This is a genomic window from Pantoea sp. JV6 (assembly GCF_025910055.1).
Lineage (GTDB): Bacteria > Pseudomonadota > Gammaproteobacteria > Enterobacterales > Enterobacteriaceae > Pantoea > Pantoea agglomerans.
Map to the genome: position 1 here is coordinate 1 of NZ_JAPCIM010000020.1, position 57,311 is coordinate 57,311.

Below are 57,311 nucleotides of genomic sequence, written 5' to 3' on the forward strand. Positions count from 1 at the left end.
TAACAGGAACAGACGGCCATCAGCCAGTTGCTGACAGCTGTGAAAGAATCGGTGGAGCGGTAGTTCAGTTGGTTAGAATACCTGCCTGTCACGCAGGGGGTCGCGGGTTCGAGCCCCGTCCGTTCCGCCACCCTATTAGGGGCGTAGTTCAATTGGTAGAGCACCGGTCTCCAAAACCGGGTGTTGGGGGTTCGAGTCCCTCCGCCCCTGCCAGAAAACGATCCTTTGCTTCGGCAAAGGATTTTTTTTTGCCTTTAAAAAAGCAAAAAAGAAAAACCAGCTAAATCTAACTGGCCTCTGATCTTCCCTGCCTACTGTCCTGCCTGCAAATTCAGCTATTTTGCCTGACCAGAATCGGGAATTTAAGCAACTGACGGATATGTGCCTGCTGATCGCTGTTCTGCAACCAGACAGCATAGAGCGGACGCACGGCGACGGGCGTATCCGGAATCACCATCAACTCACTGTACACACTCTGCCAGAAGTCCGGCAGAAATGCGCACGCTCCGGTGGTATGCAGCAGTTCACGGGTGACATGTGCCGACGTGGTGGTCAGTACCGGTACATCATCAGCCCCGGAGAGATAGCTCTGATGCTGATGAAAATCTGCTCCCCATTCCAGCTTAATATAATCATATTTTTCACGCTTCTCGCTCTGCCGGGCGCAGAAAAGCGCCAGTGAAATATGACCAATCTGCTGACTGGTTAACTCATCCATCTTAGGTGCTTCAGTGGTGATCAACAGATCCAGCTGGCGCTCATGGAGTTGCTTAACCAGCAGATGTCGTTGTGCCACGCGCGCTTCTAAGTGCAGGCTCTCCCGATTCTCGTAGAGCGTCTGTAGCCATGGCGTCAGATAAGCCTCCCATAGTGATGCACTGGCACCTATTGAAAGCTCATGGTGCTGCTGAGTGTGTGAGACCTCCTTCTTCGCCATCATCCAGGTGCTCATCAGGCTTTCAGCATAGGGGAGCAGTCGCTCTCCGGCCGCCGTCAGACGTATGTTATTGCGATGCCGTGTAAAAAGGTTAACGCCAAGCTGATTCTCTAACTGACGGATGCGAAAACTGACAGCAGATTGCGTGAGGTAAAGTGCTTCTGCAGCACGCCCGAAATGGCGAGTTCTGCTCACTTCCAGAAAAGTTTTCAGTAATTCCGTATCCACAGCGTTCTCCCAAAAAATGTTTGTCGTATAGATTTAAATGTTTTGTTTTACACTCTGTCAAGCCTATCTAATACTCCGCGCCATTAACAGCACGGCATTAGAAAATCAGGAGCGTGTAACATGGCGGAAAGCTTCTCAACAGAGAATCGTTTCTTTGATAACAAACATTACCCGCGTGGTTTCTCACGCCACGGTGACTTTACTATTAAAGAAGCTCAGCTTCTTGAACGCCACGGTTTTGCCTTTAATGAGCTGGATTTATCAAAGCGTGAGCCTGCAACCGAAGAAGAACGTTTGTTTATTGAAGTGTGTCGTGGCGTGCGTGAGCCGCAAACGGAAGCTGAACGTGTATGGTCTAAGTATATGACCCGCATTAAGCGTCCTAAACGTTTTCATACGCTGTCTGGCGGTAAACCGCAGATGGACACCGTTGAAGACTTCACCGACAGCGACGATTAACAGAGAAGGGGCGAAAGCCCCTTTTTTATTGCAGGCTGTTATGCAGATGGATCATTAATCGATCTATCGTGCGATAGCTGACAGCTTCCTGCAGATGATGCCGGGTGATGTCTGTTTCCCCAGCCAGATCGGCCAGGGTACGGGCCACTTTTAAAATCCGCTGCCATGCCCGTACAGATAAACCCAGCTTCTCCAGCACTGACTCCAGCCACTCCGCATCCTCTTTAGCAGGCTGACACCAGCGCATAATCTCTGCATTGTTTAAATGCGCATTTATTTTTCCTGCACGAGCCAGCTGAATGTCACGCGCTGCGACCACCCGATGACGAACCTGCTCAGATGCTTCCGCCCTGGCGCGCTGACCGCTGAGCATGCCGCTGGGGAGTAGCGGCACCTCCAGCGAAAGATCAAAACGATCAAGAAAAGGGCCGGATAGCTTACTGAGATAACGCAGCACCTGCTGGGGTGAGCAGCGGTTATGCTGTCCCTGATAGTGTCCGGTTGGACTTGGATTCATCGCAGCAATCAGCTGAAACCGGGCCGGGTAGGTAACTTTTGCCCGAGCGCGTGAAATAGCGATGACGCCCGACTCTAATGGTTCGCGCAGGGAGTCCAGCACCTTGCGATCAAATTCCGGTAATTCATCCAGAAACAGCACGCCGTTATGCGCCAGGGAGATCTCACCGGGCCGTGGCAGTGAGCCGCCGCCAATCAGAGCATAGAGAGAGGCGCTGTGGTGAGGTGACCTGAAAGGCCGGGTGCGCCACTGTCGATGCAGGGTCTTGCTGTTCACCAGGCTGGCGATTGCCGCACACTCCAGTGCTTCCTGATCGCTTAAGGAGGGCATGATGCCGGGCAACCGGGTAGCGAGCATGGTTTTACCGGTGCCAGGGGGCCCGATCAGCAACAGGTTGTGCCCGCCAGCCGCAGTGATCTCCAGTGCTCTGCGTCCCTGTTCCTGACCAATGATATCAGCGAGATCGTCAGCAGGTGCATCGCCCTGATGCTCAGGATATTGGGCTGTCGGTAGTGTGAGTTCATTGCGCAGAAAGGCGCACACTTCGCTGAGGTGAGAGGCAACCAGCGACGAGCCCTGACGGATTAGCCCGGCATCACACTGATTCTCAGCGGAGAGGACCAGCTGTCGTCCAGCCTGAATGGCTACCATGGCCGCTGGAATCGCGCCCTGTACACCGCACAGTGCACCGTCGAGTGCCAGCTCACCCAGAAACTCATAGTGCGTCAGCTTGTCGGCAGGAAGCTGCTCAGAGGCCACCAGAATGGCAATCGCCATAGGTAAGTCATACCGCCCGCCCTCTTTGGGTAAATCTGCGGGTGCCAGATTGATGGTGACGCGTTTTGCCGGGAAGGCAAAACCGCTGTTGATAATGGCGCTGCGTACCCGCTCACGCGCCTCTTTCACCGTGGTTTCAGGCAGCCCCACCAGCGTTAACGCAGGCAGTCCGTTACTGATGTGTGCCTCGATGGTCACCAGCGGGGCTTCCACTCCCAGCGCTGCCCGGGTCAGAACTTTTGACAATGACATACTCGCTCCTTGTTACCGTCAGTCTGGTGACAGCATCAAAGGAAAGCCAGGGCATCATCAGCACTATTCGGGTCATTGCACAACCTATCAGAAGTTTTTTCACAACCTGTTAAAACGCTGCGTGTCTGCGCGCAAATTCACCAAAAAATTATTACGTCAGTAAAGTGATGAATAATTATCATCATGTAATTATTTCTTGTATTACAAATTGATAGACCGCGATTTAGCGCCAGGCGCTAAAAAAACTCTGTAAAAAAAGTTGTGTCATGCCCCCTGACTATGATAACTCTGTAGGCATTACTTCGAACAAGCGAAAGAATTGAACAACACATGAAAGCCCTTCTACAAGTGATTAGCCTGGTCGTGATTAGCGTGGTGGTGGTTATTAACCTACCGTGCGGGGCAACGCTTGGAGAAAGAAAGGCTTAGAAATCAAGCCTCGAATCCGAAAAAACCCCCGCACCGAAAGGTCCGGGGGTTTTTTTTCGACCAGAGGAAATATCAGTAAATCCACAAGGAACAAACAATGAACAGTAGCATAAAATTCTGTTGTTCCGGTCAGGACACAGGAGAATAGCGATGACAGGTGCACAGTGGGTAGTTCAGGCTTTACGCGCGCAGGGTGTTGATACCGTATTCGGTTACCCTGGCGGCGCAATCATGCCGGTATACGACGCGCTCTACGACGGCGGCGTGGAACACCTACTGTGTCGCCACGAGCAGGGCGCTGTGATGGCGGCGATCGGTTATGCGCGCTCAACCGGCAAAACCGGCGTCTGTATCGCCACCTCTGGCCCTGGCGCGACCAACCTGATTACCGGCCTGGCAGATGCCATGATGGATTCGGTTCCGGTGGTTGCCGTAACGGGTCAGGTCTCTTCCGCTTTTATTGGTACCGACGCCTTTCAGGAAATCGACGTACTGGGCTTATCGCTGGCCTGCACCAAACACAGCTTCCTGGTTGAATCGCTGGATGAGCTGCCCGCCATCATGGCAGAAGCCTTTGCGCTGGCGCAGTCAGGCCGTCCGGGTCCGGTACTGGTGGACATTCCTAAAGATATTCAGATTGCGCAGGGAGAACCTGCCCCGCATCTGGTTCCGGTAGAAGAGGGAAATGCGCTGCCGCATCAGGCGATTCAGGAAGCACGCGCACTGATGGCGCAGGCCAGAAAACCAATGCTCTATGTTGGTGGAGGCGTTGGCCTGGCACAGGCTGTTCCGGCACTGCGCGCGCTGGCAGAAGAGACCGGCATCCCGGCAGTGGCCACCTTAAAGGGGCTGGGCAGCGTAGACCCCCACAGCGAGGTGTATCTCGGCATGCTGGGGATGCACGGTACTAAAGCCGCCAACCTGGCGGTGCAGAGTTGTGACTTACTGATCGCGGTCGGTGCCCGTTTCGATGACCGTGTGACCGGCAAGCTGGACACCTTTGCACCCCATGCCAGCGTGATTCATCTCGATATCGATCCCGCTGAGTTAAACAAATTACGTCGTGCACACGTCTCTCTGCAGGGTGATCTCAACGAACTGCTGCCCGCCCTGAGTCAGCCTCTGCATATCAACGCCTGGCGCGATGAGATGAAAGCGCTTAAGGCCAGTCACCCATGGCGCTACGACCATCCGGGCGAAGCGATCTATGCACCGCTGTTGCTGAAGCAGCTTTCCGATCGCAAACCGGCCAATACCGTAGTGACCACCGACGTCGGTCAGCACCAGATGTGGACGGCGCAACACATGGCATTCAGCGCGCCAGAGAACTTCATCACCTCCAGCGGCTTAGGCACCATGGGCTTTGGTTTACCCGCCGCCATCGGTGCGCAGGTTGCACGCCCGGAAGATACGGTTATCTGTGTCTCGGGCGATGGCTCCATCATGATGAACATCCAGGAGCTGGGCACCATCAAGCGCGGCAAGCTGCCGGTCAAAATCGTGCTGCTGGATAACCAGCGTCTGGGCATGGTGCGTCAGTGGCAGCAGCTGTTTTTCGATGGCCGCTACAGTGAAACCAATCTGTCCGACAACCCCGACTTCCTCACGCTGGCCAGCGCTTTCAATATTCCCGGCCAGCGCATTACCCGTAAAGATCAGGTCGACGCCGCCCTTGATGCTCTGCTGAACAGCGAAGGTCCTTACTTCCTGCATGTTGCAATTGATGAGCATGAAAACGTCTGGCCACTGGTACCGCCGGGTGCCAGCAATGCAAACATGATGGAGAAAACTGTATGAACCAGCATCAATTGTCTATCGAAGCCCGTTTCCGCCCTGAAATATTGGAGCGCATTTTACGCGTAGTGCGTCACCGCGGTTTTCAGGTCTGTTCTATGAACATGGCCTCAGTCGCCAACGCAGAAAACATTAATATTGAAATGACCGTTGCCAGTCAGCGCTCCGTCGATTTACTGTCTTCGCAGTTAAGCAAATTGATCGACGTTGCATGCGTTCAGATTCAACAACAGACAACACAACAAATCCGCGCTTAGCCGCGAGAGGGAATAACAATGAGCACGAAGAAAGCAGACTTTATTTGGTTCAATGGCGAGATGGTTAAGTGGGAAGAGGCGAAGGTCAGCGTCATGTCCCACGCGTTGCACTACGGTACGTCGGTATTTGAAGGCGTGCGCTGCTACGACTCTCACAAAGGACCGGTTGTGTTCCGCCATCGCGAACACATGCAACGTCTGCACGACTCCGCCAAAATCTATCGCTTCCCGATTAAAAACAGCGTTGATGAGCTGATGGAAGCGTGCCGCGAAGTCATCCGCGTGAACAAACTGAAAAGTGCTTATATCCGTCCGCTGGCCTTTGTCGGCGATGTGGGCCTGGGCGTGAACCCGCCAGACGGCTTCACCACCGATGTGATCATTGCGGCGTTCCCGTGGGGCGCATACCTGGGCGCTGAAGCCCTTGAGAACGGCATCGATGCCATGGTCTCCTCATGGAACCGCGTAGCACCGAACACCCTGCCAACCGCCGCTAAAGCGGGTGGTAACTACCTCTCCTCACTGCTGGTGGGCAGCGAAGCCCGTCGTCACGGCTATCAGGAAGGGATTGCGCTGGATACTAATGGCCTGATCTCAGAAGGTGCAGGCGAAAACCTGTTTGAAGTTAAAGATGGCGTGCTCTTTACCCCGCCATTTACCTCTTCAGCACTGCCGGGCATCACCCGCGATGCCATCATCACGCTGGCGCGCGATATGGGCATTGAAGTGCGTGAGCAGACCCTGTCGCGTGAATCTCTCTATCTGGCTGACGAAGTCTTTATGTCTGGCACCGCGGCAGAAATTACACCGGTGCGCAGTGTTGACCGCATTCAGGTTGGCGAAGGCAAACGTGGCCCGGTGACCAAACGCATCCAGGAGGCCTTCTTTGGCCTGTTCACCGGCGAAACCAAAGACAAATGGGGCTGGTTAGATCCGGTTAACCCATAATCAGATACAGCGCGGGCGTCATCTGACGTCCGCGAGCTTATTCTTACTGGAGTAAATAGAGTATGCCTAAGTACCGTTCCGCCACCACCACCCACGGCCGCAATATGGCGGGTGCCCGTGCCTTATGGCGCGCGACAGGAATGACCGACGACGATTTCGGCAAGCCGATTATCGCTGTGGTTAACTCATTCACCCAATTTGTGCCGGGCCACGTTCACCTGCGTGATCTTGGTAAACTTGTCGCCGAGCAGATCGAAGCGGCAGGCGGTGTGGCTAAAGAGTTCAACACCATTGCGGTGGATGACGGTATTGCCATGGGTCATGGCGGCATGCTGTATTCACTGCCGTCGCGTGAGCTGATTGCTGACTCGGTCGAGTACATGGTCAACGCCCACTGTGCCGACGCCATGGTCTGCATCTCTAACTGCGACAAAATCACCCCGGGTATGCTGATGGCGTCATTGCGCCTCAATATTCCGGTGATCTTCGTTTCAGGCGGACCGATGGAAGCGGGTAAAACCAAGCTTTCTGACCAGATCATCAAGCTGGATCTGGTAGATGCGATGATTCAGGGTGCCAACCCGAACGTCAGCGATGCCGACAGTGAGCAGATCGAACGCTCTGCCTGTCCGACCTGCGGCTCCTGCTCCGGTATGTTCACCGCCAACTCGATGAACTGCCTGACTGAAGCACTCGGTCTGTCGCAGCCTGGCAACGGTTCACTGCTGGCTACGCACGCCGATCGCAAAGAGCTGTTCATCAATGCCGGTAAGCGCATCGTAAGCCTGACCAAGCGCTATTACGAGCAGGATGATGTCAACATGCTGCCGCGTAACATCGCGAACAAGGCCGCTTTCGAGAACGCCATGATGCTGGATATCGCCATGGGTGGCTCCACCAACACCGTGCTCCACCTGCTGGCAGCCGCACAGGAAGGCGATATCGACTTTAATATCTCCGACATCGATCGCCTGTCACGCAAAGTGCCTCAGCTCTGTAAAGTGGCGCCAAGCACTCCGAAATACCATATGGAAGATGTGCATCGCGCGGGTGGCGTGTTCGCCATTCTCGGCGAGCTGGATCGTGCCGGCCTGTTCGACAGCAGCGCCCGTAATATCCTGCAGCAGACCATGCGTGAAACGCTGGATCAGTACGACATCATGCTGACCAAAGATCAGGCGGTAAAAGATATGTTCCGCGCGGGTCCGGCGGGTATTCGTACCACCCAGGCGTTCTCACAGAACTGCCGCTGGGACACGCTGGATGATGACCGTGCCGAAGGCTGTATCCGTACCCATGAAAATGCTTACTCGCAGGATGGCGGTCTGGCCGTGCTCTACGGCAACATCGCAGAAGATGGCTGTATCGTAAAAACCGCAGGCGTAGACAAAGAGATCCTGACCTTCACCGGTCCGGCCAAAGTCTATGAAAGCCAGGATGACGCCGTTGAAGCGATTCTGGGCGGCAAAGTCGTTGCGGGCGATGTGGTCGTCATTCGCTACGAAGGTCCAAAAGGCGGGCCAGGCATGCAGGAGATGCTCTATCCGACCACTTATCTGAAATCGATGGGGCTGGGCAAAAGCTGCGCGCTGATCACCGATGGTCGTTTCTCTGGCGGTACGTCGGGCCTCTCTATCGGTCACGCCTCGCCTGAAGCAGCCAACGGCGGCACCATTGCGCTGGTCAAAGATGGCGACACCATCGAAATCGATATCCCTAACCGCGGTATCAAACTCGCCGTACCGGATAACGAACTGCACGCCCGTCGTGAAGAGCAGCAGGCACGTGGCGATGCGGCGTATACGCCGGTCAATCGTCAGCGTGAAGTCTCCTTTGCGCTGCGTGCCTACGCATTACTCGCGACCAGTGCTGACAAAGGCGCCGTCCGCGATAAGAGCAAGCTGGGAGGCTAACGATGGCCGAGTCTCAACCGCTACCCGAGGCGCCTTGTGGCGCCGAGTATTTGCGCGCAGTGTTGCGTTCACCGGTGTATGAAGTGGCACAGGTGACGCCGCTGCAGGTTATGGAAAAAATCTCATCGCGTCTCGGCAACACCATTCTGGTGAAGCGGGAAGATCGTCAGCCGGTGCACAGTTTTAAGGTGCGCGGTGCCTACGCGATGATTGCCGGTCTGAACGAAGAGCAGAAAGCGCGCGGCGTGGTAACGGCGTCAGCCGGTAACCATGCGCAGGGCGTGGCGCTCTCCGCCACTAAGCTGGGCATCAAGTCACTGATTGTGATGCCGCTGGCGACGGCAGACATCAAGGTTGATGCGGTGCGCGCATTTGGCGGTGAGGCTTTCCTGTTCGGGGCCAACTTTGACGAGGCGAAAGCCAAAGCGATAGAACTCTCTGAACAGCGCGGTTACACCTTCGTGCCGCCGTTTGACCATCCGGCCGTCATAGCCGGACAGGGCACGCTGGCGATGGAGCTGCTGCAGCAGGATGCGCATCTCGACCGGGTCTTTGTCCCGGTTGGCGGTGGAGGTCTGGCAGCTGGCGTCGCGGTGCTGATCAAGCAGCTGATGCCGCAAATCAAAGTGATTGCGGTGGAGTCAGAAGATTCAGCCTGCCTGAAAGCAGCGCTGGAGGCGGGTCATCCGGTCGATCTGCCGCGCGTCGGGCTGTTTGCCGAAGGGGTGGCGGTGAAACGGATTGGCACCGAAACCTTCCGGCTCTGTCAGGAATACATCGATGACATCATCACCGTCGACAGCGATGCCATTTGTGCCGCAATGAAAGATCTGTTTGAAGATGTCCGTGCTGTGGCGGAGCCCTCTGGCGCGCTGGCGCTGGCGGGCATGAAAAAGTATATCCAGCAGCACGGGATCAAAGGCGAGCGGCTGGCGCATGTGTTATCCGGGGCCAACGTCAATTTCCACGGCCTGCGCTACGTTTCTGAGCGCTGCGAGCTGGGCGAACAGCGAGAAGCGCTGCTGGCCGTAACGATCCCGGAACAGCAGGGCAGTTTCCTGCGTTTCTGCCAGACGCTGGGTGGACGGTCGATTACCGAGTTCAACTACCGCTACGCCGATGCGGACAAAGCCTGCATCTTTGTTGGCGTACGACTGACGCGCGGCGTGGAAGAGCGCAGCGAGATCATCAGCGAGCTCACCAGCGGCGGTTATCAGGTGGTCGATCTCTCGGATGATGAGATGGCGAAACTGCACGTGCGTTACATGGTGGGCGGACGCCCTTCTAAACCACTGCGTGAACGCCTCTTCAGCTTTGAATTCCCGGAGGCACCTGGCGCGTTGCTGAAGTTCCTGCAAACGCTGGGCACCCACTGGAATATCTCGCTGTTTCATTACCGCAGCCACGGCACCGATTATGGCCGTGTGCTGGCGGCTTTTGAACTCGGCAGCGATGAGCCACGCTTCGAAGAGCATCTCACCGATCTGGGTTACGACTTTCATGACGAAAGCCAGAACCCGGCATTCCGCTTCTTCCTGTCAGGCAGCTGATTACAGCTGGCTCCAGAAAGCACTGATCAGCGGCTCTCCGAGCCGCTTTTTTTGCACGCAGATGCCGAGTTCGAACGGCGCAACCGAGTCAATATTCTCCAGTAGCAGCACGCGGTTACGCACCGGATCCGGGCTGTTTTCCAGCACCACATCCGGTAAAAGTGCAATACCGCAGCCCAGCGCCACCATCGAAACAATCGCCTCATGCCCCGAGACCGTGGCGTAAATCACCGGATTCGGGATGCGCTGGCGGCGAAACCAGAGATCGATACGTCGCCGTGCCGGTCCCTGCACCGGCAGGATAAACGGAATTTTTGACCAGTCGGGCTGCGGCTGTGTTGCCTGGGTACGAACGGCACAGGGCAGTGCAGGCGCGATCAGCACCAGCGGGATCAGCCCCAGTGGCATAAAATCAATGCTGGCGGGCAGCGTTTCAGGACGGCCGGCAATGGCCAGATCGGCATCGCCGGAGTGCACTTTTTCCACCGCATCCGCGGCATCGCCGGTATCCAGTTTGATTTCGACCTGCGGATGTTCAGCGCGAAAGCGGTCGAGGATGGGCGGCAGATGACTGTAGGCCGCCGTCACCGAACAGAACAGGCGCAGCTCGCCGCTGAGCGACGGGCCGTTAAGATCCATCACATGGCGCAGTTGCTGATACTGCAACAGCGTCTGCTGGGCAAACTGGCGCAGGCGTTCGCCGGCTTCTGTCAGCGTCACGGTGCGGTTATCGCGCAGAAACAGCGCATGGCCGACATCTTCTTCAAGCCGCTGGATCTGGCGTGACAGCGTGGAAGGGCTGACGTGCATAGCACGCGCAGTGCGTCCGAAGTGGCAGCTTTCTGCCAGATGAAGAAACAGTTTCAGATCCCGTAAATCCATGTGCGCGTCGCCTCTGGGTGGTGTTGCATTTATTGCAATGTGACGTTGTTAATATATCAATTTAAGCAACAGAATTCCTGTCATATGATGGGGTCATTCGCGGCGCTGCATGACACGCCGTTCCTGAACAAAAAAAGCAAACACAACCTTACCGGAGTACCCATGGCTAACTATTTCAACACATTGAACCTGCGCAACCAGCTGGCGCAATTAGGCAAGTGCCGTTTCATGGCACGCGATGAATTCGCGGATGGTGCCAGTTTCCTGAAAGGTAAAAAAGTCGTTATCGTTGGCTGTGGTGCGCAGGGCCTGAATCAGGGTCTGAACATGCGTGATTCCGGTCTGGATGTGGCCTATGCACTGCGTGCTGAAGCAATTGCGGAAAAACGCCCTTCATGGCGCAAAGCGACCGATAACGGTTTCAAAGTGGGCACCTACGAAGAACTGATCCCGCAGGCTGACCTGGTGGTTAACCTGACGCCAGACAAGCAGCACTCCGCTGTAGTTCAGGCTGTTCAGCCGCTGATGAAAGATGGCGCTGCGCTGGGCTACTCGCACGGTTTCAACATCGTTGAAGTGGGCGAAAGCATTCGTAAAGACATCACCGTGGTGATGGTGGCACCGAAGTGTCCGGGTACAGAAGTTCGTGAAGAGTACAAACGTGGCTTTGGTGTACCGACGCTGATCGCGGTTCACCCGGAAAACGATCCAAAAGGCGAAGGCATGGCGATTGCCAAAGCCTGGGCAGCAGCAACTGGCGGCGATCGTGCTGGCGTGCTGGAGTCCTCTTTCGTTGCAGAAGTGAAATCTGACCTGATGGGTGAGCAGACTATTCTGTGCGGCATGTTGCAGGCTGGTTCACTGCTCTGCTTCGACAAGCTGGTGGCTGAAGGCACTGACCCGGCTTACGCAGAAAAACTGATCCAGTTCGGCTGGGAAACCATCACTGAATCACTGAAGTTTGGCGGCATCACACTGATGATGGATCGCCTCTCTAATCCAGCCAAACTGCGCGCTTATGCGCTGTCAGAGCAGCTGAAAACCATCATGGCACCGCTGTTCCAGAAACATATGGATGACATCATCTCCGGCGAATTCTCTTCCGGCATGATGGCGGACTGGGCTAATGATGATAAAAACCTGCTGACCTGGCGTGAAGAGACCGGCCAGACCGCGTTCGAAACCGCCTCACAGTATGAAGGCAAAATCGAAGAGCAGGAGTACTACGACAAAGGTGTGGTGATGGTTGCGATGGTTAAAGCGGGCGTTGAGCTGGCGTTTGAAACCATGGTGGACGCCGGCATCATTGAAGAGTCTGCCTACTACGAATCACTGCATGAGCTGCCGCTGATCGCGAACACCATCGCCCGTAAGCGCCTGTATGAAATGAACGTGGTGATCTCCGATACCGCCGAATATGGTAACTACCTGTTCTCCTTCGCCGCGGTGCCGCTGCTGAAAGAGTTCATGACCACGCTGCAGCCAGGCGATCTGGGTAAAGCGGTTGAAGGCACGCAGGTTGATAACGCGCAACTGCGTGACGTTAACGAAGCGGTTCGCCAGCACCCGATTGAAACCGTTGGCCGCAAGCTGCGTGGCTACATGACCGACATGAAGCGTATCGCTGTCGCGGGCTAATTACCGTCATCACAGTTTTCAGCAAAACAAACCCCGGCTTGCCGGGGTTTTTTGTTGGTGAACAACGGCTGGACGGTTCTCTGTGAGACCGTGCCTGCACAGGCAACACGGTCAGATCGGAAAGACGCAAAACCGCCATCCATGGCATGCTCGGCCCGCGCGATTACGCACCTCATCCCTGAGGTGCGCCCGTTTCCGGGCCAACGCTTTGCGTTGTTCAAAAACGCTCCCGGCGTTTTTGTCCCTGGCGCGGGACGCTTTCCTTGACCGTGTTCCCTGTGCCCTTAAGCTTCTTCATTGCTGCCAATATCACTACGCCTTTCAGCGAGGTCCGGTTTTTTCAAACAGAAAGCTAACCCGCTTAAGGCGTATGCTCCCTGAGCCTGTCGCCTGATATTGTTTAGCCCTTCAGAGCGGTTGTACTCTGTGAGCCTGCTCCATAAAAAAACCCGGCAGCCGCCGGGTTTTCACTGACCTTCATCCAGCCGGATTAAACGTCATACAGCGTCTGATTACGCGTCTCTTTACAGGCGAGCAATGCAATCAGCGTCAGCACGGCCATCGACGCCAGATAAAGTCCCACCGCCTGCAAACCATAATGCGCATTCAGCCAGGTCGCGATATAAGGCGCAACAGAGGCACCCAGAATCGATGAGAGGTTATAAGAGAACGATGCGCCGGTATAACGCACTTCGGTCGGAAACAGCTCCGGCAGCAGGGCGCCCATCGGACCAAAGGTCAGGCCCATAATGCTCAGACCCAGCAACAGAAACGCCATCACCAGCGCCTGCGATCCGGAACCGAGCATCGCCGGGAACAGGAACGAAAACGCGATAATCATCAGCGTAATGGTAATCATCGTCTTGCGGCGACCAAAACGGTCAGCCAGCAAACCGGCAATCGGCACCATCACTCCAAAGCCAATCACCGCCAGCATCAGCATCCACAACATACTATTACGCGGAATACCCAGACCGGCCGGTGCTGCCGTGGTGCCGTAGCTCATCGAATAGACGGTCATGATATAGAACAGCGTATAGGTCGCCAGCATGATAAAGGTGCCGAGAATGGTGGCAGTCAGATGCTTGCTCAGCAGCGCTGCAATGGGCACCCGAACCTGCTTCTTCTCTTTCTGTACTTTGGCAAACACCGGACTCTCATGCAGCGAAACGCGCACATACAGGCCAATCAGCACCAGCACGGCGGAGAGAATAAACGGCACGCGCCAGCCCCACTGCATAAACTGCTCGTCGGTCAGCAGCCACGAAAGCAGCAGAAAAGTGCCGTTAGCGAAGAAAAAGCCAATCGGCGCACCCAGCTGAGGGAAGGAACCGTAAAGCGCACGCTTCTTCGCCGGGGCATTTTCCGTCGCCAGCAGCGCTGCGCCACCCCATTCACCACCCAGTCCCAGTCCCTGACCAAAACGCGCCAGCGCCAGCAGCAGCGGAGCCATCACGCCGATGGTTTCATAGCCGGGCAGCAGACCAATCACCACGGTGGAAATCCCCATGGTCAGCAGCGAGGCAACCAGCGTGGCCTTGCGACCCACGCGATCGCCAAAGTGACCAAACACGGCGGAGCCAATCGGACGTGCGATAAAGGCGATAGCAAACGTGGCCAGCGACTGTAGCGTCGCGACCGTGGCATCACCCTGCGGGAAGAAAATGTGCGGGAAAACAATCACCGCAGCAGTGGCATAAATATAAAAGTCGAAGAACTCGATGGCCGTTCCGACCAGCGAGGCAATCACCACTTTACTGCGTGAGTTAACCGGCGTGGGATCCTGCTGTTTGTCGAGCGTGTCTGTGAGGGAGGCTTGCATAACTGTTTCTTATTTGTAAATACAGACAAAGAATCTTACGCATCTGCCAGAGCGCATTCAATGAAGAAAACCCGCGCCGCGTCTGGCTTCAGCGGGCAAAAAGAGGATAATTTCTGAGGTGCGACGAATGTCGGGTGATACCGGGGTAATCCGGACGATATCTGGCGGGATACTCTACGAAAGGGCTAAATAAAAGTGACCCCTCAGCTATTCATCCTGTTATCTGGTTAAAAAATAGCCGAGGGGTAATATTTTCCGCTGTTGTTAACGGATTACGATGATTTGTGTCGTGACGCGCTGCCCGCTTCAGGCATTTGTGGGTCGTCTTTATATTTGGCGGTGGCGATCCACGCCGCACAGAACAGCGTCAGACGGGCGAAGAAGTAGAAAAACGCCATCAGGCCGAGCACGGAACCAAAGGCCGCACCGGAAGGCGAGGTCGCCAGCTTCGGCAGCGTCAGCGTCATCACAAACTTGATCACCTCAAAACCGATTGCCGCCAGCAGAGTGCCGCGGAACAGTGCTTTCTTACGCGGCTTATGACGCGGCAGGATCCAGAAAATCCACAGGAACAGCAGATAGTTAGCCATAACGGAAATCGAGGTGGCAATAATGGTCAGGGCGGGCCGTAACCAGTCGATGCCATCCAGCCCCAGTGCGCTGACGATCATTGCCTGCGCAGAACCGGCTACCGAGGTCAGCGACAGCGTAATCACCAGCGCCAGCATCAGACCGGTCAGCGACAGGAAATCGCGGATATAGCGCTTCCAGATCTTCTCTTTGTCATCCGGTTTGCGTTCCCACACGTCGCGCGACTGGGCACGAATCGCTTCGCGCAGGTTACCCATCCAGTTAAGACCGGAGTAGAGCGCCAGCAGTAAACCGGTAATACCCACGGTGGCACGCTGCTGAATGGCGGTATTTACCGTATTCTTCAGCGTGGTTGCCAGCGTCGGGTCGCTGATGCTGCTGACGATTTTGTTGATGATATCGGTCAGCAGATCCGGGTTCGATGCCAGCACAAAACCCACGGCGGCAAACGACACCATCAGAATGGGGATCAGCGATAAAAAAGAGAAATAGGTAATGGCCGCGCCAAACTGGCTGCCGAGCCGATCATTAAAGCGGTCAAGGGCGCGAATAAAATGCGCCACTGCCGGGATCGCCTGAAACCAGGCGGCAAAACGCGACACGCGCACTAACGAATGATCAACCGTCTCGTTGCCGGTTTTAATATCGATAAGTGGTTTTTGCGGCTGCGTATCCTGCGGGTTTTCCTGCTTGTCTGTCATAGACCTTCACTGTCCTGTTTATCATTAAAATCAAAGTATAGCCGCTCAGGTGACGTACTCCTGTAACACCTGACTCAGCCACTCCATAAAAACCCGCACGCGACGCGCCACATTGCGCCGGTGCGGATAGAGCAGGTGGATCGGCATCGGTCTGGCGGGAAAGCGATGCAGCACTTCTACCAGCTCGCCTCTTTCCAGTAATGTCTGAATCCCGGCGGCAGGCACCTGAATAATGCCTAACCCCGCCAGACAGGCGGCGCGATAGGTTTCGGTGCTGTTCACGGTGACCACACCGCCGGTGTGAACATAGTGACACTGCCTGCCATCAAAATATTCAAAACCCGGTGAGGCCTGACCCAGTTGCTGGCTGTAATGCACCATCGCATGCTGCGACAGCTCTTCCAGCCGGATCGGCATGCCGAAACGCGAAAGGTAGCCAGGGCTGGCGCAGTTGATCAAGGTATGGGTACCAATTTTTCGCGCAATCAGGCCAGAATCTTTGAGTTCCCCGACGCGGATTACGCAGTCAAACCCTTCCCGGATCACATCCACCTGACGGTCGCTGCTGCTCAGCTCAATCTCTACGCCGGGGTAGTGCTGCAAAAATTCCGGCAGCCGTGGCAGGATAAAACTGGTGGCCATGGCCACAGACATATCAATCCGGAGTTTACCGCTGAGCGAGGCAGGCTCGTGCTGGAACAGGCTGTCCATATCGTCAATCATTGACAATAAATCCAGACAGCGATCGTAATAGACCAACCCATCCTGGGTTAGTTGCACCCGGCGCGTGGTGCGATGCAGCAAACGTGTTGCCATTTGATTCTCCAGCGCCTGTATCTGCCGCGAAACGCTGCCTTTGGGGACACCTAAACTCTCTGCCGCGCGGGTAAAACTGCCCATTTCGGGCACCCGCACAAACACCTGCATTGCGTGAATTTTGTCCATGTTGTTCACCGATTGTTGTTTTTATTGAAACAGTGATGCGCATTTAACACTGTTTATAGATCAATAATTCGCGAATATCCTTAACCTGTGTTCAATTTTTCAACAGGTGCGAGAGATGAATCAGAAAGTGGCGTTAATTACCGGTGCAAACCGCGGTTTAGGCCGTAATGGCGCGTTAAAACTGGCGGCCAGGGGGACAGACATTATCCTGACTTACCGCAGCCATGCCGATGAGGCACAGACGGTGGTGAAGGAGATCGAGGCACTGGGACGGCGTGCAGTGGCGCTGGCGCTGGACGTCGGCGAAACCGGTCAGTTCGATCGCTTTGTCGTCCAGGTGAAAGAGGCACTGCAACAGCAGTGGCAGCGTGAGCGCTTTGACTATTTAGTGAACAACGCCGGACACGGACACTACAAGCCATTTACCGACACTACCGAGGCGGAATTTGATGCGCTGGTTAATGTGCATTTCAAAGGGCCTTACTTCCTGACCCAGAAGCTGCTGCCGCTGATCAACGACGGTGGCCGCATCCTGAATATCTCCAGCGGTCTGACCCGGCTGATCTATCCTGGCTCCTCGACCTATGCGTCAATGAAAGGGGCGATGGAGGTACTGACGCGCTATCAGGCGAAGGAGCTGGGCGAACGGCGTATTCGCGTCAATATCCTGGCACCTGGCGCGATAGAGACTGACTTTGGCGGGGGCCGGGTGCGCGATACCCCCGAGATTAACCATCAGATTGCCGGGCTGACGGCGCTGGGCCGGGTCGGACTGCCGGATGATATCGGCGACGCCATCAGCGCGATCCTCAGTGACGAAACCGGCTGGATCACCGCTCAGCGTATTGAAGCCTCAGGCGGGCAGGGGATTTAACCGCTGGTGGCGTCGCGGAAAGCACCCCGCGACGTCGCAGCCTTTTACAGCGTAATGGTGCCATCAATGACGGTTACGGTATTACCACCAATCCAGATGGTCTCACCATTAAAGGTTACGTTCACCCGACCGGCACGCTGCAGGGCAGTACCCTGACGCACGCGATAGGAGGTGGTATGGCCTGCGGCTGCAAAGTAACGCGCCAGACAGGCGTTGGCGCTGCCGGTCACCGGATCTTCGGTCAGGCTGCCATTTTCCACCAGCAGGCCACGCACTTCATACAATTCATGCTCGCCCGAGGGCAAACGGCCAAAGGGCATCACGCCCGAGACACCCGCATGTTTAATCAGGCGCTGCAAATCGCTGACATTGGGCTGCAGCGCCAGCACGGCCTCGGCGCTGACCATCGGCACCAGCAGCCAGCGGATACCCATATCCACCACGGTCGGGCTTTGCGTCAGATCGAATGCATCGCTGTTTAAGGCGTTACCCATCAGCGCATCCTGCCATGGCATCAGGGTGGCAGCTGGCGCGGCAAAGGCCAGTCCGCCCGTCTCATTAATCTTCACCGTCACGTTACCGACGCCGCACTCCTGCACGATTTCACCCGGCGTACGGGTTGGCCAGCCCGCCTCCAGCAGCGCGTGTGCGGTGCCCAGCGTTGGGTGACCGGCAAACGGCAGTTCGCCTTCAACGGTAAAAATACGCACCCGGTAGTCCGCCTCTTCATGTTGTGGCGGCAGCACAAAGGTGGTTTCCGACAGGTTAGTCCAGCGGGCAATCGCCGCCAGCTGGCTGTCGCTCAACTCCTGAGCATCCATAATCACCGCCAGCGGATTGCCATTAAAGGCTGCTGAGGTAAACACATCGACTTGCTTAAACGCGACCTTCATGATGACTCCTTGCGATTGGGTTCAGTGCGGCCTTTTCTCTGCCGGATGATTGCTTATAACAGCTAACAGCGTTATCAATAAGTTAAAGATTTTACCGGAGACTGTGAATGCTAACGATCCTGGGACGCGCCTCCTCAATCAACGTGCGCAAAGTATTATGGCTGTGTGACGAGCTTGACCTTGATTACCAGCGCGAAGAGTGGGGCGATGGATTCCGCTCAACGCACCTGCCCGAATTTATGGCACTCAATCCCAATGCGATGGTGCCGGTACTGAAAGATGATGACTTTGTGATGTGGGAATCCAACGCCATCCTGCGCTATCTGGCGAATGCCTATGGCGGCGAGTGGCTCTATCCTCATCATCCGCAAACGCGTGCGCCTGTCGATCAGTGGATGGACTGGCAGTCCACTGAACTCAACACCTCATGGCGCTACGCATTTATGTCGCTGGTGCGAAATTCACCGGCTCATCAGGATCCACGTTTGCTGGCCGCGGCCAGCAAAGGCTGGGCACACACCATGAGCATTCTCAATCAGCAGCTGGAAAAAACCGGTCGTTACGTTGCCGGACGTAATTTCACGCTGGCAGACATTCCGATTGGTCTGGCGGTGAACCGCTGGTTTGAAACGCCGCTCGAACACCCTGATTATCCGGCGGTACGCACCTATTACGAACGCCTGACTGAACGCCACGGCTATACTGTCTGGGGCCGCAACGGTACACCCTGAGCCTCGCCGCAGGATACTCCCGCCAGTTCACAGGCGATTTCGCCCGCGCGTCTGATCGCCCAGCTGTAGCGCGCATCAAACGGATAGCAGCAGGAGAGGCGCAGTGCATGGTTGTAGCGCTCGCTCAGCGAATAGAGCGCGCCGGGCGTGACGCAAATCTGCTCCTGCAGCAACCGATCAAACATCTCGGTGGTATTTACGCCGCCCGGTAACTCGACCCAGAAGACGAAGCCACCGCGCGGCAGCGTCGCGCGGGTGCCCTCCGGGAAGTAGCGGGCGATCAGTCCCCGCGCCTCATCCAGGTTGGCCGCGTAGCGACGGCGCAGCGTGCGCAGATGGTGGTCATAACCGCCGGAAGCAAGAAACTCCGCCAGCGTTTCAGAGAGCAGGGCGGATTCTGCCATCGACGACACCGCTTTCAGTCGGGCAATCGCATCATGAAAACGGCCAGCGGCGGTCCAGCCAATACGGAAATCGGGCGCCACGGTTTTGGTGAAGCTGGTGCAGTAGATCACCCAGCCGTCGCGATCAAAGGCTTTTACCGCGGGCGAGAGCGGCCAGTCGAACTGTAACTCGTCATACAGCCCATCTTCTATCAGCGGAACGTGGTAAGTATTCACTAACTTCGCCAGCCGCTTCTTGTTCTCCAGCGACATGCCGCAGCCCAGCGGGTTCTGCGCGCTCGGCATCGCAATCAGCGCCTTAATTCGCTGCTCCTGAAGCAGCATCTCCAGCGCATCCAGCGACAGCCCATGCTGCGGATCGGTGGGGATTTCCAGCGCCTTAAGGCCCAGTGAAGCCAGCAGCGGGAAGAGGAAAAAGTAGGTCGGCGACTCCAGTCCGACGCAGTCGCCGGGCTGCGTGACCGCCCGCAGCGCCAGCTGAAGCGCCTCCATGCAGCCGTGGGTCAGGGTGATCTCATCGGCGGTGAGCGTCTGTCCGGCGTGCAGCGCCCGTCGCGCAATCTCCTCCCGTAAGCGCTCACTACCGGGCGGAAGCGCATAGCGCCCAATCATGTTCGGATGACGGCGCAGCAGTGAGGTGGTAATCCGGGCAATACGCGCCGCAGGAAACAGCTCACTATCCTGGGGGCAGGCCAGGGAAATATTGATGTAGTCAGGATGGTTCTGCGCCGCAAATACCTTATCGATCAGGTCGAGCTTGCCGCTGCTGGGGTCGCGTACCCGGGTTTTATGCTGACCATGACGGGTCACGGCGGGCAACACGCCGCGCACGTAATAGCCCGACTGGGGACGCGCCTCAATCAGCCCGCGATCTTCCAGCAACTGCCAGGCATTCAGTACCGTATTGACGCTGACCTGATGTGACTGGGCGACGCGGCGGATCGCCGGCAGGCGTTTGCCGGGTTTCAGCGTGCCCTGATGGATAGCCTCAGCGAAGCTGTCTGCCAGCTGCTGATAGAGAGGCCGATCGGAAGTGGGAGCAAGGGACACAGTAGCCTCCGGATTGGATGGGTACAATTGCTGTTAACGGGAACTGTAACCATAACAATAGTGATTTTGTGTCACTGTTACCATCCCTTTTGCCGCCGTAGCATAGAACTCTGTCTGTTTTCAGGAGAGTCACCATGCTCGATCCCTCTTTCTTCAGTTACGTTACCGTCATGTCGATTACGCCAGGCCCGAACAATCTGCTGCTGGCGACCTCAGGCGTCAATTTCGGCATGCGCCGCACGCTGCCGATGGTGTTTGGCATACTGGTAGGTTGTGCGCTGCAAACGGTGATCGCCGGCGTCGCACTGGAGGTCTTACTGCACTGGATGGCGGCGATTCGCCTGCCGCTGACGCTGGCAGGCTGTGCCTATCTGTTGTGGCTGTCATGGAAGATTTTCCGTGCGGCAGCACCTGAAGTGCGCAGCAAGCCGCAGCCCATGACGCTGCTGGGCGGTGCCTGTTTCCAGGCGATCAATCCCAAAGCCTGGCTGATGGCGACCAATGTGGCGCTGTTGTACAGCGCCAGCAGCGGCGTGCTGACGGTGATGATCGGCTTTATGCTGCTGAACCTGCCCTGCATTCTGATCTGGGCTGCGCTGGGCGATCGCCTGCGCAGCCATCTGCAGATTGCCTGGAAGCGTCAGTTATTTAACAGCCTGATGGCGCTGTCGCTGGTGGCGACTACCATCTGGATGCTGACCGACGCCTTGCTGGCCGCTTAATCGGGTGCACCAGGTGCAGTGGCCGACGGCCATTTCCAGTTCTGCACCTCCGGCACATCTTCACCGTGTTCACGCACATAGCGATGATGTTCAGCGATGCGCTCCTGCAGATCGTCCAGCAGCTCAGGATGCGCATCGGCCAGGCCCGGCACGCGCAGAATCGCCTCCTGCGCCAGATGATAGCGGTCAAGCTCGTTCAGCACCGTCATATCAAATGGCGTAGTGGTGGTTCCCTCTTCATTGAAGCCGCGCACATGGAAGTTGCGGTGGTTGGTACGCGAATAGGTCAGGCGATGTATCAGCGTCGGATAACCGTGGAAGGCGAAGATCACCGGTTTATCCTGAGTAAACAGCGCGTCGAATTCCGCATCAGATTTGCCATGCGGATGCTGATCCTGCGGCTGCAGCGCCAGCAGATCGACCACGTTCACCACGCGGATACGTAGTTCGGGCAGCATACCGCGCAGCAGATCCACCGCCGCCATCGTCTCCATGGTCGGCACATCACCGGCACAGGCCATCACCACATCCGGCTCCTCATGCTCTGGGGTGGTGCCCGCCCAGCGCCACTCGCCCATGCCCGCTTCACAATGGGTTACCGCACTCGCCATATCCAGCCACTGCGGCGCAGGCTGCTTGCCCGCCACAATCACATTGATGCGGTCCCAGGTGCGCAGGCAGTGATCGCCAACCCACAGCAGCGTATTGGCATCGGGCGGCAGATAGATGCGCACAATGTCCGCTTTTTTATTGGCAACGTGATCGATAAAGCCAGGATCCTGATGGCTGTAGCCATTGTGATCCTGTCGCCAGACGTGCGAAGAGAGCAGATAGTTCAGCGACGAGATCGGCTTACGCCAGCCCAGTTTACGCGACACTTTCAGCCACTTGGCATGCTGGTTAAACATCGAATCGACGATGTGGATAAAAGCTTCATAACAGTTAAACAGCCCGTGGCGGCCGGTCAGCAGATAGCCCTCAAGCCAGCCCTGACACTGATGCTCACTGAGAATTTCCATCACCCGGCCATCACGCGCCAGCTGCACATCGTAAGGCTCTGTTCGTTCCAGCCAGGTACGGCTGGTCACGTCGAAGACCGGCGTCAGGCGGTTAGAGGCGGTTTCATCCGGGCCAAACAGGCGGAAATTATCGCGGTTGCGCTGGAACAGCACGCTGAGGTAGCGGCCCAGATGCTCAGTGGCCTGCGCCATCTGTGCGCCTGGCTCGCTGACATCGCAGGCAAACTCCGCGAGTTCAGGCGCATCCAGCTCACGGCGCAACAGGCCGCCATTGGCATAAGGCGAAGACCCCATGCGTTTATCACCTTCCGGTGCCAGCGCCTGCAGTTCCGGCTTTAAGCGACCCTCTTCATCAAACAGGTCGTCTGGCTGATAACTCCGCATCCACGTCTCAAGGATCTGGCGATGTCCTTCATCTTCGCGACAGGCCGCGACCGGCACCTGATGCGCCCGCCAGAAATCTTCCACTTTCTTGCCGTCGACCGTTTTGGGGCCGGTCCAGCCTTTGGGGCTGCGCAGGATAATCATTGGCCAGCGCGGCACCCCGGTGGTGGCTTTACCCTGGCGCGCCTCGCGCTGATAAGCGGCGATTTTACTGAAGGCACTATCCAGCGCCTCCGCCATCAGCGGATGCATTTTTTCAGGCTCATGCCCGCAGACGAACAGCGGCTCATAGCCGTAGCCACTGAACAACTGGTGCAAATCTTCATCGCTGCTGCGACCCAGCAGCGTCGGGTTGGCGATTTTGTAGCCATTGAGGTGCAGAATCGGCAGGACCGCGCCGTCACGTTCAGGATTCAGGAATTTGATGCCGTGCCAGCTGGAGGCCAGTGGACCGGTCTCCGCTTCGCCGTCGCCAATCACGCAGGGTACAACCAGTTCGGGATTATCGAAGGCCGCGCCAAACGCATGGGAGAGCGAATAGCCCAGCTCACCGCCTTCATTAATCGAGCCAGGCGTTTCCGGTGCCGCGTGACTGGGAATGCCCCCCGGAAAGGAGAACTGTTTGAACAGACGCTGCATGCCCGCCGCATCCTGCGTGATGTGCGGATAAATCTCGCTGTAGCTGCCCTCAAGCCAGGTATTCGCCACCATGCCGGGGCCGCCATGTCCTGGTCCGCAGATGTAGATCATATCCAGGTTTTGCTTCCGGATAACGCGGTTGAGGTGGGCATAGATAAAATTCAGGCCTGGCGTAGTGCCCCAGTGACCCAGCAGACGCGGTTTAATGTGTTCAGGCCTGAGTGGCTCACGCAACAGCGGGTTATCCATCAGGTAAATTTGTCCGACGGAGAGGTAGTTCGCGGCCCGCCAGTAGCGGTCGAGCAGCGTGAATTCCGGTGAAGCAGGGGAGTAAGACATGCAGTTTCCTCCTGATCGTGCAGCTAAAAGATGCCTTAACCCTAATAGAGAATGCCCGGATCGACCAGGTAACCGACCAATAAAAAAGGCCCCGCAGTGCGGAGCCTTTTTATCAATGGCGCTGAATTATTTGCCGACGACGAACGCGGTTTCACGTCCTTCATCGTTTGCTGCCATCGGGGTAACCGGCGAATAGTCGAGCTGCAGAATCCGGCTGGTTTCGGCTAACACTTTCTCTGTCAGCGCTACGTCACCGTTCAGCTTACGTCCCCAGGATGGGATCACCGCACGGATTTTGTTCTGCCATTCCGGCGAAGCCATCTGCTCAGGACAGACCTTGTGCAGCAGCTCCAGCATGATCGGTGCCGCCGTAGAGGCGCCAGGCGATGCACCCAGCAGTGCTGAAATCGAGCCATCCTGTGAGGCGACCACTTCGGTGCCCAGGCGTAACACGGCGCCCTCTTTTTCATCTTTCTTGATGATCTGCACACGCTGACCGGCAGTCACTAAGCGCCAGTCCTCCTGCTTCGCCTGCGGCACATAGGCGCGCAGGGCGTCCATCCGGTCGCGATCGCTTTGCAGCACCTGATCCATCAGGTATTTCACCAGGTCAAAACTTTTCAGCCCCACTTTCACCATCGGCAGCATATTGCTGCTGTTCAGTGAGGTGAACATATCCATCAGCGAACCCTGCTTCAGGAACTTAGTCGAGAAGGTGGCGAACGGGCCAAACAGCAGCACCTGCTTGCCATCCAGAACGCGGGTGTCGACGTGCGGCACGGACATCGGCGGCGCACCGACGCTGGCTTTGCCATAGACCTTGGCCATGTGCTGCGCGACGACCTGCGGATTTTCCGTTACCAGGAATGAACCGCCCACCGGGAAACCAGCGTAACCGTTGGCTTCCGGGATGCCAGCCTTCTGCAACAGCGGTAACGCTGCGCCGCCAGCACCGATAAATATTCTACCCGCCGTCAGTGTGCGACGCGTGCCGCTGTTCAGACACTGCAGCGTCACCTGCCAGCGACCGTCGGCGAGCTGCTTCAGCTCACGCACTTCCTGACGCAGACGCAGCTGGAAATTCGCTTTCTTCTCTAACGAGGCGATCAGCTGACGGGTGATTTCACCGAAGTTCACGTCGGTACCCATCTCCGTCCAGGTCGCGGCTACTTTCTGGCTGCGGTCACGGCCATTCATCACCAGCGGGATCCAGCGGGCAATCTGCTGCGGATCTTCGGAGTAGGCCATGCCACGGAACAGGGTGCTTTTCTGCAGCGCCTTAAAGCGCTTGCGCAGGAAGTCGACATTGTCGTCACCCCAGACAAAGCTCATGTGCGGCGTGCTGTGAATAAAGCTTTTAGGGTTGCGCAGGTTGCCTTTCTGGACCTGATAAGCCCAGAACTGGCGGGAAATCTGGAACGATTCGTTGATCGTCACCGCTTTAGAGATGTCGATGCTGCCATCCGCCTGCTGAGGCGTATAGTTCAGCTCTGCCAGCGCCGCATGACCGGTGCCCGCGTTATTCCAGCCGTTTGACGACTCTTCGGCCACGCTATCCAGCCGCTCCACCATTTCGATGGACCAGTCCGGCTCTAAATCCTGCAGCCACGCGCCAAGGGTGGCGCTCATCACACCTGCGCCAATCAGCAGCACGTCAACGTCTTTGCGCTCCTGCGCGGTAGTAGTGGTGTCCTTTGCCATGGCACTCATCGCGAGCGCAAGGTTTACAGCTGAATTGCACATGAGGCGACATCTCCTCTTCTGTTGACCTGAAGCCCAACAGTTTTGCAGGCGAAATAGTCACGCTTCTTACGAGCGCGTTGCGCTATTTCTCAAAGGTTAAGTCTCAGGTATAGGGTTAAAGCGGTAATAACGCGTTAACTGCACGTTATGCTTTGTCATCTGAATATAACATTCTCGCATCTGAATTAAACATTTGTTTATTTTTTAAATGCAGAAATGATTCAGCATAAGAATTAATCATCAGGGCCAGCGGCGTATTAGGGTTTTTTTAGTGTGAAGTCAGTGGGTTAACGGAAATGGCATGTTGCTGAAAAGCCCCATGCTGGTGCAACGACGGAATGGATATGAACCGTGCGGAATTATTTAATCCGCTGAAATTTAGCGATTTATTATGCAGTAAGGAATAACGGGAATCGGGGGAAGAGAGCCTGAAAGGCTGCTTGTGTAAAAATAATGTTACATTTTTGTGAGTCTGAAAATGCGTGCACACCGGCGCACGCATCGGATTCACTTATGACTGACTGGCGCTGGCGGGCAACTTTTTCAGACTTATCGCCATGCGGTTGTAGGTGTTCATCAGACCAATCGCGATGTTCAGATCGACAATCTCTTTTTCACTGAAGTGCGCTTTCAGTGCGGTATAGCGGTTGTCTGGCGCACCCTGCTGAGCAATCAGGGTCAGGCATTCAGCCCAGTGCAGGGCAGCCTTCTCTTTATCACTGAACAGCGTACCGGATTCCTGCCAGACCGAGGTCAGCACGATCTTATCCCAGCCCATGCCCGACTTATTCAGTGCTTTGGTATGTAAATCAATGCAGTAGGCACAGCCATTAATCTGCGATATGCGCAGGAACAGCAGTTCCAGTAAAGTGAGCGGCAGATCGGTTTGTGCCAGATAACTGTATACGCCGCCCAGCGCTTTCATGCCTGCCGGTGCTGCACTGTGAAAATCGATACGTTCGCTCATCTTATTGCCTCATTCAGGGTTGATAAGGCGATTTTCAGCCTTTCAATGGAGCAGATAAAGTGCCAAAAAATGAGAGTCTGACTGGTCCATCGCCGCTTTCCACGCTGACACTGCAGCGCGGTGCGTCACGTGGCCTCAGTGAACAACTGCGTCAGCTGATTGAACAGGCGATTGGTGAAGGACGTTTACAACCTGGCGCGCGTCTGCCTTCCTGTCGCGATCTGGCGGCTCAGCTCGGCGTGGCGCGTGGCACCGTTCGCGCCAGTTACGACATGCTGGTTGATGGTCAGTTTCTGCAGGCCAGAGGCGCGGCGGGTACCTTCGTCAGCCCATTACCGCCGTTAAAACCGGTCAGCGCCGATGCTGAACGCCAGCTGCTGGAAGGTGCAGAGGAGTATGAAGCGCCACCGCTGACCTTCCAGATGGGCATTCCTGCCAGCGATGCATTCCCGGCCAAAGTCTGGCTGCGCATTCTGCAGCGTCAGACGCGCATGCAGGTCAGCAGACCGGCCAGCTATCCCGATCCCCGCGGCAGCTTAGCGTTGCGGCAGGCGCTGGTGGCCTACCTGGCGGTGGCACGCGGCCTGCGCTGTCAGGCGGACCAGATTATTATTACCAGCGGCTATGCTGGCGCAATGGGGCTGATTGGGCTGGCAATGAATTTTCAGGGTAAAACAGCATGGCTGGAAGATCCCGGATTCTGGGTGGCGCGTCGTGCGGTTGAAGCGCTGCGCGTCACGCCGGTTGCCGTGCCGGTTGATGCCGAAGGGTTGCAGGTTGAGGCCGGGATTGCCCGCGCGCCGGATGCCGCTTTTGCGCTGGTCACGCCGGGACAGCAGGCGCCGCTTGGTATGACGATGAGCCTGGCACGCCGGCATGCCCTGCTTAACTGGGCCAGCCGCGCGCAGCGCTGGATTATCGAAGATGACTATCTCGGAGAGCTTCAGCCCGGCAATCGCGCCGCGCCGGCACTGGCCGCGCTCGACAGCCAGGGGCGGGTGTTGCACATCGGCACGTTCAGCAAGACGCTGACGCCGCAACTGCGGCTCGGTTTTATGGTGGTGCCACCCGCGCTGACGGCCCGGTTCGGTGAGGTCTGCGCGTTGCTTTCGCCTGCCTCCTCCGGATTGCTGCACAACGCGGTAGCGGAATTTCTGCGGGATGGCCACTTTATGCGGCATCTGCGGCGCATGAAGCGCGTCTATCATGAGCGGCTGGAGCAGATGATCGCGGCGCTGCATCCTCACTTTCCTGACCTGCAACGCGCCGGGCTGGCGGTGATTGTCCGTTTACCCGCCGGTTCACCGGATCAGGTGATTGCGCAGCAGGCGGTGGAGTGGGGCATGGCACCGTCGCCGCTGTCGATCTGGTATCAGCAGGCGGATCAGCGCGGTGCGGGCCTGTTACTGGGGACGGCACATCTGCCACGTGAAGGTTATGCGCGCAGTGTCGAACGGCTAAAAGCGCTGGTCGATGCGCAGGCGGTCAGCCCCTGAACCAGCGACGCCAGACAAAACGGATAACAAAAAACTCCAGTGCGCCCAGCAGCAAAAACCAGACGCAAAACACCACCGTGTAGAGCTGATTCAGGTCCTGCAAATGGAACATCTGCAACAGATGCTGCGCCACCGTCACGCTAAAGGCGGGCGCGGGCAGCAGCAGCGCCGAGAGAAAGCCCAGCAGTAAAATGCCACCAGGCACGATCAACGTTTCAAAAGGGTTATTCATAACCGGTATCCCATATTTATCAGCCCGGCATTTTCCGGTAAACGGCGACACGGTTCAATGGTGGCGCGCTGCTTCGTGCGCATCCGGCATGCTACATGGCCAGAGGAATGGTCAGAAAATGCTTTGCTACCATCGACTTAGCGCGATTCATAGCGGATGATAAGAGTTATAGCCTTTGCTATACTTAAATCCCTGATTTTACTGTCTTTTTATCTTTGGGTTTGCATGGTAGACTGCGCCCACTTTTTCATAACTGAACACTTTGTGTGGTGAATTCAGCGTGAATTGCCGCTTTTTCGCCCCAGGTGAATAAATCATGACCTTTATTGCCACTTTAATTCTTGCGCTGGGCATGTCGATGGACGCGTTTGCTGCTGCTCTGGGCAAAGGTGCCACGTTGCATCGTCCCGGTTTTAAAGAAGCGCTGCGTACCGGTCTGATTTTCGGCTCAATTGAAGCGCTGACGCCGCTGATTGGCTGGGCGCTTGGCCTGGCCGCCAGCCGTTACATCATGGCGTGGGATCACTGGGTTGCCTTCATCCTGCTGGCGTTTCTGGGTGGCCGTATGATGATGGAAGGCTTCCGTCAGACTGCTGTCGCAGAGCCCTGTGAAGCCCCGCAAAGCCATGGCTTTATGGTACTGGCGACCACCGCGGTAGCGACCAGCCTGGATGCGCTGGCTGTTGGTGTGGGTCTGGCTTTCCTGCAGGTGAACATCATTACTACCGCGCTGACCATTGGTGCAGCCACTACGGTGATGGCGACGACTGGCGTATTAGTCGGGCGCTTTATCGGTCCGATCCTGGGCAAATGGGCGGAAGTGCTGGGTGGAGTAGTGCTGATTGCCGTCGGCTCTACCATTCTGTTGCAGCATCTCGGCTACACCGCGTAGGGCTTTTGCACATAAAACCGTCATTTTTGTGATCTGGTTCAAATTTATTTGCTGTTAAAACGCACAGGAGCTATACTTTTTCGGTATATGTTCAACTAAATTTGAATCAGGTGTTCCATGAAACGTATTTTTAAACACGTGTTCCGCGCTTACGTTGAGACGTTCAAACACGTACCGCCGGGTGCCATGTACTAAGCACCCCGCAAGAAACCCTCGATAATCGCGGTCAGGGATCGACCTGTGATTATCACCTTTTCTGCTTTTTCTGCCTTTGCTTCTGCTGATTTAAACCCGCGTTTTTGCACTTCGGGTGCATCCTGTTTGTTGCTACTCCTCTCCTTCTGATTTCCCGTTATGCGCCACTTTGTGCCAGAAACGGACGTTGCTGTAGCGATCTAATCTGCCCGGGAGATTTCCGGATGCCAGACAAAATGGCGGCATACCTTAAACAGGAAACAAGCACTTTTAATGGGGCACGGGATTGCCTGTGCCGAAGCTTAGATTCACGGTTAACCCTGATGATTCTTCCTGAATATTTCATTAAACCATTCGATAAAAACCCGGACCTTAGGCGGAAGATAGCGTCGGTCAGGGTAGAGTATAGAAACCGGTTTCGTCACAGTCGCATAACCCGATAATACTTCCTTCAGCTGGCCTGTTTCGAGGCAGGGCTTTAATGCCGTATATAATGCGTGAAGCATGCCAATGCCCGCCACGCCACAGGAAAGAAGGACGTCAGAATTGTTAACTCGTACGCTGCTTCCCGGATGCCGTGAAACAATTTCGCCGTTCATAACGAATTTCCATTCCTGAATGTCCCGACTGTGTTCATTAAAAAAATAAATGGCTTTATGGTCTTTAAGGTCATCAGGCGTTAAAGGAGTGCCATATTTATCCAGATAAGAGGGTGCTGCACAGGTGACCATCTGCAGGCTGCCCATTCTGCGCGAAATAAAATTCGAATCAGCAAGCTCACCGAGACGAATAACACAGTCCACACCTTCTGTAATTAAATGGGTCAGGCGATCTGAAGCGGTCAAGACTATTTCAATTTCAGGATATAAAGCCTGAAACTCGCTTAATTGTGGGATCAGGATACTGTGTGCCAGCGCCAGTGGAACATCAATGCGCAGCTGCCCACGAGGTTGCTGATTTGAAGAATAAGAAGCCATGATATCGCTGGCATCACTCAGTAGCGTTTTAGCCCGCTGATAAATTTCTTCCCCTTCAACGGTCACACTCAGACTGCGCGTGGTGCGGTGCAATAGCTTAACGCCAAGCTTGTCTTCCAGCTGTTGTACGGACTTACTGACCGCAGGGCGATGCAGCTGCAAGGCGTCAGCGGCCCGGGTGAAACTACGGAATTCAACGACGTGAACAAAAATATCCATCAATTCCAGCATGTTCGAGCGCATCATTTAACTCCGCAAAAAATATTCCTGCCGAAATAGTGTATTGCGGATTATATCTCATTCCGATTGTTTCTCCTGCAGTAACACTGAAGTCCTTTTACGTGGCTTTTTACACCTGCCTGCTTTTTTTATCATCACCCTATTCGATGCATACACATGGGAAATGACAAAATGAAAGCATGGTTACTGAAAGATTTTGGCCTTGAAAACTTAAAGCTTGAAGAGGTGGAAACGCCTGTACCCGGTCCGGGTGAACTTCTGGTTAAAGTTGGCGCGGTGTCTCTGAACTTCAGGGATAAGGCGATAGTAGAAGGCTTCTATGAGCCTCATCTGGTTCCAAAGCCACTGATTCCTGTCTCGGATGCCACGGGCACCGTTGTTGCCACGGGACAGGGTGTATCCCGTTTTAGCACGGGTGATCGCGTTAACTCGCATCTCTATTCACGCTGGTTAGAGGGTGAACCTGCCGCTGATGAGCCAGCATGGTGTATTGGAATGCCGTTACCCGGCGGGCTGGCTGAGTACATGATCATTCATGAGGACAGCGCAGTTAAAGCGCCTGACAGCATGACCGATGAAGAAGCCTCTACACTTCCCATCGCTGCACTTACGGCATGGTACTCGCTAATGGATATCGGCAATCTGCAGCCCGGTCAGACCGTGCTCGTACAGGGAACCGGTGGCGTATCGGTCTTCGCTGCTCAGATAGCGCATGCCTATGGTGCACGTGTCATTGCCACCTCCAGTAACGATGCAAACCTTGAGCGCATTAAATCACTGGGAGCAGATGAAGGGATTAACTATAAAAAATACCCTGAGTGGGAAAGAAAAGTGCTTGAAATGACTGATGGTAAAGGCGCTGACGTAACGATAGATGTCGCTGGGGGCAATGGCATCAATCAGTCAATTGCTGCGACAAAAGTTGCCGGTACGATTGCTCAGGTAGGATTTCTGACCGGCCAGACAGCACAACTTGATTTGATGCCGTTAATTTTCCGTCAGACAAAAATCCGGGGCATTGCGGTTGCACCACGCTCCTCGTTTGATCGGATGAATCCGTTCCTCAATAAACATAATATTAAACCCGTCATTGAACAGGTTTACAGTTTTAATGAGGCGGTTGAAGCCTTCCGGCATCTCTCCCGTGGTGCATTTGGCAAAATCGTCATCAGAATTAGCGACTGATAACGACTTTTTATTCCTCAATTCTGGCAGTTTTTACTGACTGCCAGATACTTTTGGTATCCCATTCTCACCGCGTTAAACCCCTTCTCAAAGCGTACTTATATCCTTTCTGCACATCATCAAAAGGGCCGCTTTTCGTATCACCACGACCGGCAGCGGTGAGTTACTTTTGCGGGTGGATAAGCAGAAAAATGCGTCAATTTTCGCCCGGCAAAAATGCTCCTGTCTTAAATCGCATCGGCCAAAAATTCAATAAATGTCCGTACTTTCGAATTGAGTGCCGAACGTTCGGTGACACAGGCATAGATATTCATCGGCAGGGACTCAATGGTGCTCTCGCCACTGTGACCTGACCAGGATAAAGGCCTTAACAGACCGCTGTCTATCAGTGGCTGAGCTACAAAGCTTGCCAGACGGGCAATGCCGCCGCCGTTTACGGCTATTCTGGCGATGATATCAATATCATCGCTGATAAAACTGGGGTTGAGTTTTGCATTAACAGGCTGTCCGTTGACCATAAACGTCCATGGCAGAAACCGTCTGTCGGTGGGATAGCGGAAAACCAGGCAGGCGTGCTGGCTAAGTTCTCCAGGCGTCTGAGGCGTACCAGCGCGATCAAGATAAGCGGGAGCCGCACAGAATATAAAGGGTAACGATGCAATTTTTCTGGCGATTAGTTGATCATTCAGCTGTGCTTCGATGCGGATACTGACATCGACGCCTTCCAGGCGATGATCGACGTTGCGATCGGTACTGATCAGTTCAATATCTATATCGGGGAAAGACGCTTTGAAAGCGGGCATAAGGGGAGCCAGAACGTACCGACCAAACGCGGCTGTCGTAGCGATACAAAGTGGCCCCTGTGGTTTGGTTTCATTCGCAGCAGCCTGAGAGGCGAGTTCGATATCATGTGGGATGTGACGGACTTTCTCGAAATAGCGTTTACCGTTTTCCGTTAAGGTCATGCTGCGGGTGGTGCGCGATAGCAGTCGCACGCCCAGATGCGCTTCAAGACGGGAAAGACTCTGGCTGACTGCTGCCGGACTCATACCTTTAGCGCGTGCCGCCGCTGCAATACTGCCGTTTTCCACCACGCGGATAAAAGTGCTAATCAGCCCTAAAATGTCCATCGTATCCTCAACCGTTAATTCGTCACTTTTACTTAATAATGATTAAAGCATAACCGCTCTACAACCCCCCGCATAAGCTTGTTAAGTTAGCCACAGTCTTATCTACTTTTGTTAAACAGGATATTCAGATGACTGATGCTGCAACAAAAAAAACCTTACGAACCCGCTTGCCGGTGCGCACGACACCTTACATATTTGCGCTTTATATGGCGATCATCATGGCGTTCCTGATGAGTCTGGTCATCACGTTAGCCGAATTCGGAATGGGGCCTCATTACATGACAAATGTGATGAATGCTTACCGTGTCGCCATGCCAGCGGCTTTCTTTTGCATACTGGTTGTCCGTCCTGTTGTTATCCGGCTCGTAGGATTGACCGTTCACGGTCACTGAGACAGTCAGCATGCCCAAAATGGGCGGACAGGTAGGGTTTAGCCCGCTTCTCGCTCATCGCGGCAGGCTGCTTCTGCACCAGAATGGAGGCGGGTGGCAAATCTCCAGCATTTCAGATGCAGGGTGAGGGCGGGCAGGTCGTCCGGATACTGACCGGTATCAGGATGAAAGATACCGAAGAGCCGGGCGTACGATATGCAGCAGGTAAAGCTCACAGATGAAGATGGCGATGACAGCGCTTCACTGGCCGTGCGGAAATTTTTACGCAATGTGACCTTACTGGCTCTGTTTATTGTTAAGCATCAACGTTAAATCGGCACCGTCATTATGACAGGATTAGCCTGCTCCTCTTCGCACACCGCGGAGCCTGAAGCACTTCCTGAGCAGTCAAAATAAAACAGCCATTCAGCCATCTGAGCGTTTAAATGGTTAAAATAAATAAACATATACATTGCTAAATTATTATCGCTATGTCTTAATGCGTCATCGGTTTGGAACACAGACCTTATGAAAGCAGTTTTAGTAAAGTAGTCCTCAGTTCAAGTGTTATCCACAGATATCCTTCTTCGAGAGCCTCCTCCTAAGTGCCCAATAAGTAAATCTCTAACTACAGGCCATCTTCGCCGCTCTTAGTGGCTAATCGATTAAGGAAATATCTATGTCTAACAAAATGACTGGTTTAGTAAAATGGTTTAACTCAGATAAAGGTTTTGGCTTTATCACTCCCGATGATGGCAGCAAAGATGTATTCGTGCATTTCTCTGCTATCCAGGGTGATAACTACAAAACGCTTGATGAAGGTCAGAAAGTCTCCTTCACCATTGAAAATGGCGCCAAAGGCCCTGCAGCTGGCAACGTCACAGCGCAGTAAGCCGCGCTCATTATCAGCGACGCTTACAATAGCGATGAAGACATAAGTCTGAGCAGATAAGATCTGCTGATAATAAAAGAAACCCGCCCAGTGCGGGTTTTTTATTGCCTGAAATTCGCATCATCTCTGGTCCGTTGACCTGCTCCGCGTTTATCAGGCTACCCCGATGTTAATCCTCTCTTCATAAGCCCTGCCCGTGATGAAATGTGACGTTAAGCCATCGGGCAAAAGCCATAACGCGCCTTTTGAAATCAGCGATGCTCCCCTGAGGCGTATTACTGATTGCCAGCAAGTCATCCCTTTCTTTTGCTAACGCTGGATATCGGGCATTGAATGTAAAGCGATACTCCTCGGGTGTTTCAGTCATTGCCTTCCCGCTTACACCAGACAGATCTCCCGCCAGAGTTCATCACCCGCAATGCCAGCGTCTTCTTAGGCGAAACCCCATACTTTTTCACACCATCGCGCGGATAACCCGCCTGCTGCCTGATCCCGACCTACACTGAATTATTCTCCCCAAACCAGGAGCAGCGGATGATCCAGAAGCATCGACGAAAACAGGCAGCGATTGTGGCAGGTGTTGGATTGGGTGTGGCGGCCACGTTATGGGGTATGAAACGCTGGCGGCAACTTAAGGAGACGCCGCCGGTGTCGCCGAACAGTCATCACGCCGGTCTGGCCGGTTATTATCAGCAGATTGGTGACTGGCGCATGTTTACCCGCGTTACGCCCAATGAGGATCAGGGACTGCCGGTCGTGTTAATCCACGGTCTGGTGATGTCGGGCCGGGCGATGGAGCCACTGGCGCTGGCGCTGGGGCGCGACTATCACGTGCTGGTGCCGGATCTGCCCGGTTTTGGCGCCAGCACACTGCCCCCTTCTTCGCCGATCATGTCGGTGGATCAGCTGGCGGATGCGCTGTGGCTGTGGTTACAGCATAACTGTTTCCAGCGCGCTATCTGGGTCGGCAATTCGTTTGGCTGCCAGATTCTGGCCGCGCTGGCGGTGAAACATCCACAGGCTGTGGCGGGACTGGTGCTGCAGGGGCCGACGGTCGATCGTCATGCCCGCAGTCTGCCGCGTCAGCTCTGGCGCGACTGGCGTAATGGCCGGCTGGAATCCCGTCGTCCACCGGGGCCACTGGCCCGAATCGATTACGCCAAAGCGGGCCTGCGGCGCGCCTTCGGTACCCTGCGCGCCATGATGCGCGACCGCATTGAGCATCGCCTTACTTACATTAACGCACCCACGTTGCTGCTGCGGGGCTCGCGCGATCCCGTCTGTCCGGCCCGCTGGCTGGATGAACTCGCCGCCCTGATGCCGCGCAGCGAAAGACTGACATTACGCGACGGGACGCACACATTGCACTACGTCTACCCGTGGAGTTTCTGTCACGCCATCCGCCCGTTCCTGGCACGTATCCAGCAGGAGGATCAACATGAGTAAACCACCAAGAGGGATTGCCCGCTTTGACTCTGCTGCCGCCATGCTGCTTGCGCTGGCCAATGCGCTGCACGACCGCCCCTTTGCCAGCCCCAGCCAGTCACCGACGCTGGATCGCCTGTTGCCCTCACTGAACCGGCTACCGACCGGGCTGCGTGAGTGGGGCTATGCGCTGGGCGGCATGGCAGAAGGCATCAGCCTGCGCCAGGCGGGTGAACTGGATGTGGAAGGCATCGCCGAATGGATGGTGAGTGAATACCCGCAACAGGATTATCCGGCGGCCTTTATCGGTTCATCGAACGGTGCACTGGTGCATCTGGCGGCGGCGATGGGTGTGCCCTGGTTGCCCCAGACTTTTCTTTGCCCGGTGCGGGCCGCAAATAACGATCCCGATGACGCACAGACCAGCTTTGAGCAGGGCAAAGAGATTGCTGCCGCGCTGCTGGCTGCCTGGCCACGGCTGGCGGTGCACCATATGCAGGACCCGAATCAGGATCGGTTGATGCTCGATCAGATGCGCTACTTCCGGCTAAAACTGCGCGAACTGCCGCTGGCCTTCAACGAATTCCTGATGGGAAGTCTGCCCGCCGGATCAACGCTGTTTATCAATCATTGTACCCGACAGTGGCCGGTAACCCGCACCAGCGATCGCTCGTTTTTCCAGTTTGGTGCGCTCGGCGGCGCAACCGAAAAAGAGTACTTACAGGGCGGCCCGCGGGTGGCGGAATATCTGGCACGCTATGGCATCGATCGCGAGCGCTGGACGCCGCCGGCCATTACTGACCACGTGCCGGAAGCGGAGTGGGGACTGGATGGTTATCTGATTTCGCCGCTGAAAAAACTGGCGGAAGCTCAGAACTGGAAGCTGATGGAGATTCGTTATGAAGATCCAGAGGCGATGAGCTATGTGGTGGCAGAGATCTACCGCGACTGGTATCTGGCGGCGGGAATTTTACCGACCCGGCTGACGGTGGACAGCTTCCTGCTGATGGACCCGTGGTGCAGCATGCATCAGCACGCCATCCCGTTCTGGCTGGTCTTTTGCACCGAGCCTTCGGCCGCGGCCCTGCAACGCTTCCTGGAAAAACAGCCGCCGTTCCGCAACATCGACATGATGCTCTTTTCTCACGGCACCGACAGCATCGGGCTGGCGGAGATTGACCGCTGGCGGGCGCTGCTCTCCCATGCACGTGATGAAGGCGTATTGATTGGCGTGGATGAGGAACGTTTCCCGCGTGATTTCGCGACGTTTGCCCGCTTCGACTCGGCGCTGCGTGAACGGGCACCGCTGTTGCCACCACCACCCGCGCTGAGCGCGGAGAAGGTGATGACGGGTATTCAGCGTTATGGTGCAAAACATGGGGTCACCCTGACGGCGCTGACGTAGCAGTCGCGCCGTCAGTCGTGATTATTCGCCGTCGGTGATCGGCTGGCGCACCAGCAGCAGGTAGGCGAGTGCGCCAACCAGCGTCACGCAGGCACAAATCATCAGCGCCATGCTGAACGATTTGGTGGTGTCGAGCACCCAGCCGGTGATGACCGGCGCAAACGAGGCGAAGATAAAGCTGGCGAAGTTCTGGATGCTGCCGACAGACGCTGTCATACGGGCGGTGACGTTGGCGTGGATCAATCCCCAGCACGACGTTCCGGCGAAGTGGATACAGAACAACGCCATCCCAATCAGCGTTACGGCGCTGGTGGTGTCGGTCGCGCGGGTCACCACGGCGGTAAAGCCGGCGGACAGCAGCATCCCGCTGACGATGCAGACTTTGCGGGTTTTCACCGCGTTAAAGCCGCGACGTACCAGCGAGTCGACCACATAGCCATTCAGCAGCATGCCCGCCGCACCGAACAGGAACGGAATTGCTGCCAGCAGGCCGGTACTTTTAAGGTCGAGATGATAGGTCGACTGCAGATAGCCCGGCAGCCACGCGATATAGAGCCAGGCGGTGTAGTTGATGCCGCTGAAGCCAATCATCATTCCCCACATGGTGCGCTGCTTAAACAGGCCGCGCCACTCTTTGAAGCTGATCGGCTCTTTACGCGAGGCGACGCTGCCCGCCTGCAGATAGTGGATCTCTTCAGCGCTCAGGGTGTTGTTGTCGCGGTCGCGGTAGATCATATACCAGCCGATAGCGAGGAACATGCCGAGGATACCGATCGTGACAAACATGCCACGCCAGCCCATCACCAGCATCATCGCCGCCAGAATCGGCGGAGCCACCGACAGTCCAATCATCGAAGCCGCATTGAACATCCCCATCGGCATGCCGCGATCTTTAATGTTGAACCAGTCGTTGATCACTTTCACGCCGCACGGGTTCATCGGCGCTTCACCAATGCCGAGGCCGATGCGCACCAGGATGAACTGGGTAAAGTTATGCACCAGGCCAGAGGCGGCCTGGAACAGCGACCAGATAAACATGCCAATGCCGAGCATAATGCGCGGCCCTTTACGATCCAGCAGCGCGCCGCACGGCAGTTGCGCCAGGCCGTAAGCCAGCGAAAAGGCGGAGAGCAGGAAGCCGATTTCGGTGGCGCTCAGCCCCATCTCCTCGCGGATGGTCATATTCGCGACCGACAGCGAGCTGCGATCCAGATAGTTGATGATGGCGGCGAACAGCAACAGCAGCATCGCCGTGATCTGAATCTTGCGGATACGCGGTGAACGCACCACGTCGCTGCGCATCGGCACGAAATCCTGGTCTGATGGCGTGTCGCCAGCTGCGCTGTCGCGGCCGGTTACTGAAGTCTTTTCCATTGCACTCTCCCGAAACTGGGTACTTATCGTTATGGTGAGAAGGGGTCTGCGCGCAGCGGCAAAAGGCCGCCGTGACGTTGCAGTCGAGACTAAGAGCAAAGGGTTAAGGATGTTGCAAAGATGTTTCTGAATCGTGCGGGAGCTAATGCTTTGTGGTTTTTAATCGGTTTTTAATTGTACTGACCGATTGAGCGCACCATCGAGGTTTTAGCGGTCGCCAGATGGTTATGTAATGCACAGAGGGCGTCGACATCCTGACGGCCAATCAGCGCGGTCAGAATCGCCATATGCTCCTCCAGCGCCACAATATTTCGCTGCTTGAGGTCGCTCTCATCCCACTGATAATGCGAGTGAAAGATCACCGAGATAATCTCCAGCGACTGATTGAAAAACGGGTTGTTGGCGGCGGATAAAATCAGCGAATGCATCTGACGATCCAGCGCGGCAAAGTGGCGATAGTTGCTGGCGATGGTATCGCGCATCGATCGGTGACGATCCAGCAGATCCCGCGCCTGAACCCAGCGCTCGTCGCCTGCGGGCAGATTCAGGAAGCGGCTCAGGGCGTGGGTTTCCAGCATCTCGCGCAGTTCAAACAGCTTCTCGGCATAATCCTGGGTGAATTTTTTCATCCGCCACTGGCCACGTCTGACCGGCTCCAGCAGGTCATAGCGCATAAAGCGCAGCAGGAATTCGCGCACCACCACCGGACTGACTTTCACCTGCTGCGCCAGTTGCAGCTCGCTGAAGGTATCGCCGGGCACCAGCTGCCGCTGATTAATCATATTAAAAAACATCTGCTCAAAGTGGCTGGCCTGCTGCTCAATCGGCGGCGTTAACGCGCTAAAACCGTCATCTTCGCGCGGATCGCGCACGATAACCCAGGTTTGATCCACCTTATCCAGCACGCCGCACTGATGCAGATAGTGCAGGGTGTGGCGCACCGTAGTCCGGCTGATATTAAACATTTCCGCCAGTGCCGCCTGGGGCGGCAGCGGTGAACGAATGTGGTGCTGAGCGATGCTTTCCAGCATCTGGTTGATGACGTTCTGGCGCAAATTCTGGCTGCGGCTCATCTCACTCTCCGGTTTTTTATGCATTAAAAACCATTCAAAGCCCAAAAAAATCGCGGTGCTTCACACTTCCCGCAAACGAACACCGCAGCGCGTGTAGGATTCGCCATAACTGCCTGCAGGACAACCGGAGAATCACCATGACAACAATGAAAGCACTGGTCATCGCTGAACCACGTAAGATGGTATGGGCCACCCGCGATATCCCCACGCCCGCCGCTGGCGAGGTACTGATTAAAATCCTTACCGCGGGAATCTGCGGCACCGACATCCACGCCTGGTCCGGTAATCAGCCATTCTTCAGCTATCCACGGGTGCTGGGCCATGAAATCTGTGCCGAAGTCGTGGCGCCGGGAAGTGATGCGGAGGACTTTCAGCCGGGCCAGCGGGTAGCGTTAATGCCCTACATCTCCTGCCTGCGCTGTGACGCCTGCCAGAGCGGCAAGACCAACTGCTGTGAGCAGATTTCAGTGATTGGTGTGCATCAGGATGGCGGGTTCTGCGACTACTTAAGCGTGCCAGTCAGCACGCTGCTGGTGGTGGATGATGTCGCGCCGGAAGCGGCTGCGCTGATTGAGCCCTTTGCCATCAGCGCCCATGCAGTGCGTCGTGCCGCAATTGTGGCGGATGAGCAGGTGCTGGTGGTGGGTGCCGGACCGATTGGGCTGGGTGTTGCCGCTATCGCCGCCGCCAGCGGCGCGCAGGTGGTGGTCGCGGATACCAGCGAATTTCGTCGCCAGCATGTTGCTGACCAGCTCGGCCTGGCGGCACTGAATCCGGCTGATGAAGCGTTTTACAGCGCGCTGCGAGAGGAGTTTGGTGGCCGTCTGGCGCTGAAGGTGATCGACGCCACCGGCAGCCCGGCGGCGATGAACAATGCGGTCAACCTGATGCGACACGGCGGCACTATCGTTTATGTCGGTCTGCACAAAGGCGATCTGGTGATCCCGGACAGTGAATTCCATAAAAAAGAGACCACCCTGATGGGCAGCCGCAACGCCACCCGTGAAGATTTCGATCGGGTGCGTGCGCTGATGGCCAGCGGCCAGCTGCGCGCCGAAATGATGCTGAATCACCATCTGGCCTTCTCCACGCTGGATGAAACCTTTGAGGCGCAAATCATCAACAACCGCGAGCTGATCAAAGGCGTGATTCATTTCGACCGGTAACGCGGCCAGTCGGTTCGCGTGGTTCAGGGCGCGGTGAGGGTCTGAAAGAAGTGCGCCCGCACCGCGTCAGCATCCACGCCAAGTGCGATACGCTGGGCGGGCAGGCCGTTAAAGGGATCCTGGCGGGAGGCCAGCGCGCTCAGCTTACGCACCGTCTGACCGCAGGCGATGCCCTCCGTGATCACCCGAAGCGGGCTTTCGGTCAGGGTAAACACCTGTGGCAGAATGAGCCACGCCACCGCCAGGGTGTCGTGCAGCGCCATACCCTCGAATCCCTCTTTCTCCAGACTGTAAGCCAGGTAAGGGCGACAGATCGCACTCAGCACCGGCTGATTCAGACGCTGAACCTCATCGCCGCTGATCAGCACCTTGTGTGTGACATCCAGCGGGATCACCACCACGTTCAGCGCCGAGGCGAGCACCTGATCGGCAGCATGCGGATCTTTCCAGATATTAAATTCGCTGAAGGGCGTCACGTTGCCACTGTGCCCGTCGGTGCCAAATGCGCCGCCCATGATCACCAGCTCTTTTACCAGCGGAATAATATCCGGCGCCTGATTAATGGCCGTGGCGATATTGGTCAGCGGACCAATCGCCACCAGGGTGATCTGATGCGGCTGCGCCCGCACGCTGTCGATAATAAACTGCACCGCGCCCGGCGCCTGTTCGCTGCACGCATTATCAAACGCATCGCCCAGCCCATCTTCACCGTGCAGTCTGGCAGGCGCAGAGGGTGGCAGCGCCAGCGGTCGTGAACAGCCGCGATAGACCTCCGCGTTAATCGCCATTTTCCCGCAAAACAGTCGGGCATTTTTCACCGCCTGACCCACCGCCACGTTGCCGAAGACCGTGGTAATCCCCAGCAGATGCTGCGTCCGCGCCGCATAGGCCAGCGCAAAGGCGTCATCCACGCCGATATCGGTATCAAAAATCAGGGTACGCATAGGGTCTCCGCAACAGGCTGTAAACCATCAGCATTACTCCGTCTGTGGCGTGCGCGTCAAGGTTTTCAGCCGCCATGACCTCACTGTTGCCAGCCTGAAACGGGCGTCGTATTATCACCGGCTCAAGGTGATGGCGTGCCACCTTTCCCAACCGCCGGTGGGCTTTACACCGGCTGATGACGCCTGACACTCAATCCTTTCGCGGGAGCTGAGGTGTCAGGCGCAGTTTATCTCTGCCTTTCCCCCTCAGCCCGGCGTCAATCTGCAATCAGGAGCAAGACATGTTGAAACCGTTATTGGCTGTGATGATCGGCGGCTCTGCCGGCTGTGTACTGCGCTGGCTCTTTGCGATGCGCTTTAATGCGCTCTTTCCCAATCTGCCACCTGGCACACTGCTGGTGAATCTGATCGGCGGTCTGGTGATCGGCGGCGCGATGGCCTGGTTTGTTCGCCATCCCGACATCGACCCGATCTGGAAACTGCTGATCGTCACCGGACTGTGCGGCGGGCTGACCACCTTCTCCTCTTTTACGGCGGAATTAATGGGGTTGCTACAATCAGGGAACTATCTCTGGGCGATGACCAGCGCGCTGGTGCATGTGATCGGTTCGCTGCTGATGGCGTTTGCCGGTTTCGCACTGGTCACGATGCTGGGCTGATCCGGCTAAGCGGCGCTTGTCATACTCCTTAAGAGGTAGATACTGTTTCAGGTTTTACGCCCGACCATCCCGCATGAACGGGCGCAGAAGCTGAACGTCACCGATTATTCCGGACGATTAAGGAGCCGAGCAATGCGAACTAACCCCACATTCCTTAACCTGGTGCTGTTAAACGGTGAACCCGGCCAGAAGCTCCAGGCGGCGCGTGACGCCGGTTTCGATCAGGTGGAGATCTGGCGCGAGGATGTCGAGGCGTGCGAGGGCGGCGCGGCGGCACTGGCTGAGATCGCTGCCCGGCAGGGACCTGGCTTTACCAATCTCCAGGTGCTGCGCGATTTCACCGGGGCACCCAGTGCGTTGCGCGGACAGAAGCGCGAAGAGCTGCGCCAGTTTATTCAGATTGCCCAGGCGCTGGGCTGCGACACCATTCAGGCGCCGGCCAGCACCCGTGAGGATTGCTGCGCCGACCAGATTGATGATGACCTGCGCTGGATGGCCTCTGAAGCTGCGCGCTACAACATGCGCATTATGTATGAGCCGATGGCCTGGTGCAGCGTGGATAACACCCTGCCGCTGGCGTGGCAGCGATTGCAGCGGCTCGATCAGCCCAATATCGGGCTGGTGGTCGATCTGTTCCATATCTGCGCACTGGGCGGCGACGCCTCACAGCTGGACGGTATCCCTGCCGATCGCATTTATGAAGTACAGCTGTGTGACATGGCCGCCGTTCCCGCGCAGGATAAGCAGAGCCTGATGGCGATGGCGAAGCACCAGCGTCTGCTGCCCGGCGATGGCATTATCGACATTGAACGCTTTGTCGATAAGCTCAAAAGCGCGGGCTATCAGGGGCCGGTGGGCATTGAAGTCTTTAATGATGCGCTGAAACGCCTGCCGCCTGAGGTTGCTGCCCGTCATGCCTGGCAGGCATTAAAGCGCTGCTGGGGTTAATCCTGTAAGCACTGCCCGATAAACGCGGCGGCGTGCATGGCACCCTGAGCGGAGATGGTGTGGCCGGTGGCGGGTTCAAATCGCGCTTCTACCGGCACCAATGCGGCTCTGAGTCGTGCTGCGGCAGATTCGCTCTCCTGCCACGGAATCACCTCATCGGCCTTGCCGTGGATCAGCAGCGCGGGCAGATGAGGCTGTGGCGTCAGCTCACCGTCAACCGCCAGACGACCCGAAAAGGCGACCACGCCCGCCAGCGGATAACGGCCAGATGCCAGCGCATCCAGCGCCATGATCGACCCCTGTGAAAAGCCGACCAGCACCACATCCTGCCAGCGGTCGGCGAAGCCGTGCTGTGCGATAACGTCGCTGAGGGTCGCGTCAAACGCCGCCCGCGCGGCCCGTACCCGACCTGGCCGGTTCTCTGGCGTCACCTCCTCCAGGCTGAACCACTGCCAGCCAAAACCGGCGGCAAAACGTTCGGGCGCATTGGGTGAGGCAAAAATCACATCCGGCAACAGCGTCGCCCAGTGACGGCCAATCGGTGCCAGATCGTCGCCGTTACTGCCTACGCCATGCAGAAAAATTACCAGTGCTTTTGCCATTATTGCTCCTTTAAAGACCGTACTCGCTCAGATCCGGGCCTGCCGGAACGATCCCGTTCGGGTTCAGTGCCTTGATTGAGTAGTAACCCTGTTTGATATGATCGATGTTGACCGTCTCACGCACGCCGGAGACTGACAGCATGCTCTTAAGATAGCGATTCAGCAGCGTATAGTCGCGTATCCGGCGCAGGTTGCATTTGAACAGGCCATGATAGGCGACGTCAAAGCGAATCAGGGTGACGAACAGGCGAATATCGGTTTCAGTCAGCCGTTCACCCAGCAGGAAGGTGCGACCATCGCTGAGCAGGGCTTCCAGTTCGTCGAGCTGGCTGAAGACGTCGTTAAAGGCCTGCTGATAGCTGATTGATGTCGTCGCGAACCCGGCGCGATAGACACCATTATTCAGACGCGGATAGAGACTCTCATTCAGCGCATCAATCTCCGGGCGCAGCGCGGCGGGATAGAGGTCGATGCGGTTATCGGCCAGATCGCCAAAGCCGCTGTTGAACATACGCACAATGTCAGCGGACTCGTTGCTGACGATGGTGCCGGTTTTCTTGTCCCACAAGACCGGCACGGTGGCCCGGCCCGTGTAATCGGGCGCGACGCGGGTATAGATTTCATGCAGGTACTGCGCGTGATTCAGCGGGTCCTGCTGTGCGCCGGGAAAATTGCCAAAGCGCCAGCCCTGGGCACCGAGCTGCGGTTCAACCACCGTCACGCTAATCAGCGACTCCAGCCCTTTGAGCTTGCGGGCAATTAACGCGCGCGACGCCCATGGACAGATCAGCGCCACATAGAGGTGGTAGCGATCCGCTTCTGCCGCAAATTCAGTGGAGCCATCGCTGCTGATAAAATGCCGGAAACCGGACGTCTGACGGACAAATCCGCCCTGTTTATCGGTCGACTGCACCGGGTGCCAGTCACTACTCCATTTGCCTTCTACTAACATCGCGCGACTCCTCTGTAATGTGAGAAGCAGCTTAACTGATGACTAAACGGCTGATAATCCGTTTATAAAGACAATCATTTCTTCCATTCTGGAAGAAATTACGCGGGCGGAAAACGGGTAAAGTGGCTCACCAGGAAGTCGATAAGCAGGCGCGCCCGGTGTGCCAGATGACGGGCGGGAGGATAAACCGCAAACAGGCCAAGTGGTGGCGTGTCAAAATTCTCCAGCAGCCGGACAATCTCACCGCGTTGCAGCGCGGGAGCCGCGATAAAACCGGGCAGCCGCGCAATGCCCAGTCCGGCCATCGCGGCCTGCAGGCAGGCTTCGGTGTTGGCGAAGCGCAGACGCCCGCGGACCGGTACGGTGACAATCTCGCCGCCGCCGCCGCCGCCGCCGCCGGCAAACGGCCAGTGCCAGGGATCGCGAAAATTGGTGTCGATGATGCACTGATGCTGGGGCATCTCGCGCCAGTGCTGCGGCGTGCCAAACTGCTCAAGATAGACCGGCGAGGCGGCGATGCGCACATGCACCTCACCCAGCTTGCGCGCGACCAGGCTGCTGTCGCTGAGGGTGCCGATACGGATCGCCATATCAAAGCCTTCATCGACGATGTTGACGGACCGGTCTGAAAAGCTGACATCCAGTTCAATCAGCGGATAGCGTCGGGCAAACGCCACCAGCACCTCAGACAACACCACAGTACCAAAGGAGCCGGGTGCGCTGATTTTCAGCCTGCCGGTAGGCGTGGTGGCGCTTTCACGCACGCTGGCATCCAGCGTCTCAAACGCATCGAGCAGGTTTTTGACCCGCTCATAATAGCTGCGCCCGACATCGGTGGGCGACAGGGCGCGCGTGCTGCGCTTAAACAGCTGGACGCCGAGCCGCTGCTCCAGCTTTGAAACCAGCTTGGAAGCCTGACTGCTGCTGGTGCCGAGACGTAACGCCGCCGCAGAAAAGCTGCCGGTTTCCAGCACCGTGACAAACATCCGGTCACAATCGAGTCGATCCATGGCGGTGTCCTGTGGAGATAAAGTCGCAGTATAGAAGCTGCGGCCAGGCGATGCAGCCTTCACTTTGCGTGCCTTAACCCTTTCGCTGACGCGGAAAACCTGCTTGACTGACTCTCTGCCCGACGTTCTCTGGAGTAATTCATGTCGCTGATTCACCTGACGTCACTGGCGGAGATCCCGGCCGCCGAGTGGGATGCGCTGTTGCCTGATGACCAGCCCTTTTTGCGCCACGCCTTTCTGCTCACGTTAGAACAGAGCGGCAGCGTGCGGTTAGAGGCGGGCTGGCAGCCCGATCATCTGCTGTGGCGGGAGGAGGGGGTGACCCGCGCCGCGCTGCCAGGCTACCGCAAACGCCATTCACAGGGCGAGTACGTCTTTGATCACGCCTGGGCGGATGCCAGCCAGCGCGCCGGGATCCGCTACTACCCGAAATGGCTGGGCGCGATCCCCTTCAGCCCGGTCAGCGGCGCGCGCCTGCTGGGTGAAACCGCTGCCGCGGCGCAACTGCTGTCGGCCCTGCCTGAGAGCCTGTTACAGCAGGGCTTAAGCGGGGCACATATCAACTTTACCGATGCGCAGGCTAACCAGCTGCTGGCCGATCAGCCCGACTGGCTCTCCCGGCTCGGCTGTCAGTATCACTGGCATAACCGTGGCTACCGCGATTTTCAGGATTTCCTGGATTCGCTGATGTCGCGCAAGCGCAAACAGCTGCGTAAAGAGCGTGAGCAGGTGATGCAGAGCGGCTTTGAGTTTGACCGCTACCTGGGCTATCAGCTGCGCGAAGATCAGTGGGATTTTGTCTATACCTGTTACGCCAACACCTATGCGGTGCGCGGTCAGCGTCCCTATCTGACGCGTGACTTTTTCAGCCTGCTGGCGGAACGCATGCCGCAGAACATTGTGGTGGTGATCGCCCGTTTACAGCAGCAACCGGCCGCCATGGCGTTTTATCTGCGGGACAGCAATGCGCTCTATGGCCGCTACTGGGGCTGTCTGGCGGAGTTTGACCGGCTGCACTTTGAAACCTGTTTCTATCAGGGAATGGATTTGGCCCTTGATGAGGGGCTGACGCGGTTTGATGCCGGCGCGCAGGGCGAGCATAAGCTGGTGCGCGGCTTTGAGCCGCAGATTACCCACTCCTGGCACTATCTGCTGCATCCCGGCCTGCGTGATGCCGTCGCTGATTTTCTGGTGCAGGAGCGGGAAGGCGTGCGCGGCTGGGTGGAAGAAGCCCGCGACGCCTTACCCTATCGACGCGGCGATTAATCGATGCCGACAAAACCGCCGGTCTGATGCTGCCACAGCCGGGCATAGAGACCGTTTTGCGCCAGCAGCTCGTGATGGCTGCCCATCTCGGCAATGCCGCCTTTATCCAGCACCACCAGCCGATCCATCTTCGCGATGGTCGACAGGCGGTGCGCGATGGCGATAACGGTTTTGCCCTGCATCAGTGACTCCAGGCTCTCCTGAATCGCCGCTTCTACTTCGGAGTCGAGCGCCGAGGTGGCCTCATCCATGATCAGAACCGGCGCATCCTTCAGCAGCACGCGGGCTATCGCCACACGCTGACGCTGACCGCCCGACAGTTTCACGCCGCGCTCGCCCACGTGCGCATCCAGCCCGGTACGGCCCAGCGAGTCGGAGAGCAGCGGGATAAACTCATCGGCGCGGGCGCGGTGAATCGCAAGCTGCAGCTCCTCTTCGCTGGCGTCGGGACGACCATACAGCAGGTTTTCACGGATTGAGCGGTGCAGCAGCGAGGTGTCCTGCGTAATCATACCAATCTGGCTACGCAGGCTCTCCTGCGTCACGGCGGCGATATCCTGATCGTCGATCACAATCCGCCCCGCGTTCAGGTCATAGAGGCGCAGCAGCAGGTTCACCAGCGTCGATTTACCGGCGCCCGAGGGACCAATCAGCCCAATCTTCTCGCCAGGTTTGATGTCGAGGTTAAAGCCGTTAATCACCTGACGGCCACCGCCATAATCGAAGCGCACATCCTCAAAACGGATGTTGCCGCGCGTCACCTTAAGCTGCTTCGCCTGCGGCGCATCCTGCACGCTCAGCGGCTGCGCGATGGTTTTCAGGCCATCCTGTACCGTACCAATATTTTCGAAAATGCCATTGACCACCCACATGATCCAGCCGGACATATTCACCAGGCGGATGACCAGACCGGTCGCCAGCGCAATCGCCCCGACGCTAATCAGCGACTGGCTCCATAACCACAGCGCCAGCCCGGAGGTCGAGACAATCAGCAGGCCGTTCAGCGCCGACAGCGTCAGATCCATGCTGGTGACCATGCGACCGGCGTTCTGGGTTTTTTCGGTCTGCTCCTGAATCGCCTCACGCGCATACTGCCGTTCCAGATCGCTGTGGGCGAACAGCTTGATGGTGGCGATGTTGGTATAACCATCGACAATGGTGCCCATCAGTTTAGATCGCGACTCTGAGGAGACCACCGAACGCGCTTTAACGCGCGGCACAAAGAAACGCAGCGAGGCGCTGTAGGCCACCATCCACAGAATCAGCGGGATCATCAGCCGCCAGTCGGCACCGGCAAACAGCACCAGCGAGGTCACCGCGTAGATCAGCACGTGCCAGATGGCATCCACCAGTTGCACCGCGGAATCGCGCAGTGAACTGCCGGTCTGCATAATGCGCTGGGCGATGCGACCCGCGAAATCGTTCTGGAAGAAATTGAGGCTCTGGCGCAGCACGTAGTTGTGATTCTGCCAGCGGATCATGCTGGTCATGCTCGGGCTGATGCTTTGATGTACCAGCATGTCGTGCAGGGCGATAAAAATCGGCCGCAGAATCAGCGCCACCGCCCCCATCCACAGCAGTATCGGCCAGTTATCCCGAAACAGGGTGGCGGGCGTGGAGTGATTGACCATATCGATAATGCGGCTCAGATAGCTGAACAGCGACACTTCAATCAGGGCTGACGCCAGTCCCACTAGCAGCAGTGCCGCGAAACTCGGCCAGACCTGCCGCAGGTAGTAGAGGTAAAACGACCAGACCGTTGAGGGGGGCGAGTCGGTGGGCGCGTCATGAAAAATATTGATAAAACGCTCAAAACGGCGATACAACATAGCGATACTCTTTCCGTCCGGTAAAGAGCTACAGCTTAGTGCATGAACCCCGTTCGGCTAAAAGGAGAAAATATGGAAATCATTATTCGGGCACGGGAACCGCAGGATGCCGCCGCCTATCAGCGACTCTACAGTCATCCCGATGTCTATCCCTGGACGCTGCAGTTGCCGTTTCCCAGCGTTGCCACCTGGGAGAAAAAAATCGCCAGAATGGATGCCGAGGGGTTTATCGCCTTTGTCGCGGAGATCGAGGGCGTGCTGGCCGGTGAGCTGACGCTGTTTGTAGATAACAAGCCGCGCACCCGCCACTGCATCAGCTTTGGGCTGGGCGTGCATCCCGATTACGCCGGTCGCGGCGTCGGTGAGCGCCTGATCCGCACCGCGCTCGACTATTCCCGTAACTGGCTGGGGATTACGCGTATGGAGCTGGAGGTGTTTCACGACAACGAACGGGCGCTGCGGCTCTATGAGCGGCTGGGCTTTGAGCGTGAAGGGGTGATGCGCCAGGCCGCCCTGCGCGACGGTCAGCTGCGCGATGTGGTGATGATGGCGAAACTGCTGCACGAGAAGTGATAACCGGAGCGGCAGCGCTGCCGCTCCGCTTTTCATTACGGATTTTTATTGCTGTATTGCTGCATGTTCTGCTGCGTCACCAGTTCAAACGGGATCCACTGGTGGGAATCGACTTTTTCCCCTTTGATCATCTGCTGCGCCACCTCGACCGATTTTTTGCCCTGACCCACGGCATCCTGGAACACGGTGACGGCCAGTTTGCCGCTTGCCAGGGCTTTCAGGCCATCCGGCGTGGCATCAATGCCGCCCACCAGGATGGTTTTCTTCGGTTTCGCCTGGGCAATCGCCATGGTTGCGCCAATCGCCATTTCGTCGTTGTTGGCGGCGACAATATCGATCTCTTCCCCGTTCGACAGCCAGTTGAGCATTAAATCCATGCCCTCATTACGCGAATAGTTTGCGGTCTGCTTCAGCACCACTTTCATGTCGGGATACTTTGCTACCACCTGCTCGACATCTTTGGTGCGCTGCAGCGCACCCGCATCGCTGAGGTTACCGATGATAATGGCGACCCTGCCACGATAACCCGCCTGCTTCGCCAGCGCTTCCATCTGCAACGTGCCCGATTCGCGTTCGTCAGAGCCGACAAACACCACGCCCGGCGGCAGGGTTTTATCGCCCGGTGTGCGGTTAACGTAGACCAGCGGAATGTGAGCCTGCTGCGCCAGTCTGGTCAGGGCAGGGGTGCTGGCGGAGTCGACCGGATCGACGATAATCGCGTCTACCCCGGAACTGATAAAGCTCTGCACCTGATCGGTCTGACGGCCCACGTCGCCGCGTGCATCTTCGAACTGCGCATCCAGCTGACGCGCTTTGGCCTCTTTCTCGATCGACTGGCGGATAATGGTCAGAAAGTTCTGGTCGAAATAGGCCATTGAGACGCCAATTTTCTCTGCCAGCGCCGACGTGGAAAGAGAGAGCAGACAGAGTATTGCCCATGCACGTTTTTTCATTGCAGACTCCCGAGGTTAACTGAGTGGAATAGATTTTTCATTTATTATAAAAATGGACAAAGATTATCATTTGCAGCTTATGAACAGTCGCCGGGTTTGACAACCGGCCCTTTTCACTCTTGCTAGCGCCGCCACACTTTGCCGTAAAATCGCCGCGTCATAGCTGCCAGCGCCGATGAAATCCTCGACGTGGCGCACACTCTGCGGCAGGCAGCCGCGGCTTTTTGCGCTTTTGTGCAGCATCGCACTGGCCTTTGTGGTGGTTGTCAGAAAACCGTTGAATCGGGCCTGACGATCTCAACATCCGCACAATGATCCATCGTTAGCCTCCTATCTATATTTCCTTAAGCGGGAAATCTCAGCGTTATTCCTGAAAAAAACCTCGTGGCGCAACCTGCCGCTTTTTAAGGAATTCAGCTCATGCTTAAAGACCAAACGACTCACCGGACGTCTCATGTGCGCATCTGGATCCTCTGCCTGATCCTCTTTCTGTCGGTCGTGGCTTATGCCGACCGTTCGATCCTCTCGATCTCCGGATCGGCGATCAAAGAGGAGTTCGGCCTGTCAGCGATCCAGTTGGGCTTGATCCTCTCTGCCTTCAGCTGGGCCTACGTCATCGGTCAGATCCCCGGCGGGCTGTTTCTTGATCGCTTCGGGGCTAAAAAAGTGTATGGCGTCACGCTGGCGCTCTGGTCAGTCTCGACGCTGGCGATGGGATTCGTTGGTGAGTTCTCCAGCGGCATGACCGGCGCGCTGATGCTGATGTTTGGTCTGCGCTTTATGCTGGGATTGATCGAGGCACCCAGTTTTCCCGCCAATGCGCGCGTGGTGATTATGTGGTTCCCTGGCGCAGAGCGGGGACGGGCTTCATCACTGTTCAGCTCGGCGCAATATTTTGCCGTCGCCATCTTCTCGCCGCTGTCAGGCTGGCTGGTGTCGCGCTTTGGCTGGGAGTGGCCGTTCTTTGTGCTGGGCGGCATCGGCCTGCTGGCGGTGTTTGTCTGGGCTGCCTGGATGCGCGAGCCGCGCAATCACCCTGGCGTGTCAGAGAGTGAACTGCGCCACATCGTCGACGGTGGTGCGCTGGTGGATATCGACTCGGCGCAGACGCTGAAAGCGCGGCCACCGGTCAGTAAAGCGATGTTCAGAAAGCTGCTCACTAATCGCATGCTCTGGTGCGCCTATCTCGGTCAGTACTGCATCATCGCGCTCAGCTACTTCTTTATTACCTGGTTTCCGATCTATCTGGTGCAGGCGCGCGGCATGAACATCATGGAGGCGGGCTTCGCCACCGTTGCTCCGGCGCTGTTTGGTTTTCTGGGCGGGATCAGCGGCGGCTATCTGTCAGACAAGTTAATCGCCCGGGGCTGGAGCGTCTCCTGGGCGCGTAAAACGCCCTATATCGTCGGCATGCTGATGGCGTCCAGTCTGGTGCTGGCGGCGATCATTCCGGGCAATAGCGGCATTATCGCCATTATGTCCTTCGCCTTTTTCGGTAAAGGTATAGCGGCCGGTGCAGGCACCTGGACGGTGATCAGCGACACCGCACCCAAAGAGGCGGTGGGCCTGGCAGGCTCTATTTTTAACGGCATCGGCAATATTGCCGGTTTCACCACGCCGCTGCTGTTCGGCATCATCGTCGGTCTGACCGGCAGCTACAGCATCGGGCTGGCGTTTGTGGCGGCACACTGCGTGGTAGCGGCGCTGCTGTTCCTGCTGGTGATGGGACCGATTGAACGCGTCGGTGAAGAGAGCGATCGCCCGGCATCCTATAACAATCAGGAGAAAGAAGATGGCATTAAAGCAATGTAATGTGCTGATCAAAGGGAAATTCCTGCCGCCGCAGCTGATAGAGAACATTGAAAAGACGTTCACCGCGTTCCGGCTGTGGGAGGCGGAAGATGAGGCAGCCTTTCTGGCTGAGCAGGGCGCAGATATCGACATGCTGGTCACCAGCGGCAACGCGGTAATGGGCGCTCCGGCCACGCTGATCGCCGCGCTGCCAAACCTGAAAGCGATCTGCAGTAACGGCGTCGGTTATGACAGCATTGATACGGAAGCCGCCCGGTCGCGCGGCATTGTGGTGACCAACACGCCGGAGGTGCTCAATGATTGCGTCGCCGATCTGGGGATGGCGCTGCTGCTGGATGTGGCGCGCCGCATCAGCGAGGCCGATCGCTTCACACGCGCCGGTCACTGGACGCAGGGCCGCTTTCCGCTGAGCAGCAAAATCGGTGGCAAGGTGTGCGGTATCGTCGGGCTGGGCAATATCGGTCAGGCGGTAGCAAGGCGCGCGCAGGCGTTTGATATGGCGATTCACTATTACAACCCGCGTTCACGCCCCGATGTGCCCTACACCCGTCATGAGAGCCTGGTGGCGCTGGCGCAGCAGGCCGATTTTCTGGTGCTGACCCTGCCGGGCGGTGCCGCGACGCGCCACATTATCAATGCGGAAGTACTGCAGGCGCTGGGACCGCAGGGCTATCTGATTAACATTGCGCGCGGCAGCGTGGTGGATCAGCAGGCGCTGGTGGATGCGCTGGAAACCGGGCAGATCGCCGGTGCCGGGCTGGATGTGTTTGAACAGGAGCCGCAGGTGCCTGACGCACTGCGCCAGCGCGACAATGTGGTGATCACGCCGCATATCGCCAGCAGCACCCGCGAAACCATGGCGGCGATGGCTGACCTGGTCTTTGAGAATATGCTGGCGTTTGCCCGTGGCGAGCCGGTGCTGACCCGGGTAGTGTAACCGCAGCGGCGTCTTAACCCCCCTGCTGATACGGGGCGAGGCAGGACGCCTCTCCTCTGACCACTCACCAGACCCTCACCTTCGCACAAAACAGCCTGAAGAAAATTTGTCCGGCTGCCGATATCACCTTACCACCCGCTGATATTAAAGAGTGATAGCGTGATAAAGCTGATTACCATTGATGAATTGCGCCCAGGGATGTTTATCCACAAGCTGGAGGTCTGGTGGATAAAAGACCAGCGCATTCATAATGAGATGCTGATCACCGATCCCCGACAAATCGCCATGCTTCGCACTGAAGGGATCCGCCAGCTCTGGATCGACCTCGATCGATCGGTGCAGGCGCCGATCGCCTCCACGGTCGCGAAGAGAACCATTGGCCGCACCCCGTTTTTCCAGGAACTGGATCAGGCACAGCAGATCTTTTTACAGGGCAAACCGAAAGTGCTGGCGATGTTCAACGAAGCGCGGCTGGGTAACGGCCTGAAGCTCGATTATATGATGGATCTGGTGGATGAAATCGCCGGATCGATCACGCGTGAACCCTCCGCCATGCTGAGCGTGGCGCGACTGAAAAATCATGATGACTACACCTATCTGCACTCCATGGCGGTCTGCGGGCTGATGATTGCGCTGGGTAAAAAACTTGGACTGGATGAGCAGGAGCTGCGTCGGGTGGGCATGGGCGGTTTACTGCATGATGTCGGCAAAGCGGCCGTGCCGCTGGCGATCCTGAACAAAGCGGGCAAGCTGACTGAAGAGGAGTTCAGGGTGATGCGTGAGCATCCGGTGGTCGGTGCGCAGATGCTGATAGAAGCCGACGCCGATGACGATCTGCTCGATATCACCCTGCATCATCATGAAAAATATGATGGCAGCGGCTATCCGCACCGCCTGAAAGGCGAGGCGATTTCGCTCTACGCCCGCATGGCGGCGGTGTGCGATGTCTATGATGCCGTGACCTCGACCCGCTCCTATCGCAACGGCTGGACACCCGCCGAGGCGATGCACCAGATGCTGAGCTGGCGCGGCCATTTCGACCCTGGCTTGCTGCACACCTTCGTACGGACCATCGGCATCTATCCGGTGGGATCGCTGGTGCGTCTGGCCTCCGGCCGGGTGGCGCTGGTGGTGAAAGCGGGCGAAAAATCGCTGATGCGTCCCTGCGTGCATGTCTTCTGGTCGCTGCACGCCCAGCGTGAAGTGAAACCGGAAGAGCTCGACCTCGGCGACAGCTTCTGCACCGACAGCATTGTGGGCGCAGAGGACAGCACGCTGTGGGGTAACGTCGATCTCAATCGTATCTGGGCGCTGGAAGTCGCCTGATTTTTCGCCATTTTTACACTATTTTTACGCCCGCCCGCTGCATTTTAACCCCTTCTTTATACGCCTCCGCGCAAGCTAAGCCATAAATCCAATCCTCTGGAGGTTCCTGTGAGCGTGGGCGTAATAACCGGCATTGTGCTGGTGGTGTTGTTACTGGGCTATCTGATCTATGCCCTGTTAAATGCGGAGGCCTTCTGATGGCGGCCAATGCTTTTTTACTCATCGCATTTTATCTGCTGCTGCTGATGGTGCTGGCGCAGCCGCTCGGACGGGGTCTGGCGTCGTTAGTGGCTGACAAGCCGGTGTTTGCCCGCCTGGAAGCGCCGCTGTGGCGACTGCTGGGCGCGCAACAATCGGACATGCGCTGGCCGCACTACCTGCTGGCGATTCTGCTGTTTAATGCGCTGGGTTTCGTGGTGCTGCTGGCATTATTGCTGATGCAGGGCGCGCTGCCGCTGAATCCGCAGCAGCTGCCTGGCCTGAGCTGGCATCTGGCGCTGAACACCGCCGTGAGCTTCGTCACCAACACCAACTGGCAATCCTACAGCGGCGAAAGCACCCTGAGCTATTTCAGTCAGATGGTGGGCCTGACGGTGCAGAATTTCCTCTCAGCCGCGACCGGTATCGCCGTGGCGTTTGCGCTGATCCGTGGCTTTGCTAATCGCAGCTCTGCGACCCTGGGTAACGCCTGGCGCGACCTGACGCGCATCACGCTCTATGTCTTACTGCCGATCAGCCTGCTGATGGCGCTGTTCTTTGTCAGCCAGGGCAGCATCCAGAACTTCGCGCCTTATCACAGTTTCTCCACGCTGGAAGGCGTGCAGCAGACACTGTCGATGGGGCCGGTGGCGTCGCAGGAAGCGATCAAAATGCTGGGCACCAACGGTGGCGGCTTCTTTAACGCCAACTCCTCCCATCCATTTGAAAACCCGACGGTGCTGACTAACCTGGTGCAGATGCTGAGCATCTTCCTGATCCCGGCGGCGCTCTGCTTCGCGTTTGGCGAAAGCGTGCGTGACCGTCGTCAGGGCCACATGCTGCTGTGGGCGATGACGCTGATGTTTGTGGCGGCGGTATCGGTCGTCATGTGGGCCGAACTGCAGGGCAACCCGCACTTCCTCCAGCTGGGTGCTGACAGCGCCATCAACATGGAAGGTAAAGAGACGCGCTTTGGCATTCTTAACAGCAGCCTGTTCGCGGTTATCACTACCGCCGCCTCCTGCGGTGCGGTGAATGCCATGCACGACTCCTTTACCGCGCTGGGCGGCATGGTGCCGATGTGGCTGATGCAGCTGGGCGAAGTGGTGTTTGGCGGCGTCGGTGCCGGTCTCTACGGCATGCTGCTGTTTGTGCTGCTGGCGGTGTTTATCGCCGGGCTGATGATCGGTCGTACCCCGGAATTCCTGGGCAAAAAAATCGACGTCTGGGAGATGAAGATGACCGCGCTGGCGATTCTGGTCACACCGGCGCTGGTGCTGATCGGTACCGCACTGGCGATGATGACCGACGCCGGACGCAGTGCCATGGCCAATCCCGGCATTCACGGCTTCAGCGAAGTGCTCTACGCGGTCTCCTCGGCGGCCAACAACAACGGCAGCGCCTTTGCCGGCCTGAGTGCTAACACGCCGTTCTGGAACCTGCTACTGGCTGCCTGCATGCTGCTGGGCCGCTTCGGCATCATCATTCCGGTGATGGCGATTGCCGGTGCGATGGCGGTGAAAAAAGTGCAGCCGGTGGGTAACGGCACGCTGCCAACCCACGGTCCGCTGTTTATCGGACTGCTGATTGGCACGGTGCTGCTGGTGGGTGCACTGACCTTTATTCCTGCTCTGGCGCTGGGCCCGGTGGCTGAGCATCTGCAACTTGTTCAGGGACAATCCTCATGAGTCGTCAACAACAGGCGTTATTTGACGCAGCATTGCTGCGTACCTCGGCCTGGGATGCAGTGAAAAAGCTCGATCCCCGGGTGCAGTTCCGTAACCCGGTGATGTTTGTAGTCTACCTCGGCAGCATTCTGACCTCGCTGCTGGCGCTGGCGATGCTGACCGGCCGGATCAGCGGCAGCGCCAGCTTTACCGGGGCGATCGCGGTCTGGCTCTGGTTCACCGTGCTGTTCGCCAACCTGGCGGAGGCGCTGGCAGAAGGGCGCAGTAAGGCCCAGGCCAGCAGCCTGAAAGGGGTGAAAAAGACCAGCTTTGCCAAAAAACTCTCAGCGGCGCGCTATGGCGCCGAGTGGCAGCAGGTCAGTGCCGATGAGCTGCGCAAAGGCGATGCCGTGCTGGTGGAAGCGGGCGACATCATCCCCTGCGACGGTGAAGTGATGGAAGGCGGTGCCTCGGTGGATGAGAGCGCCATTACCGGTGAGTCCGCACCGGTGATCCGCGAGTCGGGCGGTGACTTCGCCTCCGTCACCGGCGGGACCCGCATTCTCTCTGACTGGCTGGTGATCACCTGTAGCGCCAACCCGGGCGAAACCTTCCTTGACCGGATGATCGCCATGGTGGAAGGCGCGAAACGCCGTAAAACCCCGAATGAGATCGCTCTGACCATCCTGCTGGTGTCACTGACCATCGTGTTCCTGCTGGCGACCGTGACACTCTGGCCGTTCTCGGCATGGGGCGGAACGCCGGTCAGCATCACGGTGCTGGTCGCGCTGCTGGTCTGCCTGATCCCGACCACCATCGGCGGCTTACTGTCGGCGATTGGCGTGGCGGGGATGAGCCGGATGCTGGGTGCTAACGTCATTGCGACCAGCGGGCGTGCGGTGGAAGCCGCGGGCGATGTGGATGTGCTGATGCTGGACAAAACCGGCACCATCACGCTGGGTAACCGTCAGGCGACCCAGTTCCTGCCCGCGCCGGGCGTCAGTGAAGAGCAACTGGCCGACGCCGCTCAGCTCGCCTCGCTGGCCGATGAGACGCCGGAAGGGCGCAGCATCGTGGTGCTGGCGAAACAGCGATTTAATCTGCGTGAGCGCGATCTCAGCAGCATGGGTGCCAGTTTTATTCCGTTCTCTGCGCAGACCCGCATGAGCGGCGTGAA

At 56.9% G+C, this 57,311-nt stretch carries 52 protein-coding genes, 2 tRNA genes and 1 riboswitch (1 of these 55 running past the window's edge); of the genes, 32 read left to right on the top strand and 22 right to left on the bottom strand.

From position 1 onward, the window contains the following. The first annotated feature begins 53 nt into the window (after positions 1-53). Together OK412_RS18500 and OK412_RS18505 are read left to right on the top strand one after the other, a co-directional pair. A tRNA-Asp gene (locus OK412_RS18500) sits at positions 54-130 on the top strand. A gap of 7 nt (positions 131-137) precedes the next feature. Beyond that, positions 138-213: transfer RNA gene (locus OK412_RS18505), tRNA-Trp, on the top strand. Between the two features lie 118 nt (positions 214-331). Here the strand turns inward: OK412_RS18505 and hdfR are convergent. After that, entirely contained in the window at positions 332-1,165 is an 834-nt protein-coding gene (hdfR, locus tag OK412_RS18510; RefSeq protein ID WP_010253571.1) for an HTH-type transcriptional regulator HdfR, read from the bottom strand. 120 nt (positions 1,166-1,285) lie between these two features. On the opposite strand from hdfR, the gene OK412_RS18515 reads away from it, so the two are divergent. Beyond that, complete coding sequence (locus tag OK412_RS18515) at positions 1,286-1,624, top strand: DUF413 domain-containing protein (RefSeq protein ID WP_010253568.1); 339 nt, start codon at positions 1,286-1,288, stop codon at positions 1,622-1,624. A gap of 25 nt (positions 1,625-1,649) precedes the next feature. On the opposite strand, the gene OK412_RS18520 is transcribed toward OK412_RS18515, so the two are convergent. Then, positions 1,650-3,170, bottom strand: a complete 1,521-nt coding sequence (locus tag OK412_RS18520) for a YifB family Mg chelatase-like AAA ATPase (RefSeq protein ID WP_264353424.1) — start codon at positions 3,168-3,170, stop codon at positions 1,650-1,652. 330 nt (positions 3,171-3,500) lie between these two features. Between OK412_RS18520 and ilvL the strand changes: the two genes are divergently transcribed. The 6 genes from ilvL to ilvA all read left to right on the top strand — a co-directional run bounded on the left by ilvL (position 3,501) and on the right by ilvA (position 10,061). After that, positions 3,501-3,599, top strand: a complete 99-nt coding sequence (ilvL, locus tag OK412_RS18525; RefSeq protein ID WP_072101316.1) for an ilv operon leader peptide — start codon at positions 3,501-3,503, stop codon at positions 3,597-3,599. Positions 3,600-3,749: 150 nt separating this feature from the next. Continuing rightward, positions 3,750-5,396, top strand: coding sequence for an acetolactate synthase 2 catalytic subunit (gene ilvG / locus OK412_RS18530; protein ID WP_039389700.1), 1,647 nt, complete (start codon positions 3,750-3,752; stop codon positions 5,394-5,396). After that, complete coding sequence (gene ilvM, locus OK412_RS18535) at positions 5,393-5,650, top strand: acetolactate synthase 2 small subunit (RefSeq protein WP_008926359.1); 258 nt, start codon at positions 5,393-5,395, stop codon at positions 5,648-5,650. Before ilvG ends, ilvM begins: the two co-directional genes overlap by 4 nt. 18 nt (positions 5,651-5,668) lie before the next feature. Then, complete coding sequence (locus OK412_RS18540) at positions 5,669-6,598, top strand: branched-chain amino acid transaminase (RefSeq protein ID WP_264353425.1); 930 nt, start codon at positions 5,669-5,671, stop codon at positions 6,596-6,598. 62 nt (positions 6,599-6,660) lie between these two features. Beyond that, positions 6,661-8,511 (top strand): dihydroxy-acid dehydratase, encoded by a 1,851-nt coding sequence (gene ilvD / locus OK412_RS18545; protein WP_033766560.1) that lies wholly within the window; start codon positions 6,661-6,663, stop codon positions 8,509-8,511. A 2-nt stretch (positions 8,512-8,513) separates the two neighbouring features. Further along, positions 8,514-10,061: a threonine ammonia-lyase, biosynthetic gene (gene ilvA / locus OK412_RS18550; RefSeq protein WP_033785739.1), complete on the top strand. Its 1,548-nt coding sequence runs from the start codon at positions 8,514-8,516 to the stop codon at positions 10,059-10,061. Here the strand turns inward: ilvA and ilvY are convergent, their stop codons facing one another. Then, a complete protein-coding gene (gene ilvY, locus OK412_RS18555; RefSeq protein ID WP_008926355.1) occupies positions 10,062-10,943 on the bottom strand; it encodes an HTH-type transcriptional activator IlvY in 882 nt (293 codons plus the stop codon). Positions 10,944-11,105: 162 nt separating this feature from the next. On the opposite strand from ilvY, the gene ilvC reads away from it, so the two are divergent. Further along, positions 11,106-12,581, top strand: a complete 1,476-nt coding sequence (ilvC, locus tag OK412_RS18560) for a ketol-acid reductoisomerase (protein WP_010253551.1) — start codon at positions 11,106-11,108, stop codon at positions 12,579-12,581. A 490-nt stretch (positions 12,582-13,071) separates the two neighbouring features. On the opposite strand, the gene OK412_RS18565 is transcribed toward ilvC, so the two are convergent. The 3 genes from OK412_RS18565 to OK412_RS18575 all read right to left on the bottom strand — a co-directional run bounded on the left by OK412_RS18565 (position 13,072) and on the right by OK412_RS18575 (position 16,640). After that, on the bottom strand, positions 13,072-14,403 hold the full coding sequence (locus tag OK412_RS18565; RefSeq protein WP_010671462.1) for an MFS transporter: 1,332 nt from the start codon (positions 14,401-14,403) through the stop codon (positions 13,072-13,074). A gap of 272 nt (positions 14,404-14,675) precedes the next feature. Next, on the bottom strand, positions 14,676-15,695 hold the full coding sequence (gene yhjD, locus OK412_RS18570; RefSeq protein ID WP_264353426.1) for an inner membrane protein YhjD: 1,020 nt from the start codon (positions 15,693-15,695) through the stop codon (positions 14,676-14,678). Positions 15,696-15,740: 45 nt separating this feature from the next. Further along, a complete protein-coding gene (locus OK412_RS18575; RefSeq protein ID WP_264353427.1) occupies positions 15,741-16,640 on the bottom strand; it encodes a LysR family transcriptional regulator in 900 nt (299 codons plus the stop codon). Positions 16,641-16,755: 115 nt separating this feature from the next. On the opposite strand from OK412_RS18575, the gene OK412_RS18580 reads away from it, so the two are divergent. Further along, positions 16,756-17,514: an SDR family NAD(P)-dependent oxidoreductase gene (locus tag OK412_RS18580; protein WP_122457489.1), complete on the top strand. Its 759-nt coding sequence runs from the start codon at positions 16,756-16,758 to the stop codon at positions 17,512-17,514. A gap of 44 nt (positions 17,515-17,558) precedes the next feature. Here OK412_RS18580 and OK412_RS18585 read toward each other — a convergent pair whose 3' ends face one another. After that, positions 17,559-18,407, bottom strand: coding sequence for a PhzF family phenazine biosynthesis protein (locus OK412_RS18585; protein ID WP_264353428.1), 849 nt, complete (start codon positions 18,405-18,407; stop codon positions 17,559-17,561). 107 nt (positions 18,408-18,514) lie between these two features. On the opposite strand from OK412_RS18585, the gene OK412_RS18590 reads away from it, so the two are divergent. After that, the gene (locus OK412_RS18590; protein ID WP_010253536.1) at positions 18,515-19,138 is read left to right on the top strand and encodes a glutathione S-transferase family protein; all 624 of its coding nucleotides are present in this window, start codon (positions 18,515-18,517) and stop codon (positions 19,136-19,138) included. Here OK412_RS18590 and OK412_RS18595 read toward each other — a convergent pair. Continuing rightward, positions 19,105-20,592 (bottom strand): PLP-dependent aminotransferase family protein, encoded by a 1,488-nt coding sequence (locus tag OK412_RS18595; RefSeq protein ID WP_033759169.1) that lies wholly within the window; start codon positions 20,590-20,592, stop codon positions 19,105-19,107. The two genes, OK412_RS18590 and OK412_RS18595, sit on opposite strands and share 34 nt — an antisense overlap. A gap of 134 nt (positions 20,593-20,726) precedes the next feature. On the opposite strand from OK412_RS18595, the gene OK412_RS18600 reads away from it, so the two are divergent. Then, a complete protein-coding gene (locus OK412_RS18600) occupies positions 20,727-21,314 on the top strand; it encodes a LysE family translocator (RefSeq protein ID WP_031593770.1) in 588 nt (195 codons plus the stop codon). Here the strand turns inward: OK412_RS18600 and OK412_RS18605 are convergent. The 3 genes from OK412_RS18605 to OK412_RS18615 form a co-directional block, all read right to left on the bottom strand. Continuing rightward, positions 21,311-23,695: a phosphoketolase gene (locus OK412_RS18605; RefSeq protein WP_264353429.1), complete on the bottom strand. Its 2,385-nt coding sequence runs from the start codon at positions 23,693-23,695 to the stop codon at positions 21,311-21,313. The two genes, OK412_RS18600 and OK412_RS18605, sit on opposite strands and share 4 nt — an antisense overlap. Before the next feature lie 126 nt (positions 23,696-23,821). Next, positions 23,822-25,438 carry a malate dehydrogenase (quinone) gene (mqo, locus tag OK412_RS18610; protein WP_062759585.1) on the bottom strand — a complete coding sequence of 539 codons (1,617 nt, stop codon included), beginning with the start codon at positions 25,436-25,438 and terminating at the stop codon, positions 23,822-23,824. 511 nt (positions 25,439-25,949) lie between these two features. Next, a complete protein-coding gene (locus OK412_RS18615; RefSeq protein WP_060681283.1) occupies positions 25,950-26,405 on the bottom strand; it encodes a carboxymuconolactone decarboxylase family protein in 456 nt (151 codons plus the stop codon). A gap of 59 nt (positions 26,406-26,464) precedes the next feature. Between OK412_RS18615 and OK412_RS18620 the strand changes: the two genes are divergently transcribed. After that, positions 26,465-27,901: a PLP-dependent aminotransferase family protein gene (locus tag OK412_RS18620; protein ID WP_264353430.1), complete on the top strand. Its 1,437-nt coding sequence runs from the start codon at positions 26,465-26,467 to the stop codon at positions 27,899-27,901. Here OK412_RS18620 and OK412_RS18625 read toward each other — a convergent pair. Next, entirely contained in the window at positions 27,891-28,133 is a 243-nt protein-coding gene (locus tag OK412_RS18625) for a DUF1158 domain-containing protein (protein WP_010253517.1), read from the bottom strand. The genes OK412_RS18620 and OK412_RS18625 overlap by 11 nt on opposite strands. Before the next feature lie 316 nt (positions 28,134-28,449). Between OK412_RS18625 and mntP the strand changes: the two genes are divergently transcribed. Continuing rightward, positions 28,450-29,025: a manganese efflux pump MntP gene (mntP, locus tag OK412_RS18630; RefSeq protein WP_010253515.1), complete on the top strand. Its 576-nt coding sequence runs from the start codon at positions 28,450-28,452 to the stop codon at positions 29,023-29,025. Between the two features lie 117 nt (positions 29,026-29,142). Continuing rightward, the gene (gene azuC / locus OK412_RS23560) at positions 29,143-29,220 is read left to right on the top strand and encodes a stress response protein AzuC (protein WP_111534772.1); all 78 of its coding nucleotides are present in this window, start codon (positions 29,143-29,145) and stop codon (positions 29,218-29,220) included. Between the two features lie 314 nt (positions 29,221-29,534). Here azuC and OK412_RS18635 read toward each other — a convergent pair whose 3' ends face one another. Beyond that, positions 29,535-30,440, bottom strand: a complete 906-nt coding sequence (locus OK412_RS18635; protein ID WP_264353465.1) for a LysR family transcriptional regulator — start codon at positions 30,438-30,440, stop codon at positions 29,535-29,537. 168 nt (positions 30,441-30,608) lie between these two features. Here OK412_RS18635 and OK412_RS18640 point away from each other — a divergent pair, with 168 nt between their 5' ends. Further along, entirely contained in the window at positions 30,609-31,622 is a 1,014-nt protein-coding gene (locus tag OK412_RS18640; protein WP_022623962.1) for a zinc-dependent alcohol dehydrogenase family protein, read from the top strand. Positions 31,623-31,849: 227 nt separating this feature from the next. On the opposite strand, the gene OK412_RS18645 is transcribed toward OK412_RS18640, so the two are convergent. After that, on the bottom strand, positions 31,850-32,752 hold the full coding sequence (locus OK412_RS18645; protein ID WP_033766567.1) for a LysR family transcriptional regulator: 903 nt from the start codon (positions 32,750-32,752) through the stop codon (positions 31,850-31,852). Positions 32,753-32,880: 128 nt separating this feature from the next. Here OK412_RS18645 and OK412_RS18650 point away from each other — a divergent pair, with 128 nt between their 5' ends. The 4 genes from OK412_RS18650 to OK412_RS18665 all read left to right on the top strand — a co-directional run bounded on the left by OK412_RS18650 (position 32,881) and on the right by OK412_RS18665 (position 36,845). Continuing rightward, complete coding sequence (locus OK412_RS18650; protein ID WP_010253502.1) at positions 32,881-33,144, top strand: DUF2798 domain-containing protein; 264 nt, start codon at positions 32,881-32,883, stop codon at positions 33,142-33,144. Positions 33,145-33,802: 658 nt separating this feature from the next. Beyond that, positions 33,803-34,015, top strand: a complete 213-nt coding sequence (cspA, locus tag OK412_RS18655; RefSeq protein ID WP_010671477.1) for an RNA chaperone/antiterminator CspA — start codon at positions 33,803-33,805, stop codon at positions 34,013-34,015. Positions 34,016-34,549: 534 nt separating this feature from the next. After that, positions 34,550-35,461, top strand: coding sequence for an alpha/beta fold hydrolase (locus tag OK412_RS18660; RefSeq protein WP_264353431.1), 912 nt, complete (start codon positions 34,550-34,552; stop codon positions 35,459-35,461). After that, positions 35,454-36,845 (top strand): hypothetical protein, encoded by a 1,392-nt coding sequence (locus OK412_RS18665; RefSeq protein ID WP_031593039.1) that lies wholly within the window; start codon positions 35,454-35,456, stop codon positions 36,843-36,845. Before OK412_RS18660 ends, OK412_RS18665 begins: the two co-directional genes overlap by 8 nt. A gap of 21 nt (positions 36,846-36,866) precedes the next feature. Here the strand turns inward: OK412_RS18665 and OK412_RS18670 are convergent, their stop codons facing one another. After that, positions 36,867-38,219, bottom strand: coding sequence for an MFS transporter (locus OK412_RS18670; RefSeq protein WP_010671480.1), 1,353 nt, complete (start codon positions 38,217-38,219; stop codon positions 36,867-36,869). 170 nt (positions 38,220-38,389) lie between these two features. Then, complete coding sequence (locus OK412_RS18675; protein WP_010671481.1) at positions 38,390-39,292, bottom strand: GntR family transcriptional regulator; 903 nt, start codon at positions 39,290-39,292, stop codon at positions 38,390-38,392. 137 nt (positions 39,293-39,429) lie between these two features. Here OK412_RS18675 and OK412_RS18680 point away from each other — a divergent pair, with 137 nt between their 5' ends. Next, on the top strand, positions 39,430-40,458 hold the full coding sequence (locus tag OK412_RS18680; RefSeq protein WP_264353432.1) for a zinc-binding alcohol dehydrogenase family protein: 1,029 nt from the start codon (positions 39,430-39,432) through the stop codon (positions 40,456-40,458). Between the two features lie 23 nt (positions 40,459-40,481). On the opposite strand, the gene OK412_RS18685 is transcribed toward OK412_RS18680, so the two are convergent. Then, positions 40,482-41,402, bottom strand: coding sequence for a nucleoside hydrolase (locus OK412_RS18685; protein WP_264353433.1), 921 nt, complete (start codon positions 41,400-41,402; stop codon positions 40,482-40,484). Positions 41,403-41,519: 117 nt separating this feature from the next. Beyond that, a riboswitch (Fluoride riboswitch) is annotated at positions 41,520-41,595 on the top strand. Positions 41,596-41,683: 88 nt separating this feature from the next. Here OK412_RS18685 and crcB point away from each other — a divergent pair. Beyond that, positions 41,684-42,061, top strand: a complete 378-nt coding sequence (gene crcB, locus OK412_RS18690) for a fluoride efflux transporter CrcB (protein ID WP_031593044.1) — start codon at positions 41,684-41,686, stop codon at positions 42,059-42,061. Between the two features lie 132 nt (positions 42,062-42,193). Then, positions 42,194-43,009: a sugar phosphate isomerase/epimerase family protein gene (locus tag OK412_RS18695; RefSeq protein ID WP_060681268.1), complete on the top strand. Its 816-nt coding sequence runs from the start codon at positions 42,194-42,196 to the stop codon at positions 43,007-43,009. Here the strand turns inward: OK412_RS18695 and OK412_RS18700 are convergent. From OK412_RS18700 to OK412_RS18710, 3 genes are all read right to left on the bottom strand, one after another. Next, positions 43,006-43,611 (bottom strand): alpha/beta hydrolase, encoded by a 606-nt coding sequence (locus OK412_RS18700; protein ID WP_264353434.1) that lies wholly within the window; start codon positions 43,609-43,611, stop codon positions 43,006-43,008. The two genes, OK412_RS18695 and OK412_RS18700, sit on opposite strands and share 4 nt — an antisense overlap. 10 nt (positions 43,612-43,621) lie before the next feature. Then, a complete protein-coding gene (locus OK412_RS18705) occupies positions 43,622-44,563 on the bottom strand; it encodes a glutathione S-transferase family protein (protein ID WP_263056791.1) in 942 nt (313 codons plus the stop codon). Positions 44,564-44,661: 98 nt separating this feature from the next. Then, positions 44,662-45,573, bottom strand: coding sequence for a LysR family transcriptional regulator (locus tag OK412_RS18710; RefSeq protein ID WP_132499631.1), 912 nt, complete (start codon positions 45,571-45,573; stop codon positions 44,662-44,664). A 141-nt stretch (positions 45,574-45,714) separates the two neighbouring features. Between OK412_RS18710 and OK412_RS18715 the strand changes: the two genes are divergently transcribed. Continuing rightward, positions 45,715-46,839: a GNAT family N-acetyltransferase gene (locus OK412_RS18715; RefSeq protein ID WP_154210957.1), complete on the top strand. Its 1,125-nt coding sequence runs from the start codon at positions 45,715-45,717 to the stop codon at positions 46,837-46,839. Here OK412_RS18715 and OK412_RS18720 read toward each other — a convergent pair. Further along, positions 46,836-48,668: an ABC transporter ATP-binding protein gene (locus tag OK412_RS18720; RefSeq protein ID WP_264353435.1), complete on the bottom strand. Its 1,833-nt coding sequence runs from the start codon at positions 48,666-48,668 to the stop codon at positions 46,836-46,838. The genes OK412_RS18715 and OK412_RS18720 overlap by 4 nt on opposite strands. A 72-nt stretch (positions 48,669-48,740) precedes the next feature. Between OK412_RS18720 and OK412_RS18725 the strand changes: the two genes are divergently transcribed. Further along, complete coding sequence (locus OK412_RS18725; RefSeq protein WP_010253457.1) at positions 48,741-49,241, top strand: GNAT family N-acetyltransferase; 501 nt, start codon at positions 48,741-48,743, stop codon at positions 49,239-49,241. A gap of 35 nt (positions 49,242-49,276) precedes the next feature. Here the strand turns inward: OK412_RS18725 and OK412_RS18730 are convergent, their stop codons facing one another. Beyond that, complete coding sequence (locus OK412_RS18730) at positions 49,277-50,194, bottom strand: sugar ABC transporter substrate-binding protein (RefSeq protein ID WP_010253455.1); 918 nt, start codon at positions 50,192-50,194, stop codon at positions 49,277-49,279. Between the two features lie 420 nt (positions 50,195-50,614). Here OK412_RS18730 and OK412_RS18735 point away from each other — a divergent pair, with 420 nt between their 5' ends. The 6 genes from OK412_RS18735 to kdpB form a co-directional block, all read left to right on the top strand. Then, complete coding sequence (locus tag OK412_RS18735) at positions 50,615-52,006, top strand: MFS transporter (RefSeq protein WP_010253452.1); 1,392 nt, start codon at positions 50,615-50,617, stop codon at positions 52,004-52,006. Continuing rightward, complete coding sequence (locus tag OK412_RS18740) at positions 51,987-52,943, top strand: 2-hydroxyacid dehydrogenase (RefSeq protein WP_264353436.1); 957 nt, start codon at positions 51,987-51,989, stop codon at positions 52,941-52,943. Before OK412_RS18735 ends, OK412_RS18740 begins: the two co-directional genes overlap by 20 nt. A gap of 159 nt (positions 52,944-53,102) precedes the next feature. Continuing rightward, the gene (locus OK412_RS18745; protein WP_010253446.1) at positions 53,103-54,269 is read left to right on the top strand and encodes an HD-GYP domain-containing protein; all 1,167 of its coding nucleotides are present in this window, start codon (positions 53,103-53,105) and stop codon (positions 54,267-54,269) included. Between the two features lie 108 nt (positions 54,270-54,377). Continuing rightward, positions 54,378-54,467, top strand: a complete 90-nt coding sequence (gene kdpF / locus OK412_RS18750; RefSeq protein ID WP_010253443.1) for a K(+)-transporting ATPase subunit F — start codon at positions 54,378-54,380, stop codon at positions 54,465-54,467. Further along, on the top strand, positions 54,467-56,155 hold the full coding sequence (kdpA, locus tag OK412_RS18755) for a potassium-transporting ATPase subunit KdpA (RefSeq protein WP_264353437.1): 1,689 nt from the start codon (positions 54,467-54,469) through the stop codon (positions 56,153-56,155). Before kdpF ends, kdpA begins: the two co-directional genes overlap by 1 nt. Then, on the top strand, positions 56,152-57,311 hold the 5' portion of the coding sequence (gene kdpB, locus OK412_RS18760; RefSeq protein WP_010671495.1) for a potassium-transporting ATPase subunit KdpB. Its footprint extends 889 nt past the window's final position; the window shows 1,160 of its 2,049 coding nt (coding positions 1-1,160); its start codon is at positions 56,152-56,154; its stop codon lies beyond the right edge, outside the window. Before kdpA ends, kdpB begins: the two co-directional genes overlap by 4 nt.

Coding starts and splice junctions, on each gene's coding strand:
- OK412_RS18515 (WP_010253568.1), top strand. CDS start 1,286: ATGGCGGAAAGCTTCTCAACAGAGAATCGTTTCTTTGATAACAAACAT.
- OK412_RS18520 (WP_264353424.1), bottom strand. CDS start 3,170: ATGTCATTGTCAAAAGTTCTGACCCGGGCAGCGCTGGGAGTGGAAGCC.
- ilvL (WP_072101316.1), top strand. CDS start 3,501: ATGAAAGCCCTTCTACAAGTGATTAGCCTGGTCGTGATTAGCGTGGTG.
- ilvG (WP_039389700.1), top strand. CDS start 3,750: ATGACAGGTGCACAGTGGGTAGTTCAGGCTTTACGCGCGCAGGGTGTT.
- ilvM (WP_008926359.1), top strand. CDS start 5,393: ATGAACCAGCATCAATTGTCTATCGAAGCCCGTTTCCGCCCTGAAATA.
- OK412_RS18540 (WP_264353425.1), top strand. CDS start 5,669: ATGAGCACGAAGAAAGCAGACTTTATTTGGTTCAATGGCGAGATGGTT.
- ilvD (WP_033766560.1), top strand. CDS start 6,661: ATGCCTAAGTACCGTTCCGCCACCACCACCCACGGCCGCAATATGGCG.
- ilvA (WP_033785739.1), top strand. CDS start 8,514: ATGGCCGAGTCTCAACCGCTACCCGAGGCGCCTTGTGGCGCCGAGTAT.
- ilvY (WP_008926355.1), bottom strand. CDS start 10,943: ATGGATTTACGGGATCTGAAACTGTTTCTTCATCTGGCAGAAAGCTGC.
- ilvC (WP_010253551.1), top strand. CDS start 11,106: ATGGCTAACTATTTCAACACATTGAACCTGCGCAACCAGCTGGCGCAA.
- OK412_RS18565 (WP_010671462.1), bottom strand. CDS start 14,403: ATGCAAGCCTCCCTCACAGACACGCTCGACAAACAGCAGGATCCCACG.
- yhjD (WP_264353426.1), bottom strand. CDS start 15,695: ATGACAGACAAGCAGGAAAACCCGCAGGATACGCAGCCGCAAAAACCA.
- OK412_RS18575 (WP_264353427.1), bottom strand. CDS start 16,640: ATGGACAAAATTCACGCAATGCAGGTGTTTGTGCGGGTGCCCGAAATG.
- OK412_RS18580 (WP_122457489.1), top strand. CDS start 16,756: ATGAATCAGAAAGTGGCGTTAATTACCGGTGCAAACCGCGGTTTAGGC.
- OK412_RS18585 (WP_264353428.1), bottom strand. CDS start 18,407: ATGAAGGTCGCGTTTAAGCAAGTCGATGTGTTTACCTCAGCAGCCTTT.
- OK412_RS18590 (WP_010253536.1), top strand. CDS start 18,515: ATGCTAACGATCCTGGGACGCGCCTCCTCAATCAACGTGCGCAAAGTA.
- OK412_RS18600 (WP_031593770.1), top strand. CDS start 20,727: ATGCTCGATCCCTCTTTCTTCAGTTACGTTACCGTCATGTCGATTACG.
- OK412_RS18605 (WP_264353429.1), bottom strand. CDS start 23,695: ATGTCTTACTCCCCTGCTTCACCGGAATTCACGCTGCTCGACCGCTAC.
- mqo (WP_062759585.1), bottom strand. CDS start 25,438: ATGTGCAATTCAGCTGTAAACCTTGCGCTCGCGATGAGTGCCATGGCA.
- OK412_RS18615 (WP_060681283.1), bottom strand. CDS start 26,405: ATGAGCGAACGTATCGATTTTCACAGTGCAGCACCGGCAGGCATGAAA.
- OK412_RS18625 (WP_010253517.1), bottom strand. CDS start 28,133: ATGAATAACCCTTTTGAAACGTTGATCGTGCCTGGTGGCATTTTACTG.
- mntP (WP_010253515.1), top strand. CDS start 28,450: ATGACCTTTATTGCCACTTTAATTCTTGCGCTGGGCATGTCGATGGAC.
- azuC (WP_111534772.1), top strand. CDS start 29,143: ATGAAACGTATTTTTAAACACGTGTTCCGCGCTTACGTTGAGACGTTC.
- OK412_RS18635 (WP_264353465.1), bottom strand. CDS start 30,440: ATGCGCTCGAACATGCTGGAATTGATGGATATTTTTGTTCACGTCGTT.
- OK412_RS18640 (WP_022623962.1), top strand. CDS start 30,609: ATGAAAGCATGGTTACTGAAAGATTTTGGCCTTGAAAACTTAAAGCTT.
- OK412_RS18645 (WP_033766567.1), bottom strand. CDS start 32,752: ATGGACATTTTAGGGCTGATTAGCACTTTTATCCGCGTGGTGGAAAAC.
- OK412_RS18650 (WP_010253502.1), top strand. CDS start 32,881: ATGACTGATGCTGCAACAAAAAAAACCTTACGAACCCGCTTGCCGGTG.
- cspA (WP_010671477.1), top strand. CDS start 33,803: ATGTCTAACAAAATGACTGGTTTAGTAAAATGGTTTAACTCAGATAAA.
- OK412_RS18660 (WP_264353431.1), top strand. CDS start 34,550: ATGATCCAGAAGCATCGACGAAAACAGGCAGCGATTGTGGCAGGTGTT.
- OK412_RS18665 (WP_031593039.1), top strand. CDS start 35,454: ATGAGTAAACCACCAAGAGGGATTGCCCGCTTTGACTCTGCTGCCGCC.
- OK412_RS18670 (WP_010671480.1), bottom strand. CDS start 38,219: ATGGAAAAGACTTCAGTAACCGGCCGCGACAGCGCAGCTGGCGACACG.
- OK412_RS18675 (WP_010671481.1), bottom strand. CDS start 39,292: ATGAGCCGCAGCCAGAATTTGCGCCAGAACGTCATCAACCAGATGCTG.
- OK412_RS18680 (WP_264353432.1), top strand. CDS start 39,430: ATGACAACAATGAAAGCACTGGTCATCGCTGAACCACGTAAGATGGTA.
- OK412_RS18685 (WP_264353433.1), bottom strand. CDS start 41,402: ATGCGTACCCTGATTTTTGATACCGATATCGGCGTGGATGACGCCTTT.
- crcB (WP_031593044.1), top strand. CDS start 41,684: ATGTTGAAACCGTTATTGGCTGTGATGATCGGCGGCTCTGCCGGCTGT.
- OK412_RS18695 (WP_060681268.1), top strand. CDS start 42,194: ATGCGAACTAACCCCACATTCCTTAACCTGGTGCTGTTAAACGGTGAA.
- OK412_RS18700 (WP_264353434.1), bottom strand. CDS start 43,611: ATGGCAAAAGCACTGGTAATTTTTCTGCATGGCGTAGGCAGTAACGGC.
- OK412_RS18705 (WP_263056791.1), bottom strand. CDS start 44,563: ATGTTAGTAGAAGGCAAATGGAGTAGTGACTGGCACCCGGTGCAGTCG.
- OK412_RS18710 (WP_132499631.1), bottom strand. CDS start 45,573: ATGGATCGACTCGATTGTGACCGGATGTTTGTCACGGTGCTGGAAACC.
- OK412_RS18715 (WP_154210957.1), top strand. CDS start 45,715: ATGTCGCTGATTCACCTGACGTCACTGGCGGAGATCCCGGCCGCCGAG.
- OK412_RS18720 (WP_264353435.1), bottom strand. CDS start 48,668: ATGTTGTATCGCCGTTTTGAGCGTTTTATCAATATTTTTCATGACGCG.
- OK412_RS18725 (WP_010253457.1), top strand. CDS start 48,741: ATGGAAATCATTATTCGGGCACGGGAACCGCAGGATGCCGCCGCCTAT.
- OK412_RS18730 (WP_010253455.1), bottom strand. CDS start 50,194: ATGAAAAAACGTGCATGGGCAATACTCTGTCTGCTCTCTCTTTCCACG.
- OK412_RS18735 (WP_010253452.1), top strand. CDS start 50,615: ATGCTTAAAGACCAAACGACTCACCGGACGTCTCATGTGCGCATCTGG.
- OK412_RS18740 (WP_264353436.1), top strand. CDS start 51,987: ATGGCATTAAAGCAATGTAATGTGCTGATCAAAGGGAAATTCCTGCCG.
- kdpA (WP_264353437.1), top strand. CDS start 54,467: ATGGCGGCCAATGCTTTTTTACTCATCGCATTTTATCTGCTGCTGCTG.